General features: G+C 67.0%; 57 protein-coding genes and 1 pseudogene (2 of these 58 only partly in view). 24 read left to right on the top strand and 34 right to left on the bottom strand.

What is annotated here, in order from left to right; translation table 11 throughout:
• Positions 1-1,266 carry the 5' portion of an MMPL family transporter gene (locus tag ACOI2T_RS09030; RefSeq protein WP_409503222.1) on the bottom strand. Its footprint begins 993 nt before the window's first position, so 1,266 of the gene's 2,259 nt are visible here — the first part of the coding sequence; it begins with the start codon at positions 1,264-1,266; its stop codon lies off the left edge, out of view.
• Positions 1,267-1,434: 168 nt separating this feature from the next.
• Between ACOI2T_RS09030 and ACOI2T_RS09025 the strand changes: the two genes are divergently transcribed.
• Positions 1,435-1,980 carry a DoxX family protein gene (locus tag ACOI2T_RS09025; RefSeq protein ID WP_067850629.1) on the top strand — a complete coding sequence of 182 codons (546 nt, stop codon included), beginning with the start codon at positions 1,435-1,437 and terminating at the stop codon, positions 1,978-1,980.
• 172 nt (positions 1,981-2,152) lie between these two features.
• Positions 2,153-2,284, top strand: coding sequence for a hypothetical protein (locus tag ACOI2T_RS09020; RefSeq protein ID WP_110775021.1), 132 nt, complete (start codon positions 2,153-2,155; stop codon positions 2,282-2,284).
• A 79-nt stretch (positions 2,285-2,363) separates the two neighbouring features.
• On the opposite strand, the gene ACOI2T_RS09015 is transcribed toward ACOI2T_RS09020, so the two are convergent.
• The 3 genes from ACOI2T_RS09015 to ACOI2T_RS09005 are packed head-to-tail and all read right to left on the bottom strand — an operon-like array spanning position 2,364 to position 5,279.
• Complete coding sequence (locus ACOI2T_RS09015) at positions 2,364-3,377, bottom strand: NAD(P)H-dependent flavin oxidoreductase (protein WP_409503223.1); 1,014 nt, start codon at positions 3,375-3,377, stop codon at positions 2,364-2,366.
• Positions 3,378-3,380: 3 nt separating this feature from the next.
• A complete protein-coding gene (locus ACOI2T_RS09010) occupies positions 3,381-4,133 on the bottom strand; it encodes a 3-hydroxyacyl-CoA dehydrogenase (protein ID WP_409503224.1) in 753 nt (250 codons plus the stop codon).
• A 54-nt stretch (positions 4,134-4,187) separates the two neighbouring features.
• On the bottom strand, positions 4,188-5,279 hold the full coding sequence (locus ACOI2T_RS09005) for a CaiB/BaiF CoA transferase family protein (RefSeq protein WP_409503225.1): 1,092 nt from the start codon (positions 5,277-5,279) through the stop codon (positions 4,188-4,190).
• A gap of 87 nt (positions 5,280-5,366) precedes the next feature.
• Here ACOI2T_RS09005 and ACOI2T_RS09000 point away from each other — a divergent pair, with 87 nt between their 5' ends.
• Both ACOI2T_RS09000 and tet(V) read left to right on the top strand, forming a co-directional pair.
• The gene (locus tag ACOI2T_RS09000) at positions 5,367-6,191 is read left to right on the top strand and encodes an enoyl-CoA hydratase (protein WP_409503226.1); all 825 of its coding nucleotides are present in this window, start codon (positions 5,367-5,369) and stop codon (positions 6,189-6,191) included.
• A 127-nt stretch (positions 6,192-6,318) separates the two neighbouring features.
• Complete coding sequence (gene tet(V) / locus ACOI2T_RS08995) at positions 6,319-7,599, top strand: tetracycline efflux MFS transporter Tet(V) (protein WP_085144288.1); 1,281 nt, start codon at positions 6,319-6,321, stop codon at positions 7,597-7,599.
• Here the strand turns inward: tet(V) and ACOI2T_RS08990 are convergent.
• The 3 genes from ACOI2T_RS08990 to ACOI2T_RS08980 are packed head-to-tail and all read right to left on the bottom strand — an operon-like array spanning position 7,596 to position 9,975.
• Positions 7,596-8,240, bottom strand: coding sequence for a CPBP family intramembrane glutamic endopeptidase (locus ACOI2T_RS08990; RefSeq protein ID WP_067850619.1), 645 nt, complete (start codon positions 8,238-8,240; stop codon positions 7,596-7,598). The two genes, tet(V) and ACOI2T_RS08990, sit on opposite strands and share 4 nt — an antisense overlap.
• A complete protein-coding gene (locus ACOI2T_RS08985) occupies positions 8,237-9,358 on the bottom strand; it encodes an NAD(P)H-binding protein (protein ID WP_409503227.1) in 1,122 nt (373 codons plus the stop codon). The genes ACOI2T_RS08990 and ACOI2T_RS08985 overlap by 4 nt, the downstream gene beginning before the upstream one ends.
• Before the next feature lie 20 nt (positions 9,359-9,378).
• Positions 9,379-9,975: a TetR/AcrR family transcriptional regulator gene (locus ACOI2T_RS08980; RefSeq protein WP_409503228.1), complete on the bottom strand. Its 597-nt coding sequence runs from the start codon at positions 9,973-9,975 to the stop codon at positions 9,379-9,381.
• 79 nt (positions 9,976-10,054) lie between these two features.
• Here ACOI2T_RS08980 and ACOI2T_RS08975 point away from each other — a divergent pair, with 79 nt between their 5' ends.
• Positions 10,055-11,092 (top strand): aldo/keto reductase, encoded by a 1,038-nt coding sequence (locus tag ACOI2T_RS08975; protein ID WP_409503229.1) that lies wholly within the window; start codon positions 10,055-10,057, stop codon positions 11,090-11,092.
• Here ACOI2T_RS08975 and ACOI2T_RS08970 read toward each other — a convergent pair.
• Complete coding sequence (locus tag ACOI2T_RS08970; RefSeq protein WP_409503230.1) at positions 11,064-11,585, bottom strand: gamma carbonic anhydrase family protein; 522 nt, start codon at positions 11,583-11,585, stop codon at positions 11,064-11,066. The two genes, ACOI2T_RS08975 and ACOI2T_RS08970, sit on opposite strands and share 29 nt — an antisense overlap.
• A gap of 31 nt (positions 11,586-11,616) precedes the next feature.
• Complete coding sequence (locus tag ACOI2T_RS08965) at positions 11,617-12,573, bottom strand: GlxA family transcriptional regulator (RefSeq protein ID WP_409503231.1); 957 nt, start codon at positions 12,571-12,573, stop codon at positions 11,617-11,619.
• Between the two features lie 82 nt (positions 12,574-12,655).
• Between ACOI2T_RS08965 and ACOI2T_RS08960 the strand changes: the two genes are divergently transcribed.
• Both ACOI2T_RS08960 and ACOI2T_RS08955 read left to right on the top strand, forming a co-directional pair.
• Positions 12,656-13,942, top strand: a complete 1,287-nt coding sequence (locus ACOI2T_RS08960) for an MFS transporter (RefSeq protein ID WP_409503232.1) — start codon at positions 12,656-12,658, stop codon at positions 13,940-13,942.
• A gap of 143 nt (positions 13,943-14,085) precedes the next feature.
• Complete coding sequence (locus tag ACOI2T_RS08955) at positions 14,086-14,814, top strand: fasciclin domain-containing protein (RefSeq protein WP_067850608.1); 729 nt, start codon at positions 14,086-14,088, stop codon at positions 14,812-14,814.
• A 92-nt stretch (positions 14,815-14,906) separates the two neighbouring features.
• Here ACOI2T_RS08955 and ACOI2T_RS08950 read toward each other — a convergent pair whose 3' ends face one another.
• The 4 genes and pseudogenes from ACOI2T_RS08950 to ACOI2T_RS08935 all read right to left on the bottom strand — a co-directional run bounded on the left by ACOI2T_RS08950 (position 14,907) and on the right by ACOI2T_RS08935 (position 19,383).
• Positions 14,907-16,049 (bottom strand): acyl-CoA dehydrogenase family protein, encoded by a 1,143-nt coding sequence (locus ACOI2T_RS08950; RefSeq protein ID WP_409503233.1) that lies wholly within the window; start codon positions 16,047-16,049, stop codon positions 14,907-14,909.
• A 4-nt stretch (positions 16,050-16,053) separates the two neighbouring features.
• A pseudogene (locus ACOI2T_RS08945) lies at positions 16,054-16,847 on the bottom strand (crotonase/enoyl-CoA hydratase family protein).
• Positions 16,844-17,989, bottom strand: coding sequence for a thiolase family protein (locus tag ACOI2T_RS08940; protein WP_067850603.1), 1,146 nt, complete (start codon positions 17,987-17,989; stop codon positions 16,844-16,846). The pseudogene ACOI2T_RS08945 and the gene ACOI2T_RS08940 overlap by 4 nt, the downstream one beginning before the upstream one ends.
• A 101-nt stretch (positions 17,990-18,090) precedes the next feature.
• A complete protein-coding gene (locus tag ACOI2T_RS08935) occupies positions 18,091-19,383 on the bottom strand; it encodes an acetyl-CoA hydrolase/transferase family protein (RefSeq protein WP_409503234.1) in 1,293 nt (430 codons plus the stop codon).
• A 258-nt stretch (positions 19,384-19,641) separates the two neighbouring features.
• Between ACOI2T_RS08935 and ACOI2T_RS08930 the strand changes: the two genes are divergently transcribed.
• Positions 19,642-20,433, top strand: a complete 792-nt coding sequence (locus ACOI2T_RS08930; protein ID WP_067850598.1) for a FadR/GntR family transcriptional regulator — start codon at positions 19,642-19,644, stop codon at positions 20,431-20,433.
• Positions 20,434-20,464: 31 nt separating this feature from the next.
• Here ACOI2T_RS08930 and ACOI2T_RS08925 read toward each other — a convergent pair whose 3' ends face one another.
• Genes ACOI2T_RS08925 through ACOI2T_RS08915 form a run of 3 tightly spaced genes read right to left on the bottom strand, consistent with a single transcriptional unit; the run spans position 20,465 to position 23,313 of the window.
• On the bottom strand, positions 20,465-20,851 hold the full coding sequence (locus ACOI2T_RS08925) for a hypothetical protein (RefSeq protein ID WP_409503235.1): 387 nt from the start codon (positions 20,849-20,851) through the stop codon (positions 20,465-20,467).
• The gene (locus ACOI2T_RS08920; RefSeq protein WP_409503236.1) at positions 20,832-22,568 is read right to left on the bottom strand and encodes a DUF3556 domain-containing protein; all 1,737 of its coding nucleotides are present in this window, start codon (positions 22,566-22,568) and stop codon (positions 20,832-20,834) included. The genes ACOI2T_RS08925 and ACOI2T_RS08920 overlap by 20 nt, the downstream gene beginning before the upstream one ends.
• Positions 22,569-22,590: 22 nt before the next feature.
• The gene (locus ACOI2T_RS08915; protein ID WP_409503237.1) at positions 22,591-23,313 is read right to left on the bottom strand and encodes an NUDIX hydrolase; all 723 of its coding nucleotides are present in this window, start codon (positions 23,311-23,313) and stop codon (positions 22,591-22,593) included.
• An 81-nt stretch (positions 23,314-23,394) separates the two neighbouring features.
• Between ACOI2T_RS08915 and ACOI2T_RS08910 the strand changes: the two genes are divergently transcribed.
• Genes ACOI2T_RS08910 through ACOI2T_RS08900 form a run of 3 tightly spaced genes read left to right on the top strand, consistent with a single transcriptional unit; the run spans position 23,395 to position 26,791 of the window.
• Positions 23,395-24,390, top strand: coding sequence for an SPFH domain-containing protein (locus ACOI2T_RS08910; RefSeq protein WP_085143920.1), 996 nt, complete (start codon positions 23,395-23,397; stop codon positions 24,388-24,390).
• On the top strand, positions 24,387-25,280 hold the full coding sequence (locus ACOI2T_RS08905) for an NAD(+)/NADH kinase (RefSeq protein ID WP_409503238.1): 894 nt from the start codon (positions 24,387-24,389) through the stop codon (positions 25,278-25,280). The genes ACOI2T_RS08910 and ACOI2T_RS08905 overlap by 4 nt, the downstream gene beginning before the upstream one ends.
• Before the next feature lie 23 nt (positions 25,281-25,303).
• Positions 25,304-26,791 carry a class I SAM-dependent methyltransferase gene (locus tag ACOI2T_RS08900; RefSeq protein ID WP_409503239.1) on the top strand — a complete coding sequence of 496 codons (1,488 nt, stop codon included), beginning with the start codon at positions 25,304-25,306 and terminating at the stop codon, positions 26,789-26,791.
• 73 nt (positions 26,792-26,864) lie between these two features.
• Here the strand turns inward: ACOI2T_RS08900 and ACOI2T_RS08895 are convergent, their stop codons facing one another.
• Together ACOI2T_RS08895 and ACOI2T_RS08890 are read right to left on the bottom strand one after the other, a co-directional pair.
• Positions 26,865-27,377 carry a DoxX family protein gene (locus tag ACOI2T_RS08895; RefSeq protein ID WP_409503240.1) on the bottom strand — a complete coding sequence of 171 codons (513 nt, stop codon included), beginning with the start codon at positions 27,375-27,377 and terminating at the stop codon, positions 26,865-26,867.
• A 22-nt stretch (positions 27,378-27,399) separates the two neighbouring features.
• Positions 27,400-28,164 carry an SDR family NAD(P)-dependent oxidoreductase gene (locus tag ACOI2T_RS08890; protein WP_409503241.1) on the bottom strand — a complete coding sequence of 255 codons (765 nt, stop codon included), beginning with the start codon at positions 28,162-28,164 and terminating at the stop codon, positions 27,400-27,402.
• Positions 28,165-28,188: 24 nt separating this feature from the next.
• Between ACOI2T_RS08890 and ACOI2T_RS08885 the strand changes: the two genes are divergently transcribed.
• Positions 28,189-28,791, top strand: coding sequence for a TetR/AcrR family transcriptional regulator (locus ACOI2T_RS08885; RefSeq protein ID WP_409503393.1), 603 nt, complete (start codon positions 28,189-28,191; stop codon positions 28,789-28,791).
• A gap of 119 nt (positions 28,792-28,910) precedes the next feature.
• Positions 28,911-29,642 carry a DUF899 family protein gene (locus ACOI2T_RS08880; RefSeq protein ID WP_409503242.1) on the top strand — a complete coding sequence of 244 codons (732 nt, stop codon included), beginning with the start codon at positions 28,911-28,913 and terminating at the stop codon, positions 29,640-29,642.
• Here ACOI2T_RS08880 and ACOI2T_RS08875 read toward each other — a convergent pair.
• Genes ACOI2T_RS08875 through ACOI2T_RS08860 form a run of 4 tightly spaced genes read right to left on the bottom strand, consistent with a single transcriptional unit; the run spans position 29,639 to position 33,056 of the window.
• Entirely contained in the window at positions 29,639-30,892 is a 1,254-nt protein-coding gene (locus ACOI2T_RS08875) for a WS/DGAT domain-containing protein (protein WP_409503243.1), read from the bottom strand. The genes ACOI2T_RS08880 and ACOI2T_RS08875 overlap by 4 nt on opposite strands.
• A gap of 3 nt (positions 30,893-30,895) precedes the next feature.
• Positions 30,896-31,807 carry an alpha/beta fold hydrolase gene (locus ACOI2T_RS08870; RefSeq protein WP_409503244.1) on the bottom strand — a complete coding sequence of 304 codons (912 nt, stop codon included), beginning with the start codon at positions 31,805-31,807 and terminating at the stop codon, positions 30,896-30,898.
• Complete coding sequence (locus tag ACOI2T_RS08865; RefSeq protein ID WP_409503245.1) at positions 31,804-32,463, bottom strand: hypothetical protein; 660 nt, start codon at positions 32,461-32,463, stop codon at positions 31,804-31,806. The genes ACOI2T_RS08870 and ACOI2T_RS08865 overlap by 4 nt, the downstream gene beginning before the upstream one ends.
• Positions 32,460-33,056, bottom strand: coding sequence for an Rv1363c family protein (locus ACOI2T_RS08860; RefSeq protein ID WP_409503246.1), 597 nt, complete (start codon positions 33,054-33,056; stop codon positions 32,460-32,462). Before ACOI2T_RS08860 ends, ACOI2T_RS08865 begins: the two co-directional genes overlap by 4 nt.
• 186 nt (positions 33,057-33,242) lie before the next feature.
• On the opposite strand from ACOI2T_RS08860, the gene ACOI2T_RS08855 reads away from it, so the two are divergent.
• Entirely contained in the window at positions 33,243-34,106 is an 864-nt protein-coding gene (locus ACOI2T_RS08855; RefSeq protein WP_409503247.1) for an alpha/beta fold hydrolase, read from the top strand.
• On the top strand, positions 34,103-37,033 hold the full coding sequence (locus ACOI2T_RS08850; RefSeq protein WP_409503248.1) for an aminotransferase: 2,931 nt from the start codon (positions 34,103-34,105) through the stop codon (positions 37,031-37,033). Before ACOI2T_RS08855 ends, ACOI2T_RS08850 begins: the two co-directional genes overlap by 4 nt.
• Positions 37,034-37,040: 7 nt before the next feature.
• Here ACOI2T_RS08850 and ACOI2T_RS08845 read toward each other — a convergent pair whose 3' ends face one another.
• Both ACOI2T_RS08845 and ACOI2T_RS08840 read right to left on the bottom strand, forming a co-directional pair.
• Positions 37,041-38,420, bottom strand: coding sequence for an HNH endonuclease signature motif containing protein (locus ACOI2T_RS08845; RefSeq protein WP_409503249.1), 1,380 nt, complete (start codon positions 38,418-38,420; stop codon positions 37,041-37,043).
• Positions 38,421-38,538: 118 nt separating this feature from the next.
• On the bottom strand, positions 38,539-38,715 hold the full coding sequence (locus ACOI2T_RS08840) for a hypothetical protein (RefSeq protein WP_110774990.1): 177 nt from the start codon (positions 38,713-38,715) through the stop codon (positions 38,539-38,541).
• 26 nt (positions 38,716-38,741) lie between these two features.
• On the opposite strand from ACOI2T_RS08840, the gene ACOI2T_RS08835 reads away from it, so the two are divergent.
• Together ACOI2T_RS08835 and ACOI2T_RS08830 are read left to right on the top strand one after the other, a co-directional pair.
• Entirely contained in the window at positions 38,742-39,437 is a 696-nt protein-coding gene (locus ACOI2T_RS08835; protein ID WP_409503250.1) for a guanylate cyclase, read from the top strand.
• Between the two features lie 113 nt (positions 39,438-39,550).
• The gene (locus tag ACOI2T_RS08830) at positions 39,551-40,081 is read left to right on the top strand and encodes a sigma-70 family RNA polymerase sigma factor (protein WP_067844801.1); all 531 of its coding nucleotides are present in this window, start codon (positions 39,551-39,553) and stop codon (positions 40,079-40,081) included.
• A gap of 34 nt (positions 40,082-40,115) precedes the next feature.
• Here the strand turns inward: ACOI2T_RS08830 and ACOI2T_RS08825 are convergent, their stop codons facing one another.
• The 4 genes from ACOI2T_RS08825 to ychF all read right to left on the bottom strand — a co-directional run bounded on the left by ACOI2T_RS08825 (position 40,116) and on the right by ychF (position 43,142).
• Positions 40,116-40,532: a DUF6188 family protein gene (locus ACOI2T_RS08825; protein WP_409503251.1), complete on the bottom strand. Its 417-nt coding sequence runs from the start codon at positions 40,530-40,532 to the stop codon at positions 40,116-40,118.
• An 81-nt stretch (positions 40,533-40,613) separates the two neighbouring features.
• The gene (locus ACOI2T_RS08820) at positions 40,614-41,360 is read right to left on the bottom strand and encodes a class I SAM-dependent methyltransferase (protein WP_409503252.1); all 747 of its coding nucleotides are present in this window, start codon (positions 41,358-41,360) and stop codon (positions 40,614-40,616) included.
• A gap of 30 nt (positions 41,361-41,390) precedes the next feature.
• Positions 41,391-41,954 (bottom strand): dihydrofolate reductase family protein, encoded by a 564-nt coding sequence (locus tag ACOI2T_RS08815; RefSeq protein ID WP_409503253.1) that lies wholly within the window; start codon positions 41,952-41,954, stop codon positions 41,391-41,393.
• Between the two features lie 114 nt (positions 41,955-42,068).
• Positions 42,069-43,142: a redox-regulated ATPase YchF gene (gene ychF / locus ACOI2T_RS08810; RefSeq protein WP_085143948.1), complete on the bottom strand. Its 1,074-nt coding sequence runs from the start codon at positions 43,140-43,142 to the stop codon at positions 42,069-42,071.
• Positions 43,143-43,226: 84 nt separating this feature from the next.
• Here ychF and ACOI2T_RS08805 point away from each other — a divergent pair, with 84 nt between their 5' ends.
• Positions 43,227-44,330 carry a DUF6542 domain-containing protein gene (locus ACOI2T_RS08805; protein WP_409503254.1) on the top strand — a complete coding sequence of 368 codons (1,104 nt, stop codon included), beginning with the start codon at positions 43,227-43,229 and terminating at the stop codon, positions 44,328-44,330.
• Positions 44,331-44,348: 18 nt separating this feature from the next.
• Here ACOI2T_RS08805 and ACOI2T_RS08800 read toward each other — a convergent pair whose 3' ends face one another.
• On the bottom strand, positions 44,349-45,362 hold the full coding sequence (locus tag ACOI2T_RS08800; RefSeq protein WP_067844755.1) for a 4-hydroxy-3-methylbut-2-enyl diphosphate reductase: 1,014 nt from the start codon (positions 45,360-45,362) through the stop codon (positions 44,349-44,351).
• A 53-nt stretch (positions 45,363-45,415) separates the two neighbouring features.
• On the opposite strand from ACOI2T_RS08800, the gene ACOI2T_RS08795 reads away from it, so the two are divergent.
• From ACOI2T_RS08795 to ACOI2T_RS08780, 4 genes are all read left to right on the top strand, one after another.
• The gene (locus ACOI2T_RS08795; protein WP_067844753.1) at positions 45,416-45,976 is read left to right on the top strand and encodes a lipid droplet-associated protein; all 561 of its coding nucleotides are present in this window, start codon (positions 45,416-45,418) and stop codon (positions 45,974-45,976) included.
• Entirely contained in the window at positions 45,973-47,226 is a 1,254-nt protein-coding gene (gene xseA, locus ACOI2T_RS08790) for an exodeoxyribonuclease VII large subunit (protein ID WP_409503255.1), read from the top strand. The genes ACOI2T_RS08795 and xseA overlap by 4 nt, the downstream gene beginning before the upstream one ends.
• Positions 47,223-47,435 (top strand): exodeoxyribonuclease VII small subunit, encoded by a 213-nt coding sequence (locus ACOI2T_RS08785; protein WP_067844749.1) that lies wholly within the window; start codon positions 47,223-47,225, stop codon positions 47,433-47,435. The genes xseA and ACOI2T_RS08785 overlap by 4 nt, the downstream gene beginning before the upstream one ends.
• 63 nt (positions 47,436-47,498) lie before the next feature.
• On the top strand, positions 47,499-48,581 hold the full coding sequence (locus tag ACOI2T_RS08780) for a 3-beta-hydroxysteroid dehydrogenase (protein ID WP_409503256.1): 1,083 nt from the start codon (positions 47,499-47,501) through the stop codon (positions 48,579-48,581).
• 79 nt (positions 48,582-48,660) lie between these two features.
• Here ACOI2T_RS08780 and ACOI2T_RS08775 read toward each other — a convergent pair whose 3' ends face one another.
• From ACOI2T_RS08775 to ACOI2T_RS08755, 5 genes are read right to left on the bottom strand one after another with little or no spacing between them, the layout of a single operon-like run.
• On the bottom strand, positions 48,661-49,185 hold the full coding sequence (locus tag ACOI2T_RS08775; protein ID WP_409503257.1) for a 2'-5' RNA ligase family protein: 525 nt from the start codon (positions 49,183-49,185) through the stop codon (positions 48,661-48,663).
• 3 nt (positions 49,186-49,188) lie between these two features.
• Positions 49,189-49,467: a dsRBD fold-containing protein gene (locus ACOI2T_RS08770; protein ID WP_067844947.1), complete on the bottom strand. Its 279-nt coding sequence runs from the start codon at positions 49,465-49,467 to the stop codon at positions 49,189-49,191.
• Positions 49,468-49,485: 18 nt separating this feature from the next.
• Complete coding sequence (locus ACOI2T_RS08765; protein WP_409503258.1) at positions 49,486-50,829, bottom strand: MFS transporter; 1,344 nt, start codon at positions 50,827-50,829, stop codon at positions 49,486-49,488.
• A gap of 23 nt (positions 50,830-50,852) precedes the next feature.
• On the bottom strand, positions 50,853-52,547 hold the full coding sequence (gene ilvD, locus ACOI2T_RS08760) for a dihydroxy-acid dehydratase (protein ID WP_409503259.1): 1,695 nt from the start codon (positions 52,545-52,547) through the stop codon (positions 50,853-50,855).
• Positions 52,544-53,929 (bottom strand): FAD-dependent oxidoreductase, encoded by a 1,386-nt coding sequence (locus ACOI2T_RS08755; protein WP_409503260.1) that lies wholly within the window; start codon positions 53,927-53,929, stop codon positions 52,544-52,546. The genes ilvD and ACOI2T_RS08755 overlap by 4 nt, the downstream gene beginning before the upstream one ends.
• Positions 53,930-53,984: 55 nt before the next feature.
• On the opposite strand from ACOI2T_RS08755, the gene ACOI2T_RS08750 reads away from it, so the two are divergent.
• Positions 53,985-54,635, top strand: coding sequence for a GntR family transcriptional regulator (locus ACOI2T_RS08750; RefSeq protein ID WP_409503261.1), 651 nt, complete (start codon positions 53,985-53,987; stop codon positions 54,633-54,635).
• 110 nt (positions 54,636-54,745) lie between these two features.
• Positions 54,746-56,152: the 5' portion of an arylsulfatase gene (locus tag ACOI2T_RS08745; RefSeq protein WP_409503262.1), read on the top strand. The gene runs 135 nt beyond the window's last position; 1,407 of the gene's 1,542 nt are visible here — the first part of the coding sequence; the start codon lies at positions 54,746-54,748; its stop codon lies off the right edge, out of view.

Genomic DNA, 56,152 nt, shown 5'->3' with positions numbered 1-56,152 from the left:
GTCGTCGCGCATCTGGTCACCGACCTGGCGAGCCGACGCCGATTGCGGCAGCACGCGGTCGTCGGGGAAGCCCCACTTGATACCGAGGAACGGCGCACCGAGCATCAGCAGCAACGCGATGATCGCGACGCCGACCGGGATCGACCGGCGCATGACGCGCTTGGTCGTGCGGTACCAGAACGTCTCCTCGATCGGTTTGCGCACCGGCTCGGGCCTGCCGAGGACCCGCCTGGCGAACCGGCGGACGTCGTAGGCGTCGAGCCGATCCCCGAGCAGCACGATCGCCGCCGGCGCCACCACGATCGCGGCGAGCGCGGCAAGCGCCACCACCGCGATCCCGGCGTACGCAAAGGACTTCAGGAAGTACATCGGGAACAGCACCATCGCGACCATCGACAGCGCCACCGTCATCGCCGAGAACAGCACCGTGCGCCCGGCCGTCACCATGGTGCGGATCAAGGCCTGGTCGCGGTCCATGCCCTCGGCCAGTTCGTCGCGGAACCGGCTGATGATCAGCAGCGTGTAGTCGATCGCGAGCGCCAAACCCATTGCGACAGTGAGGTTGAGCGCGAAAATCGACACGTCGGTGACCATGGTGAACAAGCGCAGGACGGCCAGCGATCCGAGGATCGCGAACCCGCCGACCGCGAGCGGCAACGCCGCGGCCATGAGTCCGCCGAACACCCACACCAGAACCAGGAAGCTCAACGGGATCGCGATCGACTCCATCATCAGCAGATCTTTTTCGCTCTGCCCGTTGATCTGGACGTAGATCATCGCCTCGCCGCCGGCCCGCACGGTCACGCCGTCGCGGTCGTGCACGAGTTCGTCGGTCAGTTCCTTGGCGTGCTTCTGCGCGCCGCTCTCCCCACCGGTGATGCCTGCGACGACGAGGCCCGTCCTACCGTCCTCACTGATCAGGGCCGACGACGCGGGCGGCGGCACGGTCCAGGCGGAAGTCACTTCGGTGACGTAGGGCGACGCCTCCAGTTTCCTGGCGATCTCGGTGCCGGTGGCCTGTGCCGCCGGGCTGTCGGCCCGGTCCCCGGTGACGCTGATGACGAGCTGCATGTCACCGCGGTTGAATTTCTCGGCCAGCAACTGGGTGGCCTTCGCCGATTCCGCGGTGGGGTCCTGAAAGCCGCCTGCGGACAGGCTCTTTGCCACCGGGACACCGAAGATGCCCGCGGCGGCCATGACGAGCGCGGCGATGACGAGGATGCGCCGCGGCGCGGCGATGGCCAGCAGGGCGATTCGGTGCAGCACGTCGGTGTCCTTCCGCGACCGAACAATATCAACGTTAACTTAACAGCGATAATCTGATGACGTCAACGCCGACCTCACCGATAGGCACGATCTGCGGCGGCGAAATGTTCACATTGAATTCCGCATCACGCGCGATGAGTTCTGTTGCGACGAAGGGCCTAGCTGCTCATGACGACCAACACCACCGAGCTCACCCACACGACGCCGGTGTCGACGATGACCGACACGGGCCTGCTCATCCTGCGCGTGGCCACCGGCGCGACCATGCTGCAGGCCGGACTCATCAAAGCCTTCGACTTCTCCACCGCCGCCGGGTTCATGGAATCCAGCGGCTGGCGCCTGCCGAAGTTCGCGGCCTTCATGGTGACCGCGGCCGAGACGCTCGGCGGTATCGGCCTGCTGTTCGGCATCCTCACTCCGCTCGCGGCCTGCGCGGTGATCGGCGCGATGGTCGACGCCTGGGCCGTCAATGTGTCGGCGGACGCCTTCTGGTCACAGCCGTTCAACGTTCCGTTCCTCGTGGCCTTCGCCGCGGCGGCCCTGCTGTTCACCGGCGCGGGGACGCTGTCGGTGGACCACCGCGTGTTCGGCCGCTCCCGCGTCTCGATGCCGCTGGCCATCGGCCTGCTGGCCGTGGGCGTGATCGCCGCCGTCGTGACCTGGATCGCACTCAACGGCGTCAACCCGATTCACTTCACGGCGCCGCCGAGCTGACGCCCACTGTGGGCCGTATGCACGGTTTTTGCGCCGAAGCCGGGCACAAGGCCCACGCTCGTGGCACCCCGACTCGAGCTACTCGCCGGAAACCTACCCAAAAGTAGTATTGCCACCATTTTCCGAATCGTGACTCAAAGATTCCTTAATGGTGACCCATACGCTCAGTGTCATGTGGATCGACGACACCAGTGCAGATGTCATCAAGGTCGACTTCGACGCTCTCTACCACGGCGATGTCCTGGTCGAGGGTGACACGTCGGAGCAGTTTGACGACTACCAGTCCCTTCCGACGGCAGTATGAGAAAACGCGCGCCTCGCGGCGCGCGTTTTCCGTATGCAGTTTGCCGGTGAGTTAGCCGAGCCCGGCCCCAGTCCTCGCGTTACGCGAGGACTGTTTCTTTCTTCAGGTCGTCCTCGTCGGCGCCGATCATGTTGAGCAAGCGCCCACTGATGAGGATCTCGGCCTCCGCCACCATCCGCGATACCAACTCGCCGACCGTGGGAATGTCGTTGATCAGCCCCATGGACGTGCCGACCGACCAGATGCCCGCGTCGAGGTCGCCGATCTCGTAGACCTTGACGCCGCGCTTGCCAGCGACCAGATCCTTGACGTCCTCGAACTGGCCACCGTTGTTGAGAATCTGCACCACCTCACGCGAAACTGCGTTGCTCGCGACGCGGGCGGTGTTGCGCAGCGGCCGGAAGATCAGCTCGGTGTCGAGCTCGGTGCCCGCCACGATCGCTTCCTTGACCTTCTGATGAATCGCCGATTCGACCGTGCACATGAACCGCGAGCCCATGTTGATGCCGTCGGCACCCAGCGCCAGCGCCGCCACCAGACCGCGCGCATCGGCGAAACCGCCCGAGGCGATCATCGGGATCTCGATCTTGGCGGCCGCGGCCGGGATCAGCACCAGACCGGGAATGTCGTCCTCGCCCGGATGCCCCGCGCACTCGAACCCGTCGATGCTGATGCCGTCCACACCCAGGCTCTGCGCCTTGACCGCATGCCGCACCGACGTGCACTTGTGCAGCACCTTGATGCCGTTGTCGTGGAACATCGGCAGGTGCGGAGCCGGGTTGGAGCCCGCGGTCTCGACGATCTTGACACCTGAGTCGACGATGACCTGGCGGTACTCGTCGTAAGGCGGCGGGTTGATCGTCGGCAGGATCGTCAGGTTGACGCCGAACGGCTTGTCGGTCAGTTCGCGGCACCGCTCGATCTCTTTGGCCAGATCGGCGGGCGTGGGCTGGGTGAGCGCCGTGATGAAGCCCAGCGCACCTGAATTAGCCACGGCGGCAACGAGTTCCGCGCGGCCGACCCACTGCATGCCACCCTGCACGATGGGATGCTCGACCCCGAACGTCTCGGTGAATTTCGTGTTGAGTGCCATGGTCTACCTCGGTGCCATCCGGATCGCGCCGTCGAGGCGGATGACCTCGCCGTTGAGCATCGGGTTCTCGACGATGTGCACGGCGAGCGCGCCGTACTCGTCAGGATCGCCGAGCCGGGCCGGATGCGGCACCTGCTGCCCCAGCGACTTCTGGGCCTCCTCGGGCAGCGAACCCAGCAGCGGAGTCTTGAACAGACCCGGCGCGATCGTGCACACCCGGATCAGCTCACGCGACAGGTCACGCGCGATCGGCAGCGTCATGCCGACGACGCCGCCCTTGGACGCAGAGTAGGCGGCCTGGCCGATCTGGCCGTCGAATGCCGCCACCGAGGCGGTGTTGATGATGACGCCGCGCTCCTCACCGAGCGGCTCGGTCCTGGCGATCCGCTCGGCCGCCAACCGCAGCACGTTGAACGTGCCGATCAGGTTGACCTCGACCACCTTGCGGAAGCCGTCGAGCGGAAACGCCCCGTTCTTGCTCAGCGTCTTGATCGCGTTGCCGATGCCGGCGCAGTTGACGTTGATCCGCACCGGGCCCAGCGACTCGGCCACATCGAGCGCCTCGCTCACCCCGGCCTCATCGGTGACATCGGTGCTCACGAACCTGGCGCGATCGCCCAGTTCGGCCACCACCTCTTCACCTTTGAGGTCGATGACCACAACCTGCGCGCCCGCATCGAGCAGCCGCTTGGTCGTGGCCAGGCCCAGGCCGGATGCGCCCCCGGTGACGACGGCTACCGCGTCTTTGATCTCCACTTACCGCATTCCTTTCCGGCCGGCCTTATGCCGACCTACTGGTTGGTTGGGACTTTATACCCAGTCGCGCAGCACGGCGTCGGTGTCCGCTCCGCGTTCGCCCGGCGGGGTGGGCTGAGCCAGGGTGCTGCGGGAGAAGCGCGGGGCGGGCATCGGCTGGAGGTCGCCCGCGTCGTCATAGAACGTGTCGCGTTCGGCGATGTGCGGTTCGGTGAGCACCTCGGCGAAGCTCAGCACCGGCGTCGCACACGCGTCGGTGCCGTTGAACACCTCGGCCCAGTGGTCGCGGTCGTGGGCGGCGAACGCCTTCGTGAACACCTCGCGCAACTCGGGCCAGCGGGCGATGTCGTTCTGGCCCGGCAGATCGGCGGAGTCCAGCCCCAGCCCCTTGAGCAGCTCGGCGTAGAACTGCGGCTCGATCGCGCCGACCGCCATGTACTTGCCGTCCGCGGTCTCATAGGTGTCGTAGTACGGCGCGCCGGTGTCGAGCATGTTGGTGCCGCGTTCGTCGGACCACATGCCGTTGGCGCGAAAGCCCCACATCATCTGCATCAGCACCGACGAACCGTCGACCATCGCGGCATCGATCACCTGACCCTTGCCCGACGTCTGACGCTCGAACAGCGCCGCCAAGATCCCGACGAGCAGGAACATCGACCCGCCGCCGAAGTCACCGGCCAGGTTCAGCGGCGGCACCGGTCGCTCACCCTTGCGCCCGACCGCATGCAGCAGCCCGTTGAGCGAGATGTAGTTGATGTCATGGCCGGCCTGCAGGGCGCGCGGACCGTCCTGGCCCCAGCCCGTCATGCGGGCGTAGATGAGTTTGTCGTTGACCTTGGCGCAGTCGTCGGGGCCGAGGCCGAGGCGTTCGGTGACGCCGGGCCGGTAGCCCTCGATCAGCACGTCGGCCTTCGAGATCAGCCGCAGCACAAGCTCGCGGCCCTCGTCGCTCTTGAGGTCGGCCGCGACCGAACGACGGTTGCGCAGCATCGAATCGCGGTCACCCGCGGGCACTCCCCCACCCCTGTTCGGGCGCTCGATGCGCACCACGTCGGCGCCGAGATCGCCGAGAATCATCGCCGCGTGTGGGCCGGGGCCGATGCCGGCCAACTCGACGACGCGCAAACCGTGCAATGGTCCTGTCATGCTCTACCGCCCCTTCGCGTGTTAGGCCTCAGTTGACCGCGACATAGCTTACTTGTATAACCTTGTCGCCAGATTTAGGGTGCAGCAATGACCACTGTTGACTCCAGGGACTCCGGCACCGCCTCCTATCCCCGCATCGACGCCGTCTCGGTGTCGCTCGCCGACGGCGTGCTGTCGGTCACCCTCAACCGGCCCGACAGCCTGAACTCGCTGACGCAGGACATGTTGACCGCGATCGCCGAAGCGATGGAGTTCGCCGCGACCGACCCGCAGGTGCGCGTCGTGCGGCTCGGCGGCGCCGGCCGTGGGTTCAGCTCGGGCGCGGGCATCAGCGAGGAGGATCAGAACGCCAAGAGCCACGACGCCGCGGGCGTGCTCGACGCCGCCAACCGTGCCGTCGCGTCCATCGTGGCGCTGCCGAAACCCGTTGTCGCCGTGGTGCAGGGACCTGCCGCCGGCGTCGGGGTGTCGCTGGCGCTGGCCTGCGACATCGTGCTGGCCTCCGATCAGGCGTTCTTCCTGTTGGCCTTCACCAAGATCGGGCTGATGCCCGACGGCGGTGCCTCGGCGTTGGTCGCGGCGAACATCGGCCGCATCCGGGCCATGCGTCTGGCGTTGCTCGCCGATCGGCTCACCGCCGCCGACGCCTACGACTGGGGTCTGATCAGCGGGGTGTATCCGGCGGCCGAGTTCGACGCCGCGGTCGACAAGGTGATCTCGAAGCTTCGGTCCGGGCCCGCGGTGGCGTTGCGCAAGACCAAGCAGGCCGTGAACGCGGCCACGCTGACCGAACTCGACGGCGCGTTCGCCCGGGAGCGCGAAGGCCAGCTGCAGCTCTTGGTGTCCAACGATTTCCGTGAGGGCACCAAGGCCTTCCAGCAGAACCGGCGCCCGGAGTTCACCGACTCCTGACGTTTCTCCCGTGAGCAGACAGAGAATCGCATTACCGCACCCAGTTTCGTGCGATTCTGCGTCTGCTCGCGGCCGAAAATCGTTGGACTGAACCGGTGCCGGGTGGGCACCATCGAGTGTTGTGAGCATGCAACACGACATCGAGCGGCCGGTGCGCGACACCGGCGGGTGGCGTGTGCTCGCCCCCTTCCGGATCCGCGAGTACCGGCTGCTCATCGCCGCGGTGACGCTGTCGATCTTCGCCGAGGGCATGTGGTCGGTCGTGATGGCGTTGCAGGTCATCGCGATCGACAACGATCCGGCGTCGCTGTCGTTGGTCGCGACGTGCCTGGGCGCGGGCCTGGTTGCGTTCGTGCTCGTGGGCGGTATCGCCGCGGACCGGATCAATCAGCGCACGATCATCATCGCCGTCGAGGCGGTCAACTTCGTCACCGTGTCGATCATCGCCGTGCTGGGCTTGCTGGGCGCGCTGAAGATCTGGCATATGGCAGTCGCTGCAGCCATTCTCGGCATCGCCGCGGCGTTCTTCTTTCCGGCGTACAGCGCGATCCTGCCCCGCATCCTTCCGCCCGAACAGCTGTTGGCCGCCAACGGCGTGGAAGGTGTGGTCCGCCCGGTTTTCCAGCGCTCGGTCGGCCCGGCCGTCGCGGGCATGGTGATCGGGGCGACGATCCCGTACGTGGGCGCGATCGTCGTCGCGGTGCTGTTCGGCCTTGGGCTGGCCCTACTGGTCGCGACCCGGCCGGAGGCGGATTCGCATGCCGCACAGCCGGTTACCGAACAGCCTCATGTCCTGCGCGATCTGCGTGACGGGTTCATGTTCATGCTGCGCACCCGATGGCTGCTGTGGACACTGCTGTTCGCGAGCATGTTCGTGCTCGTCGTGCTGGGACCGATCGAGGTGCTCCTGCCGTTCATCGCGCAGGACCGATTCGCCGACGGAGCCCGGGCTTACGGATTCATCCTGGCGTTCTTCGGCTTCGGCAGCGCGCTCGGCGCATTGACGGTGTCGTCACGCCGGATGCCGCGGCGGTATCTGACGACGATGATGGTGATGTGGGGCCTCGGTTCGGCACCGCTGGTGGTTGTGGGCTACACCTCGTCGTTCCCGTTGATGGCGTTGGCGACGTTCGTCGTCGGCGTGACCGACGGTGCGGGCATGGTGATCTGGGGAACGCTGCTGCAGCGGCGGGTGCCGCGAGAGATGTTGGGCCGAGTGTCGAGCCTGGACTTCTTCGTCTCGCTGGCGTTCATGCCGTTGTCGTTCGCGATCGTGGGCCCGCTGTCGAAAGTCATCTCGATGGAGACGATCTTCCTCGTATCGGGCATCGCGCCGGCACTGCTGGCGCTTGTCGCGCTCACGGCCGCCCGCATGCCCCGCGACGAGTTGGCGCACCCGCTGCGTTAGACGCCGAAGATCGGTGGCAGGACGAGCACCATGATCAGGCCCCAGAAAAAGTGGGTCAGCATCGGGGCGAGCACGCCACCGGTCATCCTGCGCTCATAGGCGCATACCGCGCCGAGCAGGATGCCCGCGAAGCCGAGCATCGGGTTGCCCGCCGCCATGACCGCGGCGACGTAGATCACCGTCGAGATGACGGCCGGATAGTGGTTGCCCAGAGCGGTGTAGAGCGCGCCGCGGAAGAACAACTCCTCGGCCACCCCGTTGATCACCGTGATGAACACGATGACCAGCAGGGGCCCATGATTGGCGAATTCGAGTACGGCAGTGACATATTCGCGCAGGCCGGGGATCAGCCTCGCGATCAGGCCGCCGACGGCGAACATCGCGCCGAGCCCGAGTCCGACGACCGTGCCGAGCACTATCGGGCGCCGGTCACGGCCGAGCTGCAGCGGCCCGGACACGATCGCGCCCACAGTCCACACCGCGGCCATCGCCAAAGTCAGCCAGTAGAACGAGGTGTCGCCGGGCTCACGTCCCAGTGAATACGCCTGCAGCATGGCACCGGCGACCAACACGACGCCGACCACGATCCGCCTGCGCAGCACCACGGTGCGCGTTTCCTGGTCGGCCATCGCCACCGTCATACCCGTTTCACCACCAGGCTGAACACGACATCGAGTCCCGAGCGCAGTACGGCCGCCACCGGACCGGGCATCGGCGGGAGCAGGCTGAGCGCGGGACGCACAAACGGCGGCGTGAACTGTCGGATCCGCGACCGGTCGCCGCCGGCCCAGTCCGGGTCGGTGTCGGCCAAGTGGTGCGGGTCGGCCAGCTCGTTGACCGGGCGGCGCTGCCGGCTCGCGAGCGCCGAGGCCAGCGCGTCGTCGACGCCGAGCAGGCCGCCTGGCGGATCGGGCACGAAGGCACGGATGCCGTCACCGGCGGCCGTCATCGGATGATCAAGGGAGGCAGTCAGATCGGCCGCCAAGCCGTCGGGAACCGGCAGGGCGATCGCCGACACGCGCGACGCCAAACCGGTCGCCACGCCGAACACCGGGATCCCGATCCGCCGCTTGCCGGCCAAGCGGGCGTAGGTGGCCAACAAGTCGCGATACGTCGTGCGTTGCGGCCCGTAGATGTCGTAGGCGCCAGCGGGTAGTCGCTCGGCGTCCCCGGCAGCCACGAGGTAATACAGCACGTCGCGAATCGAGATCGGGTCCATCGGGTTGGCCATCCAGCGCGGCATCGGCATCACCGGGAACCGGTCCCCCACATAGCGCAGGATCTCGAACGACGTCGAACCCGCACCGATGATCATCGCCGCGCCCAGCCACACCACCTCCGGCCCGCCGTCAACGGTGAGCGCGTGTGCCACCTCGGCACGGCCGGCGAGATGCTCGGAGAGCGCATCGTCGTCCGGCACGAAACCGCCGAGATAGACGATGCGGCTCACCCCCGCGTCGCGCGCGGCAGTCGCGAAGTTGGCCGCGGCCTGGTTGTCGGCTTCACGGAACCCGGGCTGCCCGATGCCGTGCACGAGGTAGTAGACAACGTCGATCGGACCGGCCTGCGCGAAGGCACACGCGACCGAGTCCGGGTCATCGGCGTCGAGCGCCACCGCGGTCACGTCGGGATACCACCCGAAGTCCGTCAACCGGGCCGGGCTACGGCTGCCCACCACGACGTCGTGGTTGTCCGCGAGCAGCGCCGTGACCAGCCGCGAGCCCACATAACCGGTCGCACCGGCCACGAGTATCCGCATATCCCGCCTTGTCTTCGAGCTCATGTCGGCGCGACGTATACCCCGGCCGCGATCGCCGCAATCGTCGCGTCGACCGCACGCTCGGCGTCGGCGGCGGTGAGCGGTCTTGTGCTGGTGAGGAACTGGTAGTACAGCGGGGCGGAAACCTGCCGGATGGCGGCGGCCGCATCGGTTCCGGGAGGCGCCTCACCTCGGTCGATGGCATCGACGACGCAGCCGGCCCACTCCGCGATGCGCCGGTCGTAGAAGACCTGCAGCGCGTCGGCGGTGCGCCGGTCACAGGTCGCGGCCGCGATGATGGCCTTGAACAGCGGGCCCTGACGCGGGTCGGTCAAGGTCCGCCGCACCAACGTGGCGTTGGCCCGCAGGTCGGTGCGCAGCGATCCGCTGTGGGCGCGTGGCGATGATTGTTCGGCCATGTCGGCGAGCAGGTCGGCGACGAGTGCCGGCACCGATCCCCAGCGGCGGTAGACGGTCGACTTGCCGACCTCGGCGCGTTCGGCCACCGCGGTGAGCTCGAGGCCCTCCAGGCCCGTCTCGATCAGCAGGTCGGCGGCCGCGCGGAGCACCGCCTCACGCACTGCCGCGGTGCGTCCGCCCGGTCGTTCGCCAGCCATCGCCACCATCTTAATAGGACGTCGTTCCCATTAGTGCTACTGTCTGCTAACGGGAAAATAGTTCTATTAAGGAGTCGGCATGGAATATCGCAGGGTGGGCAACTCGGGCCTGACGGTGTCCGAATTGAGTTTCGGTGCAGCAACTTTCGGTGGTCGCGGAGAGTTCTTCGGAGCTTGGGGCGATACGGGCGTCGAGCAGGCCCGCGCGATGGTCGACTTGTGCCTGGAGTCGGGCATCACGATGTTCGACACCGCGGACGTGTATTCGGACGGCGCGTCGGAGGAGGTGCTCGGCGCGGCCTTGCGCGGGCGCCGCGACAGCGTCCTGATCTCCACCAAGGCCGCCCTGCCGACCGGTCCGGAAGACTGGGGCACGTCGCGGTCGCGGCTGCTGCGCGCGGTGGACGATGCGCTGCAACGCTTGCAGACCGACCGCATCGACCTGTTTCAGCTGCACGCCTACGACGCGTTCACCCCGATCGACGAAGTGCTGCAGACGCTGGACGTGCTCGTCGAACAGGGCAAGGTGCGCTACACCGGCGTGTCCAACTTCTCGGGCTGGCAACTGATGAAATCTCTCGACCTGGCCGAAAAGCACCATCGCCCAAGGTATGTCGCGCACCAGGTGTACTACTCGCTGATCGGCCGCGACTACGAGTGGGAGCTCATGCCGCTCGGCATGTCCGAAGGCGTCGGCGCGCTCGTGTGGAGCCCGCTGGGCTGGGGCCGGCTGACCGGGAAGATCCGTCGCGGCGAGCCGCTGCCACAGCACAGCCGCCTGCACGCCACCGCGGACGCCGGACCACCGGTCGACGACGAACTGCTCTACGACGTCGTCGACGTACTGGCCGCAATCGCCGCCGAAACCGGCAAGACCATCCCCCAGGTCGCGCTGAACTGGCTGCTGCGCCGGCCGACTGTGTCATCGGTCATCGTGGGAGCGCGGGACGAGCGCCAGCTCCGCGACAACCTCGGAGCGGGCGGGTGGCGGCTCGATGCCGACCAGATCGCGCGGCTCGATGCGGCGAGCCGCCGAGAGGCGCCCTACCCGTACTTTCCCTACTTCCGGCAGGAGGGGTTCGCGCGGCTCAACCCGCCGATCGGTGCAAATCGGTGAGGTGGGTGTAGGCCTTCGCGTTGAACTGGTTGTGGCCGACCTCGTCGTCGGTCAGCTCGCGGCGCACCTTGGCCGGCACGCCGGCCACCAATGATCGCGGCGGGACCACCATGCCCTGTGGCACCACGGCACCGGCCGCGACCAGGGATCCGGCACCGATGACCGCGCCGTTGAGCACGACCGCACCCATCCCGACCAGGCTGTCGTCCTCGACGGTGCAGCCGTGCAGCACCACGTTGTGTCCCACTGTCACCCCCGCACCGATGCGGCACGGAAATCCGGGATCGACGTGGACGGTGACACCGTCCTGGATATTGCTGTTCGTGCCGACCTCGATGGGCTCGGACTCGGCCCGCAGCGTCGCGCCGTACCAGACACTGGCCCCCGCGGCCAGCGAAACCTGCCCGATCACAGTGGCGTTCGGCGCCACCCAGGAGTCGGAATCCAGGTGCGGCGTGTGGCCAAGGACGGTGACGATCAGCGGCTCAGGCATGCGGGCCATCGTAAACAGCCGGATGGCGCGGTCACGCCCCCTGGTAGACCTTGCGGTAGCTCGACGGTGACATGCCGAGCCCGCGCCGCAGGTGGTGGCGCAGGTTGCCCGCGGTACCAAGACCGGACAGCCGTGCCACCTCCTCGACCGCGAGGTCGTGGGATTCCAGCAACTCCCTGGCCCGATCGAGGCGGCGGTTGCGGATCCACGCCCCGGGCGCCTGGCCGGTCTCCTCTTGAAAGCGGCGGCTGAACGTCCTGGCGCTCATGTGCGCGTGGCGGGCCAGCCGCTGCACGGTGAGGTCCTCGTGCAGATGGTTCAGCGCCCACTCCCGGGTCGCCGCGGTCGACGCCTGATCGGTGACCGGCATCCGGCGGTCGATGAACTGAGCCTGACCGCCCTCGCGCCACGGCGGCACCACGCAGTAGCGGGCAACGGTGTTCGCGACCTGGGCGCCGTGGTCAGACCGAATGATGTGCAGGCACAAGTCGATTCCGGCGGCCAGACCCGCCGACGTCAGCAGGTCGCCATCGTCGACGAACAACACGTTCTCGTCGAGCCTCACCTTCGGATGCATCGAGCGCAGGGTCTCGGCGTGCTGCCAGTGGGTGGTGGCCGGCCTGCCGTCGAGCCATCCGGCCGCGGCCAACACGAAGGCCCCGGTGCAGATCGACACCAGCCGCGTACCGGGCCGGATCGTGTTCAGCGCGGCCGCCACGTCCTCGCCGAGCACCCCCTCGAACCGGGCCCGCGGATAGCGCGTGCCCGGGATCACCACGGTGTCGGCGGTGGCCAACGCCTCCCGGCCGGCCGCCGGGACCATCGCGAAGCCGCTCGTTGTCGCGACCGGGCCCGGCGTCAGCCCGCACGTCACCACTTCGTAGAGCGGTGCGCCGTCGGTATCGGTGGCGTTGGAGAACAGCGTCGGCGCGATGGTCGCGTCGAAACCGATCACCGGTTCGAGCAGGAGGACGACGACACGATGCACACCCGCATTCTGGCATGTTTTTGACGATTGATGTCATTTATGCCACTGGCCGCACCTGCCTGCGGTCGGCGACAGTGATCGGGTGAGTCTGACGTTGAACCGCATTCACTGGGCGTGGGTCGTGGCCACGGTGAGTTTCGTGGCGATCCTCGGAGCGGCCGGCTTCCGGTCGATCCCCGGCGTGATGATGAATCCGCTGCACCACGAGTTCGGCTGGACGCACGGCACGGTCGGGCTCGCGATGTCGGTCAACATGATGTTGTACGGGCTGACGGCGCCGTTCGCGGCTGCGCTGATGGACCGCTTCGGCGTGCGGCCGGTGCTGACGGCGTCGTTGCTCATGATCGCGACGGGCTCGGCCTTGAGCATCACGATGACCGCCAGCTGGCAACTCGTGGTGTTGTGGGGCGTGCTGGTCGGCGTCGGCACCGGCTCGATCTCGATGGGGTTCGTCGCGACCATCGCGACCCGCTGGTTCGAACAGCGCCGCGGCCTGGTCACCGGCGTGCTCACCGCGGCAAGCGCGACGGGGCAGCTGATCTTCCTGCCGATCGTCGCGGCGGTGACCACGAGCCACGGCTGGCGGTGGGCCTCGTTGATCGTGGCGGCCGCCGCGCTGGCCGTCGTGCCGCTCGTCGCGGTGTTCATGCGCAACTACCCGAGCGACAAGGGCCTCGCCCCCTACGGTTCAGCTGCGGTCGGACCACCACCGGCCGTTCCGGCGAGCAGTTTCAAGGCCGCCTTCGACGGGCTGCGGATCGGCGCCAGGGTGCCGGCGTTCTGGCTTCTGGCGGCCAGCTTCGCGATCTGCGGCATGACCACCAATGGTCTGATCGCCACCCATTTCATCCCGGCCGCCAACGACCACGGCATGCCGACCACCGTCGCCGCGGGCCTGCTGGCCACGATCGGCATCCTCGACGTCGTCGGCACGGTGTTCTCGGGGTGGCTGACCGACCGGGTCGACCCCAGGCTCCTGCTGCTCATCTATTACGCGGGCCGGGGTGTGTCGCTGCTGCTGTTGCCATCGCTGCTCTCACCCCAAGCCGAACCGAGCACGTGGGTGTTCGTGATCTTCTACGGCCTGGACTGGGTCGCGACCGTGCCGCCGACGATCGTGCTGTGCCGGCACTACTTCGGCGACCGCACACCCGTGGTGTTCGGCTGGGTGTTCGCCTCCCATCAGATCGGCGCCGCCATCGCCGCCGCCGGAGCCGGCTGGCTGCGCGATTTGAACGGCAATTACGACATGGCCTTCTATTTGGCTGCGGGGCTGTGCTTCGTCGCAGCCGCATTCTCTGCCAGTATTGGGAAAGCCCAGGTCAAGGCCACAGAACCGGTATCTGCCGACAGCTCTGCTTTGCCGTAACCGTAACGTTGCCTTTAACATCCGATGCGGCGCCGCGGGGAACGCCGAGGCATTTTGTGCTTGCAGGTGCTCGCGTTCCGGCTGAATGGCGCGTCACCGGCAGCCGACGTACACAGGCCGGCATGAGCGGGAGGAACCCAGCAATGAACACTCGCACCAAGACCTTGGGGGTAGCCGCGGCGATCGCCGCGATTGCCACTTCGCTGCCCTTGGCGATCACCGCTTACGCCGAACCGGCGGAGCCCACCACCACGACGGCGGCGCCCGTGGTCGAGATTCCCGATCCGCACGGTTCGGGTTGTGACGCCTTCAAGACGGCACACCCCGAGTGGAAGAACCTGTCGGAGCAGCCTGCCGGCCAGGTCTTGGCCAGCCTCCCTGAGATCAGCACGTTCAACGCCGCGATCTCCGGCGGGTTGAACCCGGCAGTCAACATCGTGCCGGTGCTCGACAATGGCCCGTACGTGATCTTCGCGCCCACCAATGAGGCGTTCGCGGCGATGGAGCCCGGCAAGCTCGACGCGCTGAAGGCCGATCCCGCCGCGCTGACGAGCCTCGACTACTACCACGCGTTCCTCGGCCTGCTCGGCGCCGACGACGTCAAGGGTCAGCGGCCCACCCAGCAGGGTGCCGAGGTCAAGGTCACCGGCAAGGGCGGCGACATCAAGATCAACGACGTCGCCAAGCTGGTGTGCGGTCCCATCCAGGCCCAGAACGCCCGCATCTACCTGATCGACACGGTGCTGGATCCCAACTCCCCGCCCGCCCCGATCACCCCGGGTGTCTCGACCACGAGCAGCACGACGACGACCACGACGACCACCACGACCGAGCCTGCGCCGACGCCTGCGGCCGACGCCCCCATCGGCTGAGTTCTCACACGCGAAAAGCCCCCGAAACCGCGCGCGCTGTTTCGGGGGCTTTCGGGCGTTTGGGCCGGCTATAGGCCACGCTGGCGAGCCGGCTATAGGCCCAGGTCGCGGCCGATGATCTCCTTCATGATCTCGGTGGTGCCACCGAAGATCGTCTGGATGCGCCCGTCGACGTAGGCCCGCGCGACGCGGTACTCCATCATGTAGCCGTATCCGCCGTGCAACTGCACGCAGTTGTCGACGACCTTCTTGGCCACCTCGGTCGCCCACCACTTGGCCTTGGCCGCCTCGACCGCGGTCAACTCGCCGTCGACGACGGCCTGCAGGCAGCGGTCGATGTAGGTCTCGGTGACCTCAAGCTCGGTCTCCATCTCGGCGAGCAGGAACCGGTTGTGCTGGAAGCTGCCGATCGGCTGACCAAAAGCCTTGCGGTCCTTGGCATATTGCAGCGTCTCCTGCCATACCGCCCGCGCGCCCGCGACGGCCGAGATGGCGATCGAGAGCCGCTCCGAGGGCAGGTTGGTCATCAGGTGGTAGAAGCCGCGGCCCTCCTTGCCGAGCACGTTGGCGTTCGGCACGCGCACGTTCTCGAAGTGCAACTCGGAGGTGTCCTGGCTGTGCAGGCCCATCTTGTCGAGCTTGCGTCCGCGGCTGAAGCCCTCCATACCGCGCTCGACGACCAGCAGCGTGAATCCCTTGTGCCCGGCTTCCGGATCGGTGCGGGCGACCACGACGCACAGATCGCAGTTGATGCCCGAGGAGATGAATGTCTTGGAGCCGTTGACAATCCAGTCGTCACCGTCGCGCACCGCCGAGGTCCGGATGCCCGCCAGGTCACTGCCCGCGCCCGGCTCGGTCATCGCGATCGCGATGATCAGCTCGCCGCTGGCGATGCCGGGCAGCCACCGCTTCTTCTGCTCGTCGTTGGCCAGTTCTTTGAAGTACGGGCCGACGACGTCGTTGTGCAGGCTCAGCGCCGGGCCGTGCACGCCCGATTTCGCCATCTCCTCGTCGATGATCGCGTTGAAGCGGAAGTCATCTGAGCCGCCGCCCCCGAACTCCTCGGGCATGTTGAAACCGATCACGCCGTACTTGCCCGCGGCGGTGTAGGCCGACCGGTCGACGATGCGCTCGGCTTCCCACTTCTCGGAGTGCGGGACGAGCTCGCGCTCGATGTATTCCTTGACGGTCTCGCGGAACGCCTCGTGTTCGGCGGTGTAGATCTGTCGCTTCACGGTGTCACTTCGCCTTCCAAACAGGCTGACGCTTCTCGGCGAACGCCAACGGTCCTTCTTTGGCATCTTCGGTCTGCAGCAGGGTCGCGAACTCGCGGTTGGTGCGCTTCCAGCCCGGCTGATCGCCGGGCACGCCGCCGTCTTCGGCGCCGTATGCGACGCGCTTGCTGGCCTGGACGGCCAGCGGTGCGTTGCCCGTGATCCGTTCGGCCAGTTTGAGTGCCGCGTCCAGCACGGTGCCGTCGGGCACCACCTGGTTGATCAGGCCCCACCGCAACGCGTCGGCCGCGGTGATCGGCTCACCGGTGAACAGCAACTCCATCGCGACCTTGCGGGGCAGTTGTTCGGCGATGCGGAACACCCCGCCCGCACCCGCGATCAACCCCCGTTTGACCTCTGGCAGGCCGAATTTCGCGCGTTCCTCGGCCACCACGAGGTCACTGGCCAGGGCCAGCTCGGTGCCACCGCCCAGTGCGGTGCCGTTGACCGCGGCGATCGTCGGTTTGTCGATGAAGTGGCTGACGTAGCCGGCGAATCCGTACTCCGGGTGGTCGGGGTGGAAAAGGTTCTCGCCACGGGAAATGGCTTTGAGATCGGCACCCGCGCAGAACGACTTGTCGCCCGCACCGGTGAGGATCACCGCGCGCACCTCTGGACGTTCTGAGCGTCCGCCAGCGCGTCGCCGACGGCGATGCTCACCGACGAGTTGACGGCGTTGCGTGCCTCAGGCCGGTTGATCGTGATGATGAGGACGTTGCCATTGCGCTCGACGATGGCGCCGGGCTGAGATTCGGTCACAACAACTCCAGGATAGTCGCGTTGGCCTGGCCGCCACCCTCACACATGGTCTGCAGGCCGTACTGAATTCCGTTGTCGCGCATGTGGTACAGCAGCGTGGTCATGATGCGCGCACCGGATCCGCCGAGCGGGTGGCCCAGGGCGATCGCACCGCCGTTGGGGTTGAGCTTCTTTTCGTCGGCACCGATGTCCTTGAGCCAGGCCATCGGAACGGGCGCGAACGCCTCGTTGACCTCGAAGGCGCCGATCTGATCGATGCTCAGCCCCGACTTCTTGAGTGCCTTCTGCGTCGCCGGGATGGGCGCGGTCAGCATGATCACCGGGTCGGCGCCGGCCAGGACCGCAGTGTGCACGCGGGCCAGCGGCTTGAGGCCGAGTTCCTTGGCCTTCTCGGCCGACATGAACAGCAGCGCGGCCGAGCCGTCGGAGATCTGGCTGGAGTTACCGGCGTGAATCACGCCGTCCTCCTTGAACGCCGGCTTGAGCTGGCCCATCTTCTCCAGCGTCGTGCCGCGGCGGATGCCCTCGTCCTTCAGCACGGGATTGCCGTCCTGGTCCTTGATCGCCACGATCTGGTCATCGAATGCGCCGGAATCCTGTGCCGCGGCGGCCTTTTCGTGCGAGTCGAGGGAGAACTGGTCGAGCGTGGCACGGTCGAAGCCCCACTGCTCGGCGATCATCTCGGCACCGATGCCCTGGTTCGGGGTCTGGCTGTAGCGGCCCTGGAACGCTTCGGGGTAGGGATGCCCGCCGTTGGCGAGCGACGCGCCCATCGGGGTGCGCGACATCGACTCGACGCCACCGGCGACCACGATGTCATAGTGGCCTGCGACCACGCCCGCCGCGGCGAAGTGCACCGACTGCTGGCTCGATCCGCACTGGCGGTCGACGGTCACGCCGGGGACGGACTCGGGCCACCCGGCGGTCAGCACCGCGGTGCGGCCGATGTCGAGCGCCTGCTCGCCGGCCTGCATCACGCAACCCCAGATGACGTCGTCGACGAGCGCCGGATCGACCCCGGCTCGGCTCACCAGACCATTGAGCACCTGCGCGGAGAGCTCGGCGGGGTGGACACCCGACAAGCCGCCATTGCGCTTGCCAACGGGTGATCGGACGGCCTCGACGATGACGGCTTCAGCCATGACTTCTCCTTCATTGGATCGGCTTCACGCCCAACGTAAACGAACATGGTTTACTAGGTCAACCTACTGGTTGGTAGAGCTTGAGCTCGCGGAATGTGCGCCTACGCGCCGTCCGCCGCCGCGGCGAGTTCGTCGCGGAAATCGGGATGCGCGATGGCCGCCAGCGCATGTCCGCGCTCCCGCACCGACAGGCCTTCCAGCTCGGCGGCGCCGTACTCGGTGACGATGACGTCGACGTGGTGGCGAGGCGTCGTGATGACCGCCCCCGGCCCGAACTGCGTCACGATCCGCGAGCGCAGGACGCCGTCCTTTGAAAACGTCGACGGCAGGCAGATCAGCGACCGATCCGACAGCTCGAGTCCGGTGCCCGCGACGAAGTCCTCGGCGCCACCGATACCGCTGAACTGCTTGCCGTCGATCGTGTCCGCCACCACCTGGCCCTGGATGTCCACCGCGAGCGCACCGTTGATCGACATCATGTTGTGGTTGGCGCCGATCACCTCCGGCGCGTTCACGATCTCCACGGGCAGAAACGCGACGGACTTGTTGCCGTCGAGCCATTCGTAGAGCTCCGGCGAGCCCAACGCGAACGTCGTGACGCTCACGCCGTCGTACTGTCCCTTCGCGGAGTTGCTGACCTTGCCCGCGCGGTGCAGCTGCATGCACCCGTCGGTGAACATCTCGCTGTGCAGCCCGTAGTCGCCGCCGTCGCCTTCGGCCAAGAGCGTGGCGATCTGGCTCGGAATCGAGCCGATACCCGTCTGCAGGGTGGCACCGGAGTGGATGAACCCGACGGCGTGGCGCGCGATGGCCTTGTCGTCGTCGGTCGGCGGGGGTCCGGGCAAGGCCAGCGGCGCGTCGGTCGAGTGCACCATGACGTCGATCTCGTCGACGTGCAGCGCATGGCGGTGCTGCTCACCGAATCCGTAAGTCCTGGGGTAGCCGTCGGACACCTCGACGACCAGCATCCGCTCGGGATCGGCTCCGGCACGGCGCAATTCGTCGACCGTGCCACCGGCGTGCAGCGACAACGAGCACCACCCGTCGGCATCGGGCGGCGTGGCCACCGTCGTCATGACCCGCGGCGACCGCTGTTGCAACAACGGACCGAAACGACGGAAATCCGCTGGGGTGAACTCGATGTCGGCACCGCTGTCGCACAGTGCCCGCTCCAGCGGGCCATAGAAACCGGACAGATAGTGAACACCCTTGCGGGAGAACAGCTCTGTGCCCACCGCCAGCAGCGCGCCGTAGACCCGCAAGTCCGTCCAATCCGTGCGCGTTCCGAGCGCGCGCAGGAAGGCGGGCGGTTGACCGGGGCCGAGCGGTATGCCCAGCGTGTCGGTGGACTCCAGCCGCATGGCGGCCTCTTCGGGGGTCAACTCCTGTGGCATGGCCGACACCCTGCCATGCCCGCATGCGACGTGAGCGAATTTGCGGAGTAGTTTCTCCGCCGTTGGCGTTGCTGTTACGCACGCGCCGCTGCAGCCCAGCAACGTACTGTGGCCAGCAAGGGTGGCCGTCGCCGGCAACGCCTCGGGCGCCTGCCGGTTTCCGCCCGGCCATACCGTTCCATCCAGCCGCACCCGCCGCACATGGTTTACTGAGTTGCACAGCTGAGCTGCAGCGAAGACGACCGACAAGGAGGTGCAGTGGCTCGCAGTACACCCTTGGCCCCGATGATCGGGCCGGACGCTGTCGCGTCCCGGGCCGCCGTCCGGTCACCCAAGACCGCCGAACTCGTCGCGGGCACCTTACGGCGCATGGTCGTCGAAGGACAGCTCAAGGACGGCGACTTCCTGCCCAACGAAGCCGAGCTGATGAGCCACTTCGGCGTGAGCCGCCCGACCCTGCGTGAGGCCGTGCGCGTGCTCGAGTCGGAGCGTCTGGTCGAGGTCCGGCGCGGCTCGCGCACGGGCGCCCGCGTTCGGGTACCCGGCCCGGAAATCGTCGCCCGCCCGGCCGGCTTGCTGCTCGAGCTGTCGGGCGCCGACATCGCCGACCTCATGGTGGCCCGCGCGGCGATCGAGCCGATGGCCGCCCGGCTGCTGGCCGAGAACGGCACCGAAGAGGCGTTCGCCGAGCTCGACCGGATGTTGGAGGAACACATCCCGGCCGACTGGCAGTCCGATCGGCTGGCCGAGACCACCGGCGATTTTCACCGCCGCGTCGTCGAATTGTCGGGCAACGCCACCCTCGGCATCATCGCCGGCATGCTGTACGAGATCACCGTGCGTCACACCGCGTTTCTGTTCAAGGAACGACGCCCGGTGTCCAAGGCGGACTACGAGAAGCTCATGCGGTCCTACCGCAAGCTCATCCAGATCGTGCGCTCCGGCGACGGCGACGCCGCCGAAGCGCACTGGCGCAAGCACCTCGACACCGCTCGCGATCTGCTGTTGCAGGGGATTGAGACGGTGAAGGTGCGGGATGTGATGGGCTGAGTAGCTTGCGGATCAGCCCCGACCAGATGGGTTAGTCCGGCCATATCGCGAGCCGTGCGTCGGTGTCGCGCCAACCGTTGGCGGTCTTCCAACGCATCGGCAGTAGCCGGTAGCGCCAGCTGCCCGGCGGCCCGTCCGGACCGACGTGATCGACGGTGATCGAGATGAGGTCGGCCGCAAGGTGTTTGGCGTGTGTTTCCAGGTAGATGCCGGCCTCGTCGTCGAGGTCGGGCATCAGCTCACCGAACAGCAGCCGGGGCCCTGGTGCCCGATGGAGCAGCACGCACTGCCGGCGTTGCGGGCAGTGGCCCGCGCGGATGGTGGCAGTGCAACGGGTGTCGACACTGCCCAGATCGCTTGTCAGCCGCCCGGACTCGTCGATCCACACCGCGACCGGGTCAGGCGGTGGCGTGGTCATCTCGTTCGACGTGCACGGGCACAGTGTCGTCCCACGGCTGCCGCGTGACCATATCGGCGACGTTGACGTAGCCGCGCTCGAATTCGCCGGTCGCGGCGTCCACGAGCCGGTACTGCTGGGTCTGGCGATGGATCGGCTGGGCGTCGAGCATCACGATCCGCACCTCCCCCGGCTCGAATCCACACCGCTTCTGCAGCGCCGCCACGAGTTGCTCGTTGCTCATGTGGCCGTCGCCGAAATTCCAGCCGATCGCGGTGGACACGATGCGTTCGCCGTCCGTGAGCGTGTAGTCGTCCTCGTTCTGGCCTGCCATTGCCCGGTGCGCGAGGGTGAACAGGGCGCGGCCGTGAGTGTTGAAGGAGCGGAACGCATATCCCATGTACAGGTACATCTGCGCGGTCTCCGGGCTGCCGTAGTACCGCTCCATCTGGGCCGCCGGCATGCTGGCGATCGCGACGATCCCGTTCTCGATCTTCTCGGCGGCCGACGGCTTGACGCACCACAGTGAGGTGTCCCAATTGCCGGCGTAGTACCGCATCCCAGGCAGGAAGGAAACCTTGCGCGGGAACAGGTTTCCGATCGCCACGGTGCCCGCGACCACCACGAACAGGACGATGGGCCAGGGGCTCTGCAGGTCGCCGAGCCCGATGCCAGCGTGGCCGACGAACAACGTCAGCACCGAGAACATCATGAAGACGTTCCACTCCAGCGGCACACCCATCGGGATCGACGACAGGATCCCGAAGTGGAAGCACAGCATGACGAACGCGGCGATCGCGGTCGCCCAGCCGCCGTGCGAGAAGAACAGGACGAGCGGCACGAGCCCTTCGATCACGGTCGAGAAGTGCGCCAGGAACCGCGATGCCCGCCCCGGCCGCAGGTCGTCGGGGAAGTGCTCGAAGAACTTCCGCTTGATCCAGCGGGGCCGGAACACCGGGTTGTTGCTCATCATCGTCGAGATGACGAACGGGAAGTGCTTGTTGAGCTTGGAGGTCGCCGCACCGATCCAGATGACCAGGCACACGAGCTTGGCGGCGATGATCATGTCCACGCCCGCGAACAGGAAAGCCACGGTGAACGACCCGTACACCTCACCGCGGGCCGCCAGGAAGATCACCTTGTCCCGCAGACCGAGCACGGCGAGCAGGCCGAGCACCGCCCAGATCTGCCACATCGGCAGCACGCCGACTTCGGAGCCGAGTGCGGGGACGGGGCCGGTGCCGTCGGAGAAGATGGCGATCACCAAAACCACCAGCAACGCCCCGTACAGCGCGGCGTCGAACGGGGTGCGCGTATCCCCCTTGGTCAGCGGAACCCGGTCGGGCCACGGCGGCAGCCGGATGGTTCCCGGCCGCAGCCAGTACAGGATCGAGCCCATCGGCGGGAAGAAGCGGTTGTTGAGCGGCCCGAAACCACAGCCCAGCCCGACGACCTCGAAGAGCATCGTGAACAGCACGACCTTCTGGAAGACGATCGGCTCGGTGTACCAGTGCGCGACGTCGGTGAATCCGTCGATGCCGTCCGTCGTCAGGACCACGAGCCACGCCGCGAGGATGTAGCCCAGGATCTTGACGACATAGAACAGGTGCAGCACCACGGGTGTGCCGAAGCCGACCTCGGCCCAGTGCCGGGCCATCGGACGGATCTTCTCGGCGCGCGTGCCCTTGCTCCACTCCTCGAAATCGACGACGGGCGCGTCCTGCTTGAGAAACCCCATGCCGGTCAGATTAGAACGTGTTCTAGTCTCGGGGAAGTCGTTCTGGCATGTCGGCCGCGCGCATCATCGGCGGATGCAGCAATCGCAGGCCGCCACGCCGGTAGAGCTGGGCCGGGCGGCCGCCGTCGCGGGTGGTGGTGTGGCCGGTCGGCACCAGGAATCCGTCGGCCCCGGTGACCTTGCGGTGGAAGTTCCGGCTGTCCAGTGTTGTGCCCCAGACGATCTCGTAGACGCGGCGTAGTTCGGCGACGGTGAATTCGTCGGGGCAGAAGGTCGTCGCCAGCGGCGTGTATTCGATCTTGGCGCGGGCTCGCTCGATGCCGTCGGCCAGGATTCGATCGTGGTCGAACGCCAGCCGCCCGGGCGACAGGTCGGCCACCGGCGCCCACCGCGCACCGGCGGCGTCGCCGCCCGCCGTGGGCAGCGGCAGGTCGGGCGCGAGCCCGAGATAGGCCACCGTGATCACCCGCATACGTGGATCGCGTTGCGGTGCACCATAGCTCGCCAGTTGCTCGAGATGCAGGCGCTCGGCGACCAGGCCGGTCTCCTCGACGAGTTCGCGCGTCGCCGCCTGGTCCAGATCTTCGTCCGGCCGGACGAACCCGCCCGGCAATGCCCATTGGCCCGCGTAGGGCGCCTCCCCTCGCCGGATCACGAGCGCACACAACTCATCGTCGCGGATCGTCAGCGCCACCAGGTCGACGGTGACGGCGACGGACGGATAGCTCCCCGGGTCGTACGACACACAGCCACGCTAATCGTCATGTTGACGAAAAGCCAGACACGGGCTTATCGTCAATCTGACGAAAACAAGGAGGTGGCCACAATGGCCGTAATCACCCGCTATCCGCTCGTACGTCACCTGCGCGTGGAACCCACCGCCCACATTCGGGCACTGCGCCGCGGCAAGCTCGTGCAGGACGGGCCGGGCCTGGCGTTCTGGTTCCGCCCGCTCACGGCGGCGATGTCCGAAATCCCCATGGACGACCGGGAATTGCCCGTGCTGTTCCATGCCAGGACTGCCGATTTCCAAGATGTCGCGGTACAGGCGACCGTCACCTACCGCATCGTCGATCCCACGCTGGCCGCCCAGCGCATCGACTTCTCGATCGACACCGAGACGGGTGCCTGGCGAGCGGCTCCGCTGGAACAGGTGGCCGGGTTGCTGACGGAATCCGCGCAGCAGCACGGCCTCGACCTACTCGCCCGGACGACGCTGACTTCGGCGCTGGTCGACGGCATCAGCGCGGTGCGCAAGCGCATGGTCGACGGGCTGGCCGCCGACACCCGGCTCGCCGAGACCGGTATCACCGTGATCGGGGTTCGGGTCGTGGCGATCCGCCCGGAGCCCGAGGTCGAACGCGCGCTCCAGACCCCGACGCGGGAGCAGGTGCAGCAAGAGGCCGACAAGGCCACGTTCGAGCGGCGCGCGCTGGCGGTGGAACGAGAACGCGCCATCGGCGAGAACGAGCTGCAGACCAAGATCGAGCTGGCCCGCCGCGAGGAGGAGCTCGTCGCGCAGAACGGCGCCAACGACCGGCTCAAGACGCAGGAGGCGTGGGCCTCCGACGCGATCGCCACCGAGGCGAAAGCCAAGCGCGAGGTGGCCCTGGCCGAAGCCAAGGCACAAGCCGCCCGGCTGGTGGGCGAGGCGGAAGCGGCGGCGGAGACGGCCCGGCTCGCGGCGTACCGGGATCTCAGCGATGCCACGATGCTGGGTCTGGCGGTCAAAGAACTGGCCGCCAATCTGCCCAAGATCGAGCACCTGGTGCTGACGCCGGATCTGCTGGCACCGGTTCTGACCCGGCTCGGTGCGTCATGACGCTGCCGCCGCGCGTGGTGCTCGTGCACCGCCGCACCGAACTCGACGATGCCCTCGCCCGGCACGGCACGCACGGCCAGGCCGCGTTCTTCCTGTCCACCCGCGGCCGCAGCATCCACGAACTCGAAACACGGCACAGCCGCAATCAATCGGCCCTGGCCACCGTCGCCGCCGCCATCCCGGCGGACTGGCGACGTGGCCGGGTCGAGCGCGCGGATCTCTCGCGGTTCCTGTTCGAGCCCGGCGACATCGTGGTCGTCGTCGGGCAGGACGGCCTGGTGGCCAACGTCGCGAAGTACCTCGACGGCCAGCCCGTCATCGGCGTCAACCCCGAGCCGGACCGCAACGCCGGGGTTCTGGTGCCGCACACGCCGGAGTCGGCCGGCCCGCTGATGCGGGCCGCGGTGCACGAGGGCGCGAACGTCGAACTGCGCACCATGGTGCAAGCCGCCACCGACGACGGTCAGCGTCTGCTCGCGGTCAACGAGATCTTCGTCGGCCACGCAAGCCATCAGACCGCGCGCTACCGGCTCGGGTTGCCCGACGGCCGGGCCGAGCGACAGGCGTCGTCGGGGCTGATCGTCTCCACGGGCACCGGCGCCACCGGGTGGTGCCGCTCGGTGTGGCAGGCCAGGCGCAGCGACGTCGTCCTGCCGGAGCCCGCCGAGCCCCGGCTGGCGTGGTTCGTCCGCGAGGCCTGGCCCTCTCCGGCGACGGGCACGGGGCTGGTCGAAGGCGAACTCATCGCCGCCGAACTGACGGTCGACGTGGAATCGGACCGGTTGGTGGCGTTCGGAGACGGAATCGAATCCGACACGCTCACGCTGTCGTGGGGCCAACGGGTTTCGGTGCGCGTGGCCGAGCAGCGGCTGCGGCTCGTGCACTCCTGATCGCCACAAGGCACGATGGGCCGGTGCGCTACGTCGTGTTCCCCGGCCGTCATCATGTCCTGACCCGGTTCCAGGCTCGGTACCTGGCCGAGCTCGCGCCAGACGCGACCGTGATCTGGGCCGTCACCAGTGCCAATCACCAGAACACCCGCCGCAATCCGGTGCCGGCGAACCGCCGCGAAGCCGCGATCGAACTGTTCTCCCACATCGAGGGCATCCGCTCGCTCGTCGTACCGATCGTCGACGTCGCGCCCGACGACCGGTTCGCCGAGATCACGCTCAAGGCCATCGCCCACGCGACCGGGATCGAACCCGAACCGACCGACACCGTGGTGGCCTGCTCAACGCCGGCGGTCGCCGAACTGTATGCGCGGCTGGGCTTTTCGATCGCACCGGTGGAGCGCGATCATCCCGACAGCCCGCCGTATCCGTGGCAGCTTCTGGAGCGGGTCGCGACCGGCGGCGTGTGGCGCGACGAGGCCCATCCCGCCACGTTGGACGTGTTCGACCGTTATGGCCTGGCCGACCACATCGCCGCGATCAGTGCGGACCCGATCGTCAGTTCAGAGGGATCGCTGACCGAGACCCGCGACTACCGTTCCTACAGCGCGGCATTCGACGCGGCGGCCGAACGCAAGTGGGCGCAGGCCCGGCCCTACGTGCGGGCGGGCCGGATCGTCGACATCGGCTGCGCGGCAGGCGGCATGCTCGAACTCATCGCGGCCGACGCCGAGTTACGCGAATCCGATCTGTACGGCATCGAGGTGGCGCGGCACCTGTTCGAGGAGTGCCAGCACCGCAAATCTCAGGGCGTCTTCGCCAACCCGAACACCTTTTTCTACCAACGCAATATCTTGGCCGGCCCGGTCTTCGGCGACGCCAGCATCGACACCACGCTCACGTTCGCGCTGACGCACGAGATCTACAGCTACGGCGACGGGATGGCGTCGCTGCGCACATTCGCCGAGACCATCGCCAAGCACACCGCGCCCGGCGGGGTGTGGATCAACTCCGACGTGTGCGGTCCGGACGATCCGGATCGACCGGTGCGCTTGGTCTTTCACCAACCCGGCCTCGATCACGCCGCGGTCGATCTGACAACGTTCGACGATGTGCCCGGTTATCTGACCCCGCTGTCACCGGCCGCCCGATTCGAGCAGTTCGCCAACGACTTCCGGCGCAACTCCGGTGTGCCGTTCGACTACGACGTCGTCGACGACCGCACCGTGGCGCTGCGCCTCGCCGATGCGATGGAGTTCCTGACGCGGTTCTCCTACGTCGACAACTGGCTGTCGGAGACCCACGAGCAGTTCTGCGCACTGTCGTGGGCGGACTGGGTGGCGTTGGCCGGCGAGGTGGGATTGCATGTCGACCCGCGCTCGGGTGCGTGGCGCAACGACTGGCTCGTGCAAAACGTCTTCGATCCGGCCGCCGCACTGTGCGACGACGACGGCAACCGGCTGGACTGGCCGGCCACGCATGTCTTGCTCGCGGCCACTGCACTTCACTAGCCGACGAGACTACGGTTTGTGACGGAAACCGCCCGTAATTCGTCAGAAACCGTAGTCTCGGCGAGCCCGGGCGTCAGGACTTGACCGGCGGGCGGAAGAAGATCGCCAACTGGCCGATGCCGCCGGCCAGGCCCAGCACTGCCGCGATCGCCAGGCCCCACCAGCCGTGCAGGTAGTCGTAGAAGCCGGTACCCGCGAACAACACGTAATCGAGGCTGTAGCGCCCCGCACCGGTGCCCGCGATCGCGACCGCCGCCACCGCCAGGATCAGGTTGTACTCCCAGCCCTCCTTGACGATGAAGAAGCCGTTGGCACGGTGCACGGTCCACGCCGCCACCAGCATGAGCGCGACGAACCCCGCCGCGGGCACGGGCGTCAGCAGGCCGAGCGCCAGGCCCAGACCAGCGGTGATCTCGGTGGTGGCGGCCACCCGGGCATGGAACATGCCCGGCTTCATGCCGATGCTCTCGAACCAGCCTGCGGTGCCGGGGATCCGCCCACCGCCGAAGAACTTGTTGTAGCCGTGTGCGGCCATGGTCAGCCCCAGGACCACCCGCAGAATCAGGATCGCAGCATCAGCAGCCATGTAACAGAATTTAGGCCATGTGTTAAGTCGCTGCCCAGCCCCCGTCCACACTGAGGATCACGCCGTGGATGTTCGCGGCGTCGTCGCCGGCCAAGAACACCACGGCAGCGGCGACCTCCTCGGGCGTGCTCATCCGCCGCGACGGGATGCGAGCCAGAACCGGGGCGACCTCGTCGGCCACGTCGGCGGCACGTTCGGTGGCGGTCGGGCCGGGAGCCACCGCGTTGACCCGCACACCCCGTGGGCCGTACTCGGCCGCCCACGACTTCGTCAGCGAGTGCACGGCCGCCTTCGTCGAGTTGTACAGAGCCGACTTGTCACCACCGATGAGGCCGGTGATCGAGCCGATGTTGACGACGGCACCGTGGCCACGCTCGGCCATCGCCGGCGCCAGCGCACCGGTGAGCAGGAACGGTGCGATGACGTTGGTTCGGTAGGACGCCAGCAGGGTCTGCTCGGAGATCTCCTCGGACGGCTCCGGCATCGCCCACAACGCGGCGTTGTTGACCAGGATGTCGAGCTGCCCGCCCGCGGCCGCGACCGCCTGCTCGGCCAGCCGGCGCACCTCGGGCTCCCCGGCACCGAGGTCGGCGGCGACGAATTCGGCCCGGCCGCCCGCGGCGCGAATATCGGCGACGACGGCGTCGCCCCGCTCCTTGTCACGGCCACTGACGACGACGAACGCACCCTCGGCCGCCAACGCCGCCGCGACAGCGACGCCAAGGCCTCCGGTGGACCCGGTGATCAATGCGGTGTGGCCCGCAAGCCGCGTAATGTTTGGACTCATGAGTCCAGGTGTACTGCCATGAAAATGGACCTGCAAGTCCAGAAATTCACCGCCAAAGGCGAGGCCACCCGGCGGCGCATCATCGAGGGCGCGGCGGCCGAGATTCGCAGCCTGGGCGTGGCCGAGACCACGCTCGACGACATCCGGGCCCGCACGCAGACCTCCAAAAGCCAGCTGTTCCACTACTTCCCGGACGGCAAGGACGAGCTTCTGCTCGCGGTGGCCCAGCACGAGGCGAAGATGGTGCTCGAAGATCAACAGCCCTACCTGGGTGAGTTGACGTCGTGGGCGGCGTGGCAGCGCTGGCGTGACGCGGTGGTCGACCGCTACCGGCGGCAAGGCCAGAGTTGTCCGCTCAGCATGCTGATGTCGGAGATCGGCCGCACCACGCCGGGCGCCCAAGCGGTCACCAAAGCCCTACTGCGCCAATGGCATGACGAGATCACCGCAGGCATCCAGTCGATGCAGGCACAAGGCAAGGTAGCCGGCGATGTGGACGCGGACCGGGTGGGCGCCGCGTTGCTGGCCGGTATCCAGGGCGGCGTCGGAATCATGCTGGCCACGGGCGACCTGAGCTACTTGGAGGCGGCGCTCGATACCGGTATCGGAAATCTACGGAAATCCTGACGGTTCGTTCAATCTTCAACCAATATGTTGACTATGGGCGTGATGGCATGGTGTGCTGGGCGAACAAACATTCAACAAAACTGTTGAAGAATCGGCCGGCGCGCCGGGTGGGAGGACACGTGAACGCCGAATCATCAAGTCAGCCACCGATCGTCGACCGCGCGGCGTTCGAAGCCGGCATCACCGCGCTGCGCGTTCGGGAGAAGGCGCATGTCCGGGAGGGCGACGCCATAGCCGCCGCGCGCAGACGGCTACCCATGGTCGAAGTGGACGCGACACTGGAGCTGACCGGACCCGACGGGCCTACCACGCTGCTGAATGCGTTCGAAGGCAGACGTCAACTCCTGGCGTACTACTTCATGTGGCACGCCGGGCATCCCGCACCGGAGCAGTGCGAGGGCTGCACGTGGGTGACCACACAAGTAACGGAACTCTCATACCTGCATTCCCGCGACATCACCTACGCAGTCTTCGCCCAGGGGCCCTACCCCGAGAGCGCGCGATACCGCGAGTTCATGGGCTGGGAGGTGCCGTGGTACTCCGCGCTGCCGTCGCTCGACGCACTCCTGGTCGGCCGCCACGCCGGTATGATGCACATCGTCTGCTATCTGCGTGACGGTGACCGAGTCTTCGAGACGTACTGGACCACACTCCGTGGCGTCGAGGCCATGGACTACAGCTATGCGCTCATGGACCTCACCGTGTACGGACGCCAGGAACCGTGGGAGGACTCCCCGCCTGGTTGGCCACAGACGTGGCCGGTCGACGGCAGCAACACGCGGATCGACGGCAGACCGATACCGCAGTGGTCGCGGCTGGCGGCCGGACGATCGGATGACCTCACCGGCTAGCCGAGCGCCTGCTCCAATCGCTCGACGTAGGAATCGATGTCACCGACCGCCGACTCGGCCGCGTGCACACTGATCGCGAGAGTGTCGCCGATGCCGTGCACGCCATGGGTCAGGCCCATCATCGGTGACAACGCCGGGTAGCCCGCCGTCACCACCACCGGCGCAGCACCGAAGCGCAGATCTGCCGCACCGCGGTTGACGCTCGAGACCACGGTGTTGCCGGTGACCACCGGGGAGCGCAGCGTCGGATCGAATTGCGCGACGCCCCAGCGCAGCAGCGGCGCCGGGGTGGCCGCGAACGCGCGACTGGCGGCCGCCATCGCCGGATGCCGGGCACGGGTGCGCCGCTGCGCGAGGTCCTGGGCGATGCGGGCGACGCGGTCGGCATGGTCGAGTTCGGAATACAACCCGATGCCGACATTGCCGAAGTGGTTGTGCGCGTGCCGAACCCCGGATTTGGCCATCGGCACTTCGGCGCCGAGATCAACAACGTCCTCCCCCAGTGCCCGCAGATGATCGCCGAGCGCAACGGACACCGCGGCCAGCACCGCCACCGTCACCGTCGGTCCCGGTATCCGCGCGCGTGGCCGCACGATGGTGCGCACCCAACGCGCTCCAGCGGGCCGGGAGTTGCTGCGCCGTGCGGGCCTCGACGGGGCCTGCAGAGGTACCGCGCCGGATTTCTCGTCGGCGACCAATTGCCGGTGCGTGCGCGCGGCTTGAGCGGCCCGCCACGGCAGCGTGGCGCCGACGAACAGCTGCGCAGGCACGGCCGGGACCGGTTCGGGACGCCCTAACAGCCAGGCGGCAAGCGCCGATGACCGGATACCGTCGCCGAGGGCGTGTGCGACCTGCAGCACGGCCACGGTTCCTTCTGCGTCAGCGCCGGGAATCCCACGCACACTGGGGAATACATGCAGTCGCCACGTTGCGCTCGTCGCATCGAGCTGGTGATCGGCCAGCCCGGCGACCGCGTCGAGGCAGTCGTTCCAGCTGGGGGCATCGAGGTTGTGCACGATGAACTGGTCGTCACCGACCCGACGGGGCATCCAGGCGGGATAGGTCAGCCGGAACTCGTCGCGCACCCGCAGCGCCAATTCCGGACACGCCTCGGCACGGTTGCGCACCTCGGTGAGCGCGCGGCCGAGATCGGCCGGCGAGCCGGCGAAGCCATAGAGCAGGAACTGGTCACTGGGAAGTTTCGCCGACATCCACCAGGTCTGAGCGTCGACTGCCGCCAGTCGGCGCACGCGTCACTGCTCCTTGGGGCTGCCGATGAAGTCGAGGATTCGGCCCGCGACCACTTCCGGCTGGTCGAGTTGCATGAAATGGCCGGCCCGTTCGACGATGCTGACCGCGCTGCCGTCGGGCAGGACGTCTTGCACCCAGCGCGCGTAATCGGGTGCGGCGCAGCCATCGTCGGTGCCGTGCAGATACAGCGTCGGCAATGCCGGCGGCGACAACCACTGCTCGTGCAGTTTTGCGTATGCGGCCGGCGGGGTCGTCCAGCGCAACATGGCCCGGTAATAGCCGATGGCGGCCCGCCACCGCTCCGGTGCGCCGATGGCGGCGTCGACGTGGCGGATGTCCTCTGCGGCGTTGAACCCCGGTGACCACTGCCGCCACAACCGGGGGACGACCCACGACGCCGAACGCTCTGGCAGCCAGGGCAATTGGAAATACACCATGTACCAACTGCGCAGCAGCTGGCGGGGCAACTGCTTGGCGAGCTTGCCGCTGTCGGCCACCCGGCCCAACGGCCGAAACGACGCGGCAGGCGGCACGGACATGATCACGCTCTTGCCGAACGGGCTGTCGGACATGGCGGCGAGCCCCGACGCGGCGATCGCACCCCAGTCATGCCCGACGAGTACATCGCGTCCGGTGCGCCCGGATGCTTCCAGCACGCGCAGCGCATCGTCCATGAGCGCGCCGACGTGATAGCTGCCGTCGGTCGGGATCGACGACGGCACGTACCCACGCAGGAACGGTGCGACCACCTTCCAGCCCGCGTCGGCAAGTACCGGGGCGACCTTGCGCCAACCGTACGCAGTATCGGGAAAACCGTGCAGACACAAGGCAACCGGTCCGTCATCGGGCCCCCACACCAGCGCGCGTAATTGCACCGCAGGCGCGGTGACGTCGAGCCAACGCGGCTCCGTCACGGCTTCACCGGCTCGAACTGAGACATCAGCCAACGTCCATCCTCACGCACCATCGTGGCCCGTACGGTCGACGGGGTCTTCTGCGGCGGCTGGTCGCCCACGGCGACGAACTGGTTGAGGTAGAGCATCACCTCGGCGCGATCCGGGCTCGCCGTCACCGAGCCTATCGCGGGCACCTCGGCGTGTGCGGTGACACGTTGCGCGGTCGCCCCGGGGATGATGGTCGTGCGGATCATCGTGGTGTATGTGCCGAGGAATTCACCGGTCAACCGGTCGAGCACCGAATTGAGGTGCTGTTCGACCGTGTCCGGTTCATACGACAGCATCTGGACCGTGATGTCCTTGGCCGCCTCGACCGATTCGGTTCGCGCGGTGGCACTTTCCCGCTCCGACACGATCTGCCATTTCAGGAAGGCAGATCCCGCCGCCAGCACGAGTGCGAGCGCAGGTAGCACCGCGAAGACGACGATCCGCGACCACGCCGTCTGCCGCGCGGGTTCGGCCGGCGGTTCGGGCTCGTCGTCTACGCGCTCGGCCTCGGGTGCGTCTTCCGTGGTTTCCTCGACCGGATCCTCGACCGGCTTCTCCTCGATCGGATCCTCGGCGGGCTTCGCGCCGGCCTTGTCGAACGCCTTGAGGCTGTGCCTTCCGCTCACTCCACGAACTCCAATTCGGAAACCTTTGCCGTGCCCTCGTTCTCCTGGACCGTCAACACCATTCGCCAGTACTGCGGCGCCTGTTCGGGCACGCCCGCGTTGCTCGACTTCACGGTCACCGACACGAGCACCTTGGCCTGGCCATCGGAGATCGATTCGAGAGCCGAACCGGTGATCGTGCCCTCCGATTTCGACTTCACCTGTTTGACGACCTCGCGGTAGGACTCGGCGCGCTTCTCGAAGTCGTCGTAGAACTTGCCGCCGGCCGAGTCGAGCACCCGCTGGACATCGGCGTCGGCGGTCTCCCAGCCGACGTTCGTCAGACTGAACGCAGCCTGCCTGCCGGCCTCCAGCATCATGTCGCGGTGCCGCTCGGCACTCTGCGACTGGTACGCGAGGTACCCCAGCCAACCCGTCAGCCCGGCCAGCACCACGGCCACGGCAGAACCGACCAGCGCGCCCAGCCTGATCCGCGACATCGGCCGGGCCTCGGGCTCAGGCTCGGCTTCGGCCTCGTCACCAGCCGTTTCATCCGCTGTGTCCTCGTCTTCGGGCGACTCGATCGACTCGTCGTCGGGGCTCTCGTCTGCCATAGATCTGCTCCTCGATGCACTACGAAACACACGCCTGCTGTAAACACGCGTGCGATCCAAAGTACGTGGCGCCCGTCACATCGTCATCGGCGGCACCCGCGCCGCCCTCCGAAGTCCCCCTGCCCACATTCTCGGCACCGCTTGCCCTTAGTAACGTGACTGCGGGGGCGCGCCGAGAGGAAGTTCGTGAGCACTGCTAACAGCCAATCGCAGACCGTCACATTCCGCGGTGTCGATGACCTGAACCTGGTCGGCGACGAGTGGAACAAGGATGCTGAGTCGGCCGCCGACCGGCCCACCGTGCTGCTGCTGCACGGTGGCGGGCAGAACCGGCACTCGTGGAAGAACACGGGGCAGATCCTGGCCGACCGGGGGCTGCACGTGATCGCACTCGACTCTCGCGGGCACGGGGACAGTGACCGCTCCCCCAGCGCCAACTACTCGGTGGAAGCGCTGTGCGGGGACATCCTGCAGGTGCTCTATCAGGTCGGGCGTCCGGTGGTGCTGATCGGCGCGAGCATGGGCGGGTTGACCGGGATTCTCGCGGCGCACGAAGCCGGGCCGGAGTTGGTGACGAAGTTGGTGCTCGTCGACGTTGTGCCGAGGTTCGAGAAGTCCGGCAGTGCGCGAATCCGCGATTTCATGTTCAACCACGTGCATGGTTTCGATTCGCTGGAGCAGGCCGCCGAAGCCGTCGCGGCCTACCTGCCCCACCGCACCAAGCCACGCAGCCCCGAGGGGCTGAAGAAGAATCTCCGCTTGCGCGACGGTCGCTGGTACTGGCATTGGGATCCGGCGTTCCTGACGAAGCCAGAAGACGATCCGTTCGTCCGCGTGGAGAAACTGGAGCAGGCGGCGATGAATTTGACTATCCCGATCCTGCTGATCCGAGGCAAACTGTCCGATGTGGTCAGCGCCGAAGGTGTCCAGGACTTCCTGGAGAAGGTTCCCGCAGCAGAGTTCGTCGAACTGTCCGATGCCGGGCACACCGCCGCCGGCGACGACAACGACGCATTCTCCGCAGTCGTCGTCGAATTCGTGGGCCGATGACCACTGATCGCCGCACTGTCGGCTTCAACTTCCTGGCCGAACCGGAACTACCGGCACCGCACGTCACCGAATCACAGGCGGCGGACATTCTCGCCACGCATTACGGCATTCGCGCACAGGTGAAATCACTGGGCAGCCAACAGGATAAGAACTTCCTGGTCTGCCAGGAAGACGAGATTCTCGGCGTGCTCAAGATCGCCAACCCGGCGTTCAACGAGACCGAGCTTGAGGCTCAGGACCTGGCGGCCGAGCTGATCGCGCAGGCCGAGCCAACCTTGCGGATCGCCGTATCGCTGCCGAACAGCAATGGCGACAACCGCACGGCGGTAACGGGTTTGGTCGACGGGACCGCCTACGTGCGGCTGCTGCGTTACCTGCCCGGCGGCGCGTTGCTGGAATCCGGATATCTGCGGCCGGCTGTCGTCGCCGAACTGGGTGCGCTCGCCGGCCGGGTCACCCGCGCGCTGGCCGAGTTCAGCCATCCCGGCCTTGACCGAATCCTGCAGTGGGACCTGCGGTACGGGGCCGATGTGGTCACGACGCTGGTTTCGCACGTCGCCGACGCGACGCATCGCGAACGACTCGAGACCGCGGCCCGCGAGGCATGGGCGCGCATCGAACCGCTGGCCGACGCGTTGCCCCGGCAGGCGATCCACATGGATCTCACCGACGCGAACGTCGTCGTGTCGCCGGCGACCGGCGGCGTCGTACATCCCAACGGGATCATCGACTTCGGCGATCTGACCGACAGCTGGGCCGTCGCCGAATTGGCGATCACGCTGTCGTCGGTATTGCAGCACCCCGGCAGCGATCCCACCTCGGTGCTTCCCGGCATCCGGGCATTCCATGACATCCGGCCGCTCAGTGTCGCCGAGGTGGAAGCCTTTTGGCCGTTGCTCGTACTGCGAACCGCGGTGTTGATCGTCAGCGGAGCGCAGCAGGCGAACCTCGATCCGGACAACGACTACGTCACCGAACAATCGGACGGCGAGTGGCGCATGTTCGAGCAGGCCACGTCGGTTCCCGTCGAGGTGATGACGGCACTGATCAAGACAGAGCTCGGCATGAACCCCGCGCCGGCGCGAGTCGAAGTCACCACGCCGATGATCACCGGGCTCACCGCCGAATCCGTGGTGACGCTTGATCTGTCCGCGACCTCGGACACCCTGGATTCGGCATTCCAGCCCGGCGGTTGGGTGCGGGCCGATGTCGAAAACGAATTGGCCAGGGCCGCAATCGTCGACGGGGCGCGCGTGGTGGTGACGCAGTTCGGTCAGCCGCGGCCGGGCTGTGCGCCTGCGCTGAGCCAGGACGAGCCCGCGGTGGTGCCGACCGGCATCAGCGTCTGGACCGCCGAACCCGTCGAGTTGGTCGCCCCGTTCGACGGCGAGGTCGTCGACAGGTCGGCCGATGCGGTGACGTACCGCGGCCGCGACTACGAGCTGACGGTGACCGGCATCGCCGCCGCGGAAGGCGGCGCGCTCGGCGTCATCGAGCCCGGTCACCGCATCGAGCTTGCCGTTCGCCCGGTCGGGTCGCCGGCGGCTCCCCCGCTGAGCACTCCGAGTTTGGCTCCGGGCTGGCTGGCGTTGAGCGCGGACCCGCGACCGCTGCTCGGATTACCCATGCTGGCAAGCGAATCCGCGGACGCCGATCTGGTGGCGCGCCGTGACCGGGCTTTCGCGCCGGTCCAAGAGCACTACTACCGGCAGCCACCGCGCATCGAACGCGGCTGGCGACATTTCCTGATGTCGACGAGTGGTCGCTGCTACCTCGACATGGTCAACAACGTGACCGTGCTGGGGCACGCCCATCCTCGTGTCGCCGACACGGCCGCACGCCAGCTGCGCAAGCTCAACACCAACTCGCGGTTCAACTACGCCGCCGTCGTCGAGTTCAGCGAACGGCTCGCCGAGCTGCTGCCCGACCCGCTCGACACGGTGTTCCTGGTGAACTCCGGTTCCGAGGCCAGCGACCTCGCGCTGCGGTTGGCCATCGCGGCCGCGGGCCGCCCCGATGTCGTGGCGATGCGCGAGGCCTATCACGGCTGGACCTACGGCACCGACGCCGTGTCCACCTCGACCGCCGACAACCCGAACGCCCTTGCCACCCGGCCGGATTGGGTGCACACCGTGGAATCACCCAACAGCTTCCGCGGCAAGTACCGGGGCGCCGAGGTCGGCCGCTACGCCGTCGAGGCAGTTGCCCAGATCGAACAACTCACGGCCGACGGTCGTGCTCCCGCGGCGTTCATCTGCGAGACCGTGTACGGCAATGCCGGAGGCATGGCCCTGCCCGATGGCTATCTGGAACAGGTCTACGGGGCGGTGCGCGCCAACGGCGGATATGCCGTCGCCGACGAGGTCCAGGTGGGCTATGGCCGTCTGGGCGAATGGTTCTGGGGATTTCAGCAGCAGGGCGTCGTGCCCGACATCGTGTCGATGGCGAAGTCGACTGGCAATGGCTACCCGCTGGGCGCGGTGGTGACGAGCCGCGAGATCGCCGAGGCGTTCCGCAGCCAGGGGTACTTCTTCTCCTCCACCGGCGGCAGTCCGCTGTCGTGCGCGATCGGCATGACGGTGCTCGACGTACTGCACGACGAGCGCTTACAGGAAAACGCCTCCCGCGTCGGCGCGCATCTGAAGTCACGGCTGCAGGCGCTTGCCGCCAAGCACCCCATCATCGGAACCGTGCACGGTGTCGGCCTGTACCTGGGTGTCGAAATGGTCCGCGATCCAGACACTTTGGAGCCAGCGACCGAGGAGACGGGGCTGATCTGCGACCGCATGCTGGAGCTCGGCGTGATCATCCAGCCCACCGGCGATCACCAGAACATCCTCAAGACCAAACCGCCACTGTGCATCGACACCGAGTCCGCTGACTTCTACGTCGACGCATTGGACCGGGTGCTCACCGAAGGCTGGTAACCGCTAGCTATCCGGCTTCATCGTCTTCGTCGGATTCCGTGAGGTAGCGCTGGGGGTGGTGGTAATTGTTGATGCGGTTTTGCCCCGCATCGAGCAGGGGTGGTGGGGTCCATTCGCAGCGGCCGTTGCGCATGGTGGTGGTCCATTTACCCTTCGCCACCAACCGATTGTCGGGACCACAGCTCAACGCGAGTTCATCGATGTTGGTCTGCCCGCCAACCGTCCAGTCCTGCTCGGCATGATGGGCTTCGCAGAGGTAGCCGCCGGCGGTGCAACCGGGCCGGGTACAGCCCCGGTCACGGGCCAACAACACCAACCGCTGGGCGGGGGTGGCGATACGTTTGGTCCGCCCGAAGTACAGCGGCACGAGGGTGGCGTCGTCGAACACCGCCAGGTAGTGCCAGGCGTGGGCGGCGAGGCGGATGAGGTCGGGGATGGGAAGTTTCGATCCACCGGCGGTGACCGCAACCCCCGCGCCGGCCTCCAATTCCTGCAAGGTAGTGGTGACGATCAGCGACACCGGCAACCCATTGTGCTGACCCAAATCATCTGACATCAACGCGTTGCGCCCGATGGTGACTAACGCGTCGTGATTGCGTTGCGCCGCGGTGCGGGTATCGGCCTCGATGGCTTCCTCGGACGGTGTTCCGGTCACGCACGGGGATTCGTCGTCGGGGTTGCACATGCCCGGGGCGGCGTATTTGGCCAGCAGCGGTTCGACGACGGCGCGGCCTTCGGCGTTGAGCCATCCCGATACCTTCGAGGTGCCATCGGGTTGCTGCGGATGAACGACGATGCCTCGCTTACGCTCCGCGGCGTCGACGGGTTCGTCACCATCCTGATTCAACAGGTAGAGGGCTTCGGCGACGGTCTGGCGCAACGTCTCCGGCGTCTCCTGCGCCGCCACCGCCACGAGTTTGCGTTCAAACGCCGCGCGGCGGGCCGCAACCACCCAATCGGGGCACTTCTTGAAGAACGTCTCCAACTCGTCAAGGTGATCGGGGGTCAACCAGCCACCCGCCTGCGCAACCGCAGTGGCCGCCCGAACCGGCGCCAACGCCTCGCCGCTCACCGCCCGGCGTGGCCCGAAATTCATCGCATCGCGACACCGCCGCCGGGCCTCTGTCCCCGAGATCCGCAACCGGATCCGCAACGCCTCGGGCCACGATTTGGCCCCGATCGCGGCCGGCGTCGTGCATTCCGACAGCGCACTGATCGCCGCATGTTCCACGACCGGCAGGACATTGCGGATGTCTTGCACCCCGGCGCATACATCCAACAGATCGGCTTCGGACAACGCTCCCCAGGGCAGGTCGCGCACCACCGGCAAGTGCCGCGCATAACGCGTCGAGCCGGTCAGCCGCGGATGGGTCCATGTATCGAACACTAGTACGAACTACCGACAAGCCTTGTAGCAGAAGGCTTTACATCGGCGAGCGTCCGCAAAATGCCGCCAATTCACGGCGTGTCGCCGTACAAACACGCGCGCTCGCGCAAGGGAGGCGCTACGGGCTTGCCGAGCCCGGCGAACTTTCCGCCTCGGCCAGCCGCTGATGCAGCCGCTCGCGGATGTCCTGCGGGGTGTAGGCATTGCGGCGGCGTTGATCGCGGGCGACCATCACGCCACCCGCCACGACGCCGGCGACACCGGCAAGCCCGATCCACTTCCAGATACTGCGCATGCACAGAGTGTGCCTAAGCTGCGGACGTGAATGCGAACACGGTGCCGCTGACGAAGGCGCTGGAGGAAACCCGGACCGGTGACATCTGGCTGTTTCGCGGCGGGTCCGGGCCGGACCGGGCGATCCAGACGCTGACGAACAGCCCGGTCAACCACGTCGGGATGACCGTCGCAATCGACGACCTGCCGCCACTGATCTGGCATGCCGAACTCGGCGACAAGCTGCTCGACATGTGGACCGGCACCAACCACCGCGGTGTGCAGCTCAACGACGCCCGCCAAGCCGTCGAACGGTGGATGCACAACTACGGGCAGCGCTGCTGGCTCCGTCAACTCACCCCATACGCCACTCGTGAGCAAGAGGACGCCCTGCTCAAGGTCATCGCCAGGATGAACGGCACGGCGTTTCCCACCACGGCACGGCTCACCGGCCGCTGGCTGCGCGGTCGGCTACCCGTCGTCAGCGACTTCACCCGGGGAATACCGTTCGTACACAGCAAAGTTCGCGAATCCGCCGAACGCAAGAAGGCCAGCAAACGCCAGGTGGGCCTGGAAACCGCGTACTGCGCGGAGACGGTGGCCATCACCTATGAGGAAATGGGCCTGTTGACGACGGAAAAGCACTACAACTGGTTCGATCCCGGCTCGTTCTGGAGCGGCGATCAGCTACCACTCACTGCCGGTTACCAGCTCGGAGACGAGATTGCTGTCATCGCAGACTGAGTGACGGTTTATACCTGCTGGCCGGTATCGCGGATTGTGGCCAGCAGTGAGGAATTCACCGCCTCCACCGGCAAGGCTGATCTGAGCAACCCAACCGGTCCTGGAGGTGTCGGATGCTCACCGTCGAACAACCAACCGATCAGATGCTCGAGCTCTACGCCAACCATGTCGAACCGTTGCGACGCTACGCATTCCGGCTGACGAGCAATCGCACCAAAGCCGAGGACGTCGTGCAGGAAACACTGCTGCGCGCTTGGCGTCACCTGCAGCAGAACGACGGAGACCTGCCGTTACGGTCCTGGCTCTTCACCGTTGCCCGCAACATCGTGATCGACGGAAGCCGATCAGCACGATTTCGCTACGAGGTTTGTTCTCCCGACACATCGGAGGTGCCGGATCGTATGGGCCCCGACGAGGTGAACTCCGCCTTGGATCGGATGCTGATCGCCGACGCCATGGCACAACTGCCCGAAGCGCATCGAGCCGTGCTGAGCCGGTCGTTCTATCTCGGCTGGAGCACCGGTCAGATCGCAGAAGACCTCGACATCGCCGAAGGTACAGTCAAATCCCGGCTGCATTACGCCCTCAAGAGACTCCGACTGATTCTGTCCGAAATGGGTTGTCGCTCACGGCCGGAAGCTTGACCACCACGGGCGAGCGGTGGGAACGGCACGATCACTAGCCCTCCCCCACCGGGAGCCTCGCGACGCTACCGCCGGGCGCACACACGATCAGCAGATCGTCGGGTCCCTGTAATCGCCACGACTCATGCGAATCGTCGGCGGGCACCTCGATCACGTCGTCTCCGAACTCGAGACGCAAACTGCCGTCGGCGCCGACCGTCGCCGACGTGAGCTCGGCGTGCAGCAGCGGTGTCACCGCACCGGCCGCGTCGACGTTCAACGGCTCGCCCTCCCACTGTTCCTCGGTGCGGTCCACCGACACCGGCGACTCGATGCTGATCTCGTAGGAGTCTCCGAGTTCGAGGTGGATGCCGGATCCGACGCGCATCTGCGCCAACGATCGACCCACGAAGTGCTGACCGAGTTGCTGATTGACCCAGTCGATGTCCGAGGGGTCTGATCCATGACGCACATTGGCTCCCTTGCCGTTGATCTGAAGCGCGAGACTTCTCCAAGGGTTCCCACGATGTGTCCGTTGAACACCCGCCAGCCGTCACACCGTCCCGCGCGCGGCCCACGCCGTGGCGGTGACGGTGAAGGGGCCGCTCCCCAAGTGATCGCGAGCCGCCGATTCGAGCCGCGCGCGGCCGTCGTCGTCGAGTTTCTGCACGTAGTCGCCAGCAGGACCGACGCCATAGGTGTAGGGCTCCCACCACTCTTCGAAGGTGGGATGCACGACGTCGACCGAGATAGCACCTTCTTTAACTTCACGTAACCCGGCCGCTTCGAAGATCTCGGTGAGGTGCCCGGCACGCGCCCCGGAGAGCAATGCCTCATCCCTGGCTTCAGGGTCGCCCAGGTGGACCGCATCCCAGAACGGCGCCAGGGCGCCTGTCGGTCCATCCCAGACACAGGCCGCGACCGTGCCGCCACGCCGAGTCACGCGTGCCATCTGTCTGACGCCGACGACTGGATCCGCCATGAAGTGCACCACCAACTGCGCGAGTGCAGCGTCGAAAGAGGCAGTGTCGTATGGCAGTTCTTCTGCGGTGCCGAGGCGTGCGTCGATATCCGGGAACCGCTCGCGGATGCCGTCGATGAACGGCGGCGAAGGATCGATGGCCGCGACGTCGGCCCCGACCGCGAGTAGACGAGCTGTCAGAGCGCCGGGCCCACATCCCACATCGAGCACCTCATCGCCGGCGCCGACCCCGGTGAACGCCACGAATACCTCGGCAAGAGGCGCGGCGTACCGGCCCATGAAACGCGTATAGGCGTCGGGCGGGACGATGAAGCCCACGAGAGGATGCTACGTCGCCGACCGCCAGATTCAGCGACGTGAATAACGCAGGTGAACGATGCCGTCGTCGAACACTCGGTGCTCGACGAGGCGCAGGTCGAGGTGGACATCGTCGGGAAGTGCCCGCAGGCCGCCACCCACCATCTTCGGGACGACGAAGAACTGGAAGTCCTCGACCAGGCCGGCACGGATCGCCGCGGCCGCGGTGGTGGGCCCGAAAATCTCGACCAGGCCCGACGCACGGTCAGCGATCTGCTGCAACTCGTCCAGACTCAGGTCGGGCACGAGGCGGGCCCGGTCCGACCCGAGGTCGTCGTCCGTCAGCGTCGACGACACCACCACCTTGTCGATGGCCTGCCAACGCTTCGCGAACTCGCGCTCGGCGACCGGACGGTCTTCCTCGTCGGGATAGGTCTCCCAGTAATCCATCAGGGCGTATGTCTTGCGCCCTAAGACCTCGGTCGACACTTCCGCCATCCGCGCGAGATGGACCGCGAACACCTCATCACTCGGGCCTGACCAGTCGAAGTCACCGTCGGCGTCGGCGACGTAGCCGTCGAGGGACACCGTCGCGGTGAAATTCAGTGTTCCCATCGTGTGTTGGCCTCCTCAGGCGCTGACCCGACTTTTCATTATCGAAGCCGAGCGTGGGCCTTGTGTACGCGAATGGCGCATTTGGCGTGCATATGCCCCACGCTCGGCCACCAGCTACACGTTGAACCGGAACTCCACGACATCACCATCGGCCATGACGTAGTCCTTGCCTTCCATCCGGACCTTGCCCGCGGCCTTGGCCGCGGCCATCGACCCGGCGGCGACGAGGTCGTCGTACGAGACGACCTCGGCCTTGATGAAGCCCTTCTCGAAGTCGGTGTGGATCACGCCGGCGGCCTTGGGTGCGGTATCGCCCTGGTGGATGGTCCAGGCGCGTGCCTCTTTGGGCCCGGCGGTCAGATAGGTCTGGAGCTTGAGGGTGTGGAAGCCCGCGCGCGCCAGGGCGTCGAGCCCGCGCTCGGTCTGCCCGATCGATTCGAGCAGCTCGGCGGCCGACTCGTCGTCGAGTTCGAGAAGCTCAGCCTCGATCTTGGCGTCGAGGAACACCGCGTCGGCCGGTGCGACGAGCTCGCGGAGCTCGCTCTTGCGCTTCTCGTCGGTCAGCACGGGCTCGTCGGCGTTGAACACGTACAGGAACGGCTTGGTGGTCAGGAGGTTGAGCTCGCGCAGCACGGCGGCGTCGAAACGCGCGCCGAAAAGCGTCTTGCCGGAGTTCAGGACCTCCTGCGCGGCGACCGCGGCGTCGTAGACCGGCCGCCGGTCCTTGTGGGTGCGCGCTTCCTTCTCGAGCCGCGGCAGCGCCTTCTCCAGGGTCTGCATGTCGGCCAGGATGAGCTCGGTCTCGATGACCTCGATGTCGGACTTCGGATCGACCCGGCCGTCGACGTGGGTCACGTCGTCGTCGGTGAACACCCGGACCACCTGGCAAATCGCGTCGCATTCGCGGATGTTGGCCAGGAACTTGTTCCCCAGGCCCGCGCCCTCCGACGCGCCCTTCACGATCCCGGCGATGTCGACGAACGTCACGGGCGCCGGGACGATCTTCTCCGAACCGAACATCTTGGCGAGTTCGTCGAGCCGCGGATCCGGCAGCGGCACGACACCCTCGTTCGGCTCGATCGTCGCGAACGGGTAGTTGGCCGCCAGGACGTTGTTTCGCGTCAAGGCGTTGAACAAGGTCGACTTACCGACGTTCGGCAAACCGACGATTCCCAGGTTCAGGCTCACAGGGAACACAGTCTGCCAGAGTGTGACAGGCACGCCAGCGCGCGCTGGCAGCACGCCACCCGCGAGAGCCGGTACGGTCTACCTGTGTCAGGACAGCGCGCAGAGTCGGCAGTGCCGGCTGACCTTCGCTCTGTACACCCCCGTTTTGCAGGTGTGCCGTGGTGGGGCGCTGTGCTGCTGGCCGTCACGGCTACCGCAATCGGGTTTGCTTTCGATGCGGGGTCAGGTAATCGAGAACTCAGTTCGGTGTTCGCCGTCTGCTACGCGTTGGGTTGCCTGTTGGCAGTCCTCGCGGTCCGGCAGGTGGGCGTGTTCACCGCAGTTATCCAGCCTCCACTGATCTTGTTCGTAGCTGTGCCCGGTGCGTATTTCTTGTTCCACGGCGGGCAGCTCGGCGGCATGAAAGACCTGGCGATTAACTGCGGGTATCCGCTCATTGAACGTTTCCCGCTGATGTTGTTCACGTCGGCCGCGGTGTTGCTGATCGGGTTGGCCCGGTGGTATTTCGGCCTCGCGACCCGACGCCCGGCGGAGACCGCGACAAGCCCCGGAAGCACACAGTCGCCCGCCGCCGCGGGGTTTGTGTCATCCATCACATCGAAATTCTCCGGGCTCATCCTCCGCAAACCCGCCACCCGGACCGCTGAGGACGACGACCCGGCCGCGGATCCGCCGCCGCGGCGCCGTCCGACCGACCGCCGCCGCAAGCCCGGCGCGGCCGATGCAGGCGCGCGTGCGGGACGCAGGCCGACGAAGCGGTCGACACCGCCACGCTCACGGGCCGCCCGCCCGCCGGAGGTCGATCTCGACGACGTGGCGGCCGACCGTCCACGACGGCCCCGAAGCCCACGTGCGACCGAGCCGCCGCTCGTGCCACCCGCCGAGCCGCGGCGCCGGGTCCGCACCCAGCCGCGCGAGCCGCGCAAGCAGCCGCCCGGCGAGCGGCGGGGCGCCGCATCGCATGACCGGCCGCAGCGCCGCCGCCGCTTCGACGACTACGAGCCGTTCGAGGATCCGTTCGAATCGAGCTTTGAGCCGCCGAAGAACGGCCATCCCGGGCGCTCGACGCACCATCCGGTGTCGCGCGTGCGCTACCGCGGCTCAGACGACGAAGATCACCGCGCCGAATACCGGACGCGACCGCGGCAGTCGTCGCGCGGCCGTCATTCGTGGGAGTACGACAGCTAGATCAGCGAGAACGCGCCGTCAGGAACGCGGCGGCCGGATCTCACGCGGCAGTGCGAACACCAACGTCTCGTTGGCCGTGGTGACGGGCTGCACGGTGTCGTAGCCGTAGTCGGCCAACCGCTCCAGCACACCGCGCACCAGGATTTCGGGCACCGAGGCCCCGGAGGTCACGCCGATGGTCGTGACGCCGTCGAGCCAGGCCGGGTCGATGTCCTCGGCATAGTCGACCAGATGGGCGGCATCCGAGCCGGCGTTCAGCGCAACCTCGACGAGCCGCACCGAGTTCGACGAGTTGCGTGAACCCACCACGATCACGAGTTCACACTCGGGAGCCATCGCCTTGACCGCGACCTGACGGTTCTGGGTGGCGTAGCAGATGTCGTCGCTCGGCGGGTCTTGCAGCGTCGGGAACTTCTCGCGCAGACGGCGGACCGTCTCCATGGTCTCGTCGACGCTCAGCGTGGTCTGGGACAACCAGATCACCTTGTTCTCGTCGCGGATCCGCACGTTGTCGACGGCATCCGGACCGTCGACCAGCTGAACGTGGTCCGGCGCCTCCCCTGCCGTGCCGATGACCTCCTCATGGCCCTCATGGCCGATGAGCAGGATGTCGTAGTCGTCACGCGCGAATCGCTTGGCCTCGTTGTGCACCTTGGTCACCAGCGGGCACGTCGCATCGATGACTTTGAGGTCGCGCTCGGCGGCCGTCTGGTGCACCGTCGGCGCCACGCCGTGAGCCGAGAACACCACGATGGCGCCCTCGGGCACCTGGTCGGTCTCGTCGACGAAGATCGCACCCGCCTTGGCGAGGGTCTCCACGACGTGGCGGTTGTGCACGATCTCGTGCCGGACGTAGACGGGCGCGCCATGCTTTTCCAGCGCCCGTTCCACTGTCTCGACGGCACGGTCGACGCCGGCGCAGTAACCACGCGGCTCGGCCAGCAGGACGCGCTTGCTCAAGCTTTCGGACCGGCCGCCGGACACGACCGAGCTGGCGGCACCCGGAATACCCATATTGATCGTCGACGGCATGTCACCAGGGTACGGGGCCACGGCGGAATGCAGCCAGCCGTAGTCTGTTGGCCATGGGAACTGCACCGTATGGGGTCCGGCTGCTCGTGGGTGCAGCGGTGACCGCCTTGGAGGAAACTCGCAAGTTGCCCCAAACCATCCTGACCTACCCGATGACGGTGGCCAGCCAGGCGGCCAACATCGTGATGCATGTTCAGCAGAACCTCGCCGAGTTGGTCATCAAGGGCGACGAGACACTGGAACAACTGTTCCCGCCCAAAGACGAGCAGGCGGAGTGGGCGACGTTCGACGAGGACCTCGAAGACGACGAGCCCGCAGCCGGCAACACGCCCGACGGTGAGCGACGCACCGAAGGCCGGTTCGCGTTGTACAGCTCGGGGGAACCCGAGTCCGCGAACAGTGAGCCCGAGACGCCGGCCGAACCGGCCGAGGCACCGGCGATCGTCGAAGAACTCGGATACGAGTCGCTGACGCTGGCGCAGCTGCGGGCCAGGCTGAGCTCGCTGCGGGTCGCCGACCTGGAGGCGCTGCTGGCGTTCGAGGAAGCCGGCCGGGCCCGAGCCCCGTTCGTGACGTTGCTCGCCAACAGGATCACGCGCGCGACCGCGAAGTGACCGAGCCGGGTCAGTCGCCGGAGAATCCCTGGCCGGTCCGGGCCGTCGCGACGCGCGTCGCCAAATGGATCGACCGGCTCGGCGTGGTCTGGGTCGAAGGTCAGCTGACCGAACTGAAGGTCCGCCCGGACTCCAAGACCGTGTTCATGGTCCTGCGGGATCCGGCCGCCGACATGTCGCTGACCCTGACGTGCCCGCGCGATCTGGTCCGCAACGCCCCGGTCAAGCTGACCGAGGGCACACAGGTGATCATCTGCGGCAAGCCGATGTTCTATACCGGCCGTGGCACGTTTTCCTTGCGGGTCAACGAGATTCGCGCGGTGGGCATCGGTGAGCTGCTCGCCCGCATCGACCGGCTGCGCAGGCTGCTGGATGCCGAAGGGTTGTTCGACCAGCGACTCAAACGCCCGATCCCGTTCCTGCCCAACACCGTCGGCCTGATCACCGGCCGGGCCTCGGCCGCCGAGCGGGACGTGACGACCGTCGCGGCCACCCGTTGGCCCGCCGTACGGTTCGCGATCCGCAACACGATCGTGCAGGGACCCAACGCGGTCCCGCAGATCGTCGAGGCGTTGGCAGCGTTGGACGCGATGCCGGAAGTCGACGTGATCGTCATCGCCCGCGGTGGCGGCAGCGTCGAAGACCTGCTGCCGTTCTCCGACGAGACGCTGTGCCGGGCGATCGCGGCGTGCCGCACCCCGGTGGTCAGCGCGATCGGCCACGAACCCGACAATCCGGTGTGCGATCTGGTCGCCGACCTGCGGGCCGCGACACCGACCGACGCCGCCAAACGCATCGTCCCCGACGCGGCCGCCGAGCAGGCGCTCATCGCCGATCTGCACCGGCGTAGCGCGCGTGCGCTGCGCAACTGGGTGCACCGCGAGAAGCATCACCTCGACCAGTTGCGCAGCCGGCCGGTGCTCGCACAGCCGCTCGCGACGCTGACCGCACGCAGCGACGAGATCCATCGCGCCCGCACCACCGCGCAGCGCGACATCACCCGGTTGATCAATGCCGAGAGCGAGACCATCGGCCACCTGTCGGCGCGACTGACCACACTGGGCCCCGCGGCGACACTGGCCCGCGGCTACGCGGTGGTGCAGTCGGTGCCGGAGAACGGCGCCCCGACCGTGCTGCGCTCGGTGACGGACGCGCCGAGCGGCGCCCGGTTGCGGGTCCGGGTGTCCGACGGTGTGGTCACGGCGGTCAGCGAAGGCGAAGAGGAAAGCACCCCAGGGAGTTCAGCATGAAGCCTATTAGTGAACTGGGCTATGAAGATGCCCGCGACGAACTGATCGAGGTCGTGCAGCAACTGGAGCAGGGCGGGCTTGATCTCGATTCTTCGCTGAAGCTCTGGGAAAGAGGCGAAGCGCTGGCCAAACGTTGCGAAGAACATTTAGCGGGGGCGCGCGAGCGGGTGGAGCAGGCACTGGCCGCGAGGGAGTCGGAGGATGACTGAGCCAGCGGTCGGATTCGACATTGACGCTCGAAACTGGAACGTGTTTCAGTTATGCTGCCGGGCATGGGTGACTCATCGCTGACCACTGAGTTGGGCCGAGTGCTGGTGACCGGCGGTTCCGGCTTCGTCGGCGCCAACCTGGTGACCGAGCTGCTGGACCGCGGCCATGCGGTCCGCTCGTTCGACCGGGCCCCGTCACCGCTGCCCGACCACGCCGGTCTCGAGGTCGTCACCGGCGACATCTGCGACCCGGACACCGTCGCGGCCGCCGTCGAGGGAATCGACACGGTGTTCCACACCGCGGCGATCATCGACCTGATGGGCGGCGCGTCGGTCACCGAGGAGTACCGGCAACGCAGCTTCGCGGTCAATGTCGGCGGCACCGAGAACCTCGTGCACGCCGCACAGCAGGCCGGGGTCAAGCGGTTCGTCTACACCGCATCCAACAGCGTCGTGATGGGCGGCCAGCACATCGTCGACGGCGACGAGACCCTGCCATACACCGACCGGTTCAACGACCTCTACACCGAGACCAAGGTGGTGGCCGAGAAATTCGTCCTCGGCCAGAACGGCGTGAGCGATATGCTCACGTGCTCGATCCGGCCCAGCGGCATCTGGGGGCGGGGCGACCAGACGATGTTCCGCAAGGTGTTCGAGAGCGTGCTCGCCGGGCACGTCAAGGTCTTGGTCGGCCGCAAGAGCACGCTGCTGGACAACTCCTACGTGCACAACCTGATTCACGGTTTCATCCTCGCCGCACAGCATCTCGTTCCCGGTGGCACCGCACCGGGCCAGGCGTACTTCATCAACGACGGCGAACCGGTCAACATGTTCGAGTTCGCCCGTCCCGTCATCGAGGCGTGCGGGCACAAACTCCCCCGCGTGCGCGTGCCGGGGCGGCTCGTCCATGCGGCGATGACCGCCTGGCAGCGGCTGCATTTCCGCTTCGGCATCCCCGAGCCGCTCCTGGAACCGCTTGCGGTGGAACGGCTTTACCTCAACAACTACTTCTCCATCGCGAAGGCCAAGCGCGACCTCGGCTACCGCCCCCTCTACACCACGCAGCAGGCGGTCGACCATTGCCTGCCGTACTACATCGAGTTGTTCGACAAGATGCGCGCGCAGAAACAGCCGGTGCACGCGTAGGGTCAAAAGCGCGCCGAAACCGACGCAATGGTCGATCCCTCATGGGTTTTTCGACCATTGCGTCGGTCTCGCGGAGTCGCTATGGCAGCACCGGCAGCGGGCTCATTTCCCCTGTCGCACTGTTGATCAGGGCAGCGTGGTCGAGAGTCGCACGCAGCGGCAGCACGTCGAGCACCGTCGCCACCACCTGGGGAACCTGCGCCAAGGTGGCCCGCGGCGCCAGCGAACAATGCGGTAGCCACACTCCCGGCCGGTAATGCTTGTGCAGTTCGGCGCCGGTGGCCGTGACCGCGTCGACCACACGTTCCTGGCGCGCAACGAAATCCGCGCTGACTCCGGCCACCAGCCAGACGCGTCCGCGCCGGAACAAGCCGACGCCGTCGAAACTCAACTGCACCGGGGCGCCGGCCCGGATGCCCGCCAGCGCGTCCGACACCGCCGACAGATCCCAGCGGCGCAGCACCGCATACGAGACGTGCGGCACGTGCCTGCCATGGGTGTGCGAGCACAGGCTCCCCACACCCTGCTGCTCGACACGGTCCCAGAGCGCCCGGATCGCACGCTCCGAACGCCGGTCGAACAGCAGGCAGACCGCCAGCGCCACGTGTCAGCGGTACAGGTGCACCGGATGGTGCGTGCCCTGCTCGATCCGTGCCGAGGCGGCGTGGAGCAGTTCGGTGCCGAGCGCGATGAGCGCACGCGCCGCGGCGATCTCCTCACCGATCATCGGCAGGCTCGGGTCTCTGGGGTTGCGGTAGGCATCCCCTGTCGTGGCGAAGGACTCGTCGCCGCTCATGTGGACGCGGGCCGATGCGTGGGTGTGGACGTCATCCTCGGAGAACTCGATGTCGACGTGCCATTTGTTGGTCAGATCTTTGTCATACATGGCGATCACCTTCCGTCTTCAAGGGTGCACCGCGGGCTCGTCGGAGACAACCTCCCAGGGCGGGCCAACCTCCTCGATGTCCTTGCGGTTGGTCTCGGGACCGTAGGCGAGCGCCACCAGCGTGATGGCCGTCAGCACCCCGAGGTAGACGATGATGACCCACCAGTGCCCGAACGCGGCGATCAGCGCCGTCGCGATGAGCGGCAGGAATCCACCGGCGAGGACTGAGCCGATCTCGCGGGCGAACGCGAAACCCGACAACCGCGTACGGGTGTCGAACAATTCGGCGTAGTACGCGGCCTGCGGCGCCAGCATCGCCGGGTAGAGGATGCCGAGGCCGACGACGAAGCCGAGGATCAGCAGCGCCGGGCTCAGGGTTTCGAGCATCAGGAAGAACGGCACGAGCCACAGCACCGACGCCAGGGCGCCTGCGGCGTAGACCGGCCTGCGGCCGATGCGATCGCTGACATGCGCCCACACCGGGATGGCGCAGATCTGCACGGCCGACGCGATCACCACCGCCAGCAGCGTCGTGCTGCTCGGCACGCCGAGCGTGTTGACGGCGAAGCCCACCGCGAAAACCGGGAACAGATAGGCGAAACCGTTCTCGGCCAGCCGGGAGCCGACCACGACCAGGAAGTTGCGCGGATTGCGCCGAATGGCTTCCAGCACCGGGATCTTCGTTTCCTCGGCCGCGCCGCGGGCTTCGGCCTGCACCGCGTTCTCGTAGGCCTGGGTCTCGTCGATGTTGCGGCGGATGAAGTAACCGACCACGAGCAGCACAGCGCCGAGCAGGAACGGCACGCGCCAGCCCCAGCTGCGGAACGCCTCGTCGGGCAACAGCGTCGCGAGTTGGAACACCCCGGTGGACAGCAGCGTGGCGATCGCGAAACCCGTTGGTGCCCAAGCCCCGGCCATGCCGCGCCGCTGTTGGTCACCGTGTTCGACCGACAAGACGACCGCTCCCGCGTACTCGCCGCCTGCCCCGAAGCCCTGCAGCAACCTCAGCACGATCAGCAGTATCGGGGCGAGCACGCCGATCGTGTCGTAGTTCGGCAGCACCCCGATGAGCGTGGTGGCGACGCCCATCAGCACGATGGTGAAGACGAGCATTCGCTTGCGCCCCAACCGGTCCCCCATGTTGCCGAGCACGATGCCGCCGAGCGGACGGGCAAGGAATCCGACCGCGTAGGACGCGAATGCGGCCAACGTTCCGACCGTCGGATTGACACTCGGAAAGAACTGCGAGTTGAGCACGAGCGCTGCGGCGGTGCCGTAGATGAGGAAGTCGTACCACTCGAGCGTAGTTCCGACGAGCGCGGCGATACCGGCCTTGCGCGCCTGGTTGGGGGTTCTGGTCATGGGGTGGCTCCTTTGCCGGGTATTCAGTTGCTCGGGCGGCGCAGTACCGCGCCGCGTTGGACGGGACCGACGAGCGCGGCGTATTGGCCGAGCCAGCCGCGTTCTGGGTATTCGCCTGCTGCGCGCACCGGTTCGCCGATGCGCGCCGGGCTGCTGTCGATCCGGCGGCTATCGAGGTCGATCGCGACGATGTCGCCGTCTTCGAGCCCGGCCAGCGGTCCGCCGTCGGCGGCCTCGGGCATGACCTGGCCGACCACCAGGCCGTGGTTGAGCCCGGAGAGTTCACCGTCGGTGACCACGGCGACGTGACCGCCGAGGCCCGCCCCGTTCAGCGCGGCGACGAAACTGGCTGCGAACACCGTGCCCGGCCCGCCGCGTGGCCCCATCCCGCGCAGGACGATGACGTCGCCTTTCTCGATGCGGCCGTCGCCCAGCGCGGCGATGGCGTCATCCTCGCCGACGAAAACCTTTGCTGGTCCGGAGAATTGGCGTCGCGTCGCCTTACCGACACCGGCCACCTTGACGATCGATCCGTCCGGGGCCAGGGAGCCGCGCAGGATGATCAGACCGGGCTCGTCGTTGACGGGATTGTCGAGCGTGCGCAGTACCTCGCCGTCGGCCTGTCGTGCGCGCTCGGCCCGCTGCGCGACGGTGCTGCCGTCGACCGTGAGTGCGTCGCCGTGCAGCCGGGGCAGCAGGGTACGCATGACGGTCTGGATACCGCCGATGCCGTCGAGGTCCCACACCTGGTGGCTGCCGTTGGGCCGGATCGCGGCGAGTTGCACGGCGTCCCCGCCATGCTTTTCGAAGAGGCCGACGACGTCGATGTCGAGATCGGCCTCGGCACAGATCGCGGCCAGGTGACGGATGCAGTTGACCGATCCGCCCAGCGCCAGCGCCACCTCGATCGCGTTCTCGACCGACTTCGCCGTGATGACCTGCCGCGCAGTCAGATCCTGTTCGACCATGCGCACGATGCGATGCCCGGCCGCGGTCGCGTTGGTCAGCATCCGTTCCGAATTCGCCCGCACCGGAGCCGAACCCGCCACCGTCATGCCGAGCGCCTCGGCCAGGCAGTGCATGGTGTTGGCGGTGGCTAGGCCGGCGCACACGCCCGGCCCTTGGATCGCGCTGTCGGCGAGGTCGCCGAGTTCGTCGACGGTCATCGTGCCCGCGGCAAGTGCGCCGACGGATTCGTAGACCGTGTCGATGTCGACCGAACAGCCACTCCAGGTGCCGCCGCGCTGATAGCCGCCGATCACGACGATGGCGGGCAGGTCGAGGCGGGCCGCGGCCATGAGATGTGCGGGCGTGGTCTTGTCGCACGAGGACAGGAACACGATGCCGTCGAGCACCGCACCTTCGACGGCGGCCTCCACATCGTTGACGATCAGATCGCGCGTGGGCATCAGGTACCGCGCCTTGCGTCCGGCGCTCGTGACGAAATCGCTTGGCGCCGTGGTACGGATCTCGAACGGCAGCCCGCCGGCCTCCCGCACCGCGTCTGCCACCCGGACGGCGACGTCATCGAGATGGGCGAAACACACCGACAGCTTCGACGACGTGTTGACGATCGCGATCTTGGGCTTCTGCTGATCCTGCCAGTCGATGCCCATGGCGCTCCACTGCGCACGCCGCACGGCCCAGCGCGTGCTGCCCGGCGTGAAGTTGCTCCGTAATTCGCCTGGTACCGAGGCGCGTTCGAAGTTGTCGGTCACTGGACTTCCTGCCTTTCCGGGGTCTGCAGCGCGCTGCCGTTGGCGATCATCCGGGCTTGGATGTCGCGCGGTGCGAGGTCGCGATATGCCGTGTCGCGGTCGAGCGACAACAGCGTGGCCACCGCGGCGGCGTGGCCGTATTCGAAGCATTGCGCGGTCACGCGCGCCGACGCCAGGGCCTGATGCTCGGCGCTCAGGCAGCGGCCCGCGACGATGATGTTCTCGCCACGTTCGGGCACGAGCGTCCCGTAAGGGACGTCGTAGTAATCGTCCAGAAGCCAGTGCAGCTTGGGCTTTTCACCGTCGTGCAGCTCGATCGGCCACGGCGACCGGCAGATGCTGTCGTGGCGTTTGACGCCGTTGACCACGTCGTCGTCGCTCAGCGTCGTTATGCCGTCGATGGTGCGGGTCTGGCGGATGCCGGCTTCCACACCGGTGTCGACGACGAAGGCCTGCGCGCAGCCCGGCACGGATTCGGCGAGGAAGCGGGCATACTCGCGGACCTGGCGGCGTCCCTCGATCTCGGCGATCGTGAAGTCCTCGGGGTCGATCACGTTGAGCATGCGTCCGTCCGGCGCGGTGAGCCGGGTCGCGTTCACCAGCAGCTCGTTGCGCCGCGTGGTGCCGAAGATCCAGATCTTGTTGCGCGGCAGATCCATGCCGGCTTGTCGCGCCTGGCCGATGGCGTCGGAAACCCATTGCGGTGAAATGGTGTTGGGACCCCAGGCGGCCCAGAACGCCGCGCAATCGACGTTGCCGAGCCGGAAGAACATCGTCGGGTTCTGGATACGCCCGTCGGCGCCGAACCGGTATGCGCCTCCGCCGCGCGCCACCACGGCACCGTCGCCGGACGCGTCGATCACGCGTGCCGCGCGGATGATCCCGACCCCCGCGTTGGACGCGATGACCAGGCCGCGGTACGTGCCCTGTTCGGCCACCACGTCGATGACTTGGGTGTGGAACAGGATTCGGACGCCGGCGGACGTGAGCAGATGATCGGCGGCCTCGCGCCAGACCAGCGGATCGTGTGCCGCGGTGAACGTCTTGCCGTAGGGCTGCGGCGCGGTCAGGCCGCCGCGCACCCGCAATTCGCCGGAAAAGCGTTCGGTGAAACCGTGGATGATCTGCTCGGGCCTCGCGCCGTCATCGGAGGCCAAGTACATGCCACAGATGGTCCCCGACATGCCCGCGACGGCGGCGCCACCGGCGAACCCGTACTTCTCCACGACGACGACCGTTGCGCCCGATTCGGCGGCGACCGTCGCCGCCGCGACACCGGCCGCCCCAGCGCCGACGACGGCGACGTCCACATCGGCCACGACCGGAAGCCGGCGCTCATCGATACCCGTCTCCAACCGCCATGCAGCCGATATATTGGTCATATGTGGACCGTACATCCACTGTCGCGATACTGTCTAGCCCACTGGAAGGGGGGACATGAGCGGGGAGCCGCAGAACAAGAGCGATCAGGCGTTCATCGAGATCGAGCGGATGATCGTGCTCGGTGACATCGCGCCGGGCAGCCTGGTCTCGGAGAAACAGCTGATGGAGCTGACCGGCCTGGGCCGGACGCCGGTGCGAGAGGCGCTGCAGCGACTGTCTCGCGAACGCCTCGTAGAGATTCATCCCAATCGCGGCGTGCTCGTCCCCGCCACCTCGATCGAAGTCCAATTGAAGCTGCTCGAGCTGCGACGCACACTCGAGCCGTTCGCCGTACGGCTGGCCGCATCGCGCGCGACCGACGACCAACGCCGCACGGCCCGTGAACTCGCCGACGACGTCATCGGCGGCGGTAAGTCCGTCGGCGAGTTCTCCGTTTTCCTGCGCAGTGCACACGCGCTCGTGGTGGCCGCGACCCACAACGAGTTCGTCGACGCAGCGATGGCACCCCTCCAGGGGCTCTCACGGCGATTCTGGTTCGGTCATCTCGGCAACGTTGCCGACGACCTGGGCCGGGCTGCCCGGTTACACCACGACATCCTCGCCGCGATCGCCGACGGCGACGCCGATACCGCCCACGCCGCGTCGATCGCGCTGAACGACTATCTGTTCGAGTTCGCATACGCAACTCTGCCCGGCCGGGGCTGAACTTCGGCGTAAATATCGCCGGGCGCACTGCCGAACCTCCACACGTCCGCGGCCAACCCGCATAGGGTCCTAGGGGCACAGGCAATTCCGATCGAGCGAGGGGCTTTGACATGCCGAACGGCAAACCCAACATCTTGGTGATCTGGGGCGACGACATCGGGATAAGCAACCTCAGTTGCTACAGCGACGGACTCATGGGCTATCGCACTCCCAACATCGACCGGCTCGCGGACGAGGGCATGCGATTCACCGACTCCTACGGTGAGCAAAGCTGTACGGCGGGCCGGGCGGCGTTCATCAGCGGACAAAGCGTGTACCGGACCGGGATGAGCAAAGTGGGCGTGCCAGGCGCCGACATCGGTTGGGCCGCCGAGGATCCCACGATCGCCGAGCTACTCAAACCGCTCGGCTACGCCACGGGCCAATTCGGCAAGAACCATTTCGGCGATCTCAACAAATACCTGCCGACCGTGCACGGCTTCGACGAGTTCTTCGGCAACCTCTACCACCTCAATGCCGAAGAGGAACCCGAGAACTTCGACTACCCGCACGAGGACCGATACCCGCGGCTCTACCAGCTGGCCAAGCCGCGTGGCGTGCTCAAGTGCAAGGCGACCGACGAGGTTTCGACCGAACCCGACGACCCGAAGTTCGGCCCGGTGGGCAAGCAGTCCATCGAAGACACCGGCCCGCTCAACACCAAGCGCATGGAGACCATCGACGACGAGGTCGCCGATGCCACAGTCGATTACATCAAACGCCAGCATGCCGAAGGCAATCCGTTCTTCGTGTGGTGCAACTTCACCCACATGCACGTCTACACCCACACCAAGCCCGAAAGCCGCGGCCAGGCCGGCCTGTGGCAGTCGCCTTACCACGACACGATGATCGATCACGACCGCAACGTCGGCACCGTGCTCGATGTGCTCGACGAGCTCGGCATCGCCGAGGACACGGTCGTCATCTACTCGACCGACAACGGCCCGCACCGCAACACGTGGCCCGATGCCGGCACGACACCCTTCCGCAGCGAGAAGAACACCAACTGGGAGGGCGCCTTCCGCGTACCTGAACTGATCCGGTGGCCCGGAAAGATCAAGGCGGGCACCGTGTCCAACGAGATCGTCCAGCACCACGACTGGCTGCCGACCTTGCTGGCCGCGGCGGGCGATCCCGATGTGAGCGACAAGCTCAAGAACGGCTACCAGGTCGGAGACAAGAACTTCAAGGTGCACATCGACGGCTACAACCTGCTGCCGTACCTCACCGGCGAGGAGGACACCAGCCCGCGGCGCGGCTTCTTCTACTTCTCCGACGACGCCGATCTCGTGGCCATGCGCTTCGAGAACTGGAAGATCGTGTTCCAGGAGCAGCGGTGCGAGGGGACGCTGCGGGTATGGGCCGAACCGTTCACGCCCCTGCGGGTGCCCAAGCTGTTCAATCTGCGTACCGATCCCTACGAGTACGCCGACATCACGTCGAACACGTACTACGAGTGGCTGCTTCGCCACGACTTC

The organism is Mycolicibacterium wolinskyi str. Jessa 2025 (assembly GCF_049241375.1).
Classification (GTDB): domain Bacteria; phylum Actinomycetota; class Actinomycetes; order Mycobacteriales; family Mycobacteriaceae; genus Mycobacterium; species Mycobacterium wolinskyi.
This window is presented reverse-complemented; position numbering and strand designations above follow the sequence as displayed.

Bases quoted from the DNA above. Each gene is read 5' to 3' on its own strand.
- ACOI2T_RS08860 (WP_409503246.1), bottom strand. From the start codon at position 33,056: ATGGCAGACGAGAGCCCCGACGACGAGTCGATCGAGTCGCCCGAAGAC.
- ACOI2T_RS08910 (WP_085143920.1), top strand. From the start codon at position 23,395: ATGGCCGTAATCACCCGCTATCCGCTCGTACGTCACCTGCGCGTGGAA.
- ACOI2T_RS08785 (WP_067844749.1), top strand. From the start codon at position 47,223: ATGAAGCCTATTAGTGAACTGGGCTATGAAGATGCCCGCGACGAACTG.
- ACOI2T_RS08800 (WP_067844755.1), bottom strand. From the start codon at position 45,362: ATGCCGTCGACGATCAATATGGGTATTCCGGGTGCCGCCAGCTCGGTC.
- ACOI2T_RS08895 (WP_409503240.1), bottom strand. From the start codon at position 27,377: ATGGCTGCTGATGCTGCGATCCTGATTCTGCGGGTGGTCCTGGGGCTG.
- ACOI2T_RS08955 (WP_067850608.1), top strand. From the start codon at position 14,086: ATGAACACTCGCACCAAGACCTTGGGGGTAGCCGCGGCGATCGCCGCG.
- ACOI2T_RS09005 (WP_409503225.1), bottom strand. From the start codon at position 5,279: ATGACAGGACCATTGCACGGTTTGCGCGTCGTCGAGTTGGCCGGCATC.
- ACOI2T_RS08885 (WP_409503393.1), top strand. From the start codon at position 28,189: ATGGACCTGCAAGTCCAGAAATTCACCGCCAAAGGCGAGGCCACCCGG.
- ACOI2T_RS08765 (WP_409503258.1), bottom strand. From the start codon at position 50,829: ATGACCAGAACCCCCAACCAGGCGCGCAAGGCCGGTATCGCCGCGCTC.
- ACOI2T_RS09015 (WP_409503223.1), bottom strand. From the start codon at position 3,377: ATGGCACTCAACACGAAATTCACCGAGACGTTCGGGGTCGAGCATCCC.
- ACOI2T_RS09000 (WP_409503226.1), top strand. From the start codon at position 5,367: ATGACCACTGTTGACTCCAGGGACTCCGGCACCGCCTCCTATCCCCGC.
- ACOI2T_RS08780 (WP_409503256.1), top strand. From the start codon at position 47,499: ATGGGTGACTCATCGCTGACCACTGAGTTGGGCCGAGTGCTGGTGACC.
- ACOI2T_RS08935 (WP_409503234.1), bottom strand. From the start codon at position 19,383: ATGCCACAGGAGTTGACCCCCGAAGAGGCCGCCATGCGGCTGGAGTCC.
- ACOI2T_RS09020 (WP_110775021.1), top strand. From the start codon at position 2,153: ATGTGGATCGACGACACCAGTGCAGATGTCATCAAGGTCGACTTCGAC.
- ACOI2T_RS08795 (WP_067844753.1), top strand. From the start codon at position 45,416: ATGGGAACTGCACCGTATGGGGTCCGGCTGCTCGTGGGTGCAGCGGTG.
- ACOI2T_RS08980 (WP_409503228.1), bottom strand. From the start codon at position 9,975: ATGGCTGGCGAACGACCGGGCGGACGCACCGCGGCAGTGCGTGAGGCG.
- ACOI2T_RS08815 (WP_409503253.1), bottom strand. From the start codon at position 41,954: ATGGGAACACTGAATTTCACCGCGACGGTGTCCCTCGACGGCTACGTC.
- ACOI2T_RS08990 (WP_067850619.1), bottom strand. From the start codon at position 8,240: ATGACGGTGGCGATGGCCGACCAGGAAACGCGCACCGTGGTGCTGCGC.
- ACOI2T_RS08830 (WP_067844801.1), top strand. From the start codon at position 39,551: ATGCTCACCGTCGAACAACCAACCGATCAGATGCTCGAGCTCTACGCC.
- ACOI2T_RS08985 (WP_409503227.1), bottom strand. From the start codon at position 9,358: ATGCGGATACTCGTGGCCGGTGCGACCGGTTATGTGGGCTCGCGGCTG.
- ACOI2T_RS08970 (WP_409503230.1), bottom strand. From the start codon at position 11,585: ATGCCTGAGCCGCTGATCGTCACCGTCCTTGGCCACACGCCGCACCTG.
- ACOI2T_RS08975 (WP_409503229.1), top strand. From the start codon at position 10,055: ATGGAATATCGCAGGGTGGGCAACTCGGGCCTGACGGTGTCCGAATTG.
- ACOI2T_RS08905 (WP_409503238.1), top strand. From the start codon at position 24,387: ATGACGCTGCCGCCGCGCGTGGTGCTCGTGCACCGCCGCACCGAACTC.
- ACOI2T_RS08755 (WP_409503260.1), bottom strand. From the start codon at position 53,929: ATGACCAATATATCGGCTGCATGGCGGTTGGAGACGGGTATCGATGAG.
- ACOI2T_RS09025 (WP_067850629.1), top strand. From the start codon at position 1,435: ATGACGACCAACACCACCGAGCTCACCCACACGACGCCGGTGTCGACG.
- ACOI2T_RS08840 (WP_110774990.1), bottom strand. From the start codon at position 38,715: ATGCGCAGTATCTGGAAGTGGATCGGGCTTGCCGGTGTCGCCGGCGTC.
- ACOI2T_RS08925 (WP_409503235.1), bottom strand. From the start codon at position 20,851: ATGACCACGCCACCGCCTGACCCGGTCGCGGTGTGGATCGACGAGTCC.
- ACOI2T_RS08940 (WP_067850603.1), bottom strand. From the start codon at position 17,989: ATGGCTGAAGCCGTCATCGTCGAGGCCGTCCGATCACCCGTTGGCAAG.
- ACOI2T_RS08770 (WP_067844947.1), bottom strand. From the start codon at position 49,467: ATGTATGACAAAGATCTGACCAACAAATGGCACGTCGACATCGAGTTC.
- ACOI2T_RS08850 (WP_409503248.1), top strand. From the start codon at position 34,103: ATGACCACTGATCGCCGCACTGTCGGCTTCAACTTCCTGGCCGAACCG.
- ACOI2T_RS08890 (WP_409503241.1), bottom strand. From the start codon at position 28,164: ATGAGTCCAAACATTACGCGGCTTGCGGGCCACACCGCATTGATCACC.
- ACOI2T_RS08750 (WP_409503261.1), top strand. From the start codon at position 53,985: ATGAGCGGGGAGCCGCAGAACAAGAGCGATCAGGCGTTCATCGAGATC.
- ACOI2T_RS08920 (WP_409503236.1), bottom strand. From the start codon at position 22,568: ATGGGGTTTCTCAAGCAGGACGCGCCCGTCGTCGATTTCGAGGAGTGG.